Annotated in this window: 54 protein-coding genes; 20 read left to right on the top strand and 34 right to left on the bottom strand. The window is 56.6% G+C overall.

Annotated elements, in window-relative coordinates; genetic code table 11:
- The first annotated feature begins 57 nt into the window (after positions 1–57).
- The gene (locus C5687_RS04615; RefSeq protein ID WP_095441874.1) at positions 58–474 is read left to right on the top strand and encodes a secondary thiamine-phosphate synthase enzyme YjbQ; all 417 of its coding nucleotides are present in this window, start codon (positions 58–60) and stop codon (positions 472–474) included.
- A gap of 2 nt (positions 475–476) precedes the next feature.
- Entirely contained in the window at positions 477–830 is a 354-nt protein-coding gene (locus tag C5687_RS04610; RefSeq protein ID WP_025757844.1) for an MmcQ/YjbR family DNA-binding protein, read from the top strand.
- 3 nt (positions 831–833) lie between these two features.
- Here C5687_RS04610 and uvrA read toward each other — a convergent pair whose 3' ends face one another.
- Positions 834–3656, bottom strand: coding sequence for an excinuclease ABC subunit UvrA (gene uvrA / locus C5687_RS04605; protein ID WP_047957548.1), 2823 nt, complete (start codon positions 3654–3656; stop codon positions 834–836).
- A gap of 251 nt (positions 3657–3907) precedes the next feature.
- Between uvrA and ssb1 the strand changes: the two genes are divergently transcribed.
- Both ssb1 and C5687_RS04590 read left to right on the top strand, forming a co-directional pair.
- Entirely contained in the window at positions 3908–4432 is a 525-nt protein-coding gene (ssb1, locus tag C5687_RS04595) for a single-stranded DNA-binding protein SSB1 (RefSeq protein WP_008503384.1), read from the top strand.
- Positions 4433–4548: 116 nt separating this feature from the next.
- Positions 4549–4794, top strand: coding sequence for a hypothetical protein (locus tag C5687_RS04590; protein ID WP_146086267.1), 246 nt, complete (start codon positions 4549–4551; stop codon positions 4792–4794).
- A gap of 331 nt (positions 4795–5125) precedes the next feature.
- Here the strand turns inward: C5687_RS04590 and C5687_RS04580 are convergent, their stop codons facing one another.
- Positions 5126–5407, bottom strand: a complete 282-nt coding sequence (locus tag C5687_RS04580; protein WP_025757848.1) for a YjcB family protein — start codon at positions 5405–5407, stop codon at positions 5126–5128.
- 488 nt (positions 5408–5895) lie between these two features.
- Here C5687_RS04580 and C5687_RS04575 point away from each other — a divergent pair, with 488 nt between their 5' ends.
- Both C5687_RS04575 and C5687_RS04570 read left to right on the top strand, forming a co-directional pair.
- Positions 5896–7296 (top strand): GGDEF domain-containing protein, encoded by a 1401-nt coding sequence (locus C5687_RS04575; RefSeq protein WP_104556517.1) that lies wholly within the window; start codon positions 5896–5898, stop codon positions 7294–7296.
- A gap of 339 nt (positions 7297–7635) precedes the next feature.
- The gene (locus C5687_RS04570) at positions 7636–9201 is read left to right on the top strand and encodes an EAL domain-containing protein (protein ID WP_104556498.1); all 1566 of its coding nucleotides are present in this window, start codon (positions 7636–7638) and stop codon (positions 9199–9201) included.
- Positions 9202–9207: 6 nt separating this feature from the next.
- On the opposite strand, the gene soxS is transcribed toward C5687_RS04570, so the two are convergent.
- Positions 9208–9534 (bottom strand): superoxide response transcriptional regulator SoxS, encoded by a 327-nt coding sequence (soxS, locus tag C5687_RS04565; RefSeq protein WP_013095071.1) that lies wholly within the window; start codon positions 9532–9534, stop codon positions 9208–9210.
- A 98-nt stretch (positions 9535–9632) separates the two neighbouring features.
- On the opposite strand from soxS, the gene soxR reads away from it, so the two are divergent.
- From soxR to C5687_RS04545, 4 genes are all read left to right on the top strand, one after another.
- A complete protein-coding gene (gene soxR, locus C5687_RS04560) occupies positions 9633–10091 on the top strand; it encodes a redox-sensitive transcriptional activator SoxR (RefSeq protein WP_025757852.1) in 459 nt (152 codons plus the stop codon).
- A 360-nt stretch (positions 10092–10451) separates the two neighbouring features.
- On the top strand, positions 10452–11123 hold the full coding sequence (locus C5687_RS04555; protein ID WP_045285549.1) for a glutathione S-transferase family protein: 672 nt from the start codon (positions 10452–10454) through the stop codon (positions 11121–11123).
- Positions 11124–11417: 294 nt separating this feature from the next.
- Positions 11418–12767, top strand: coding sequence for a guanine/hypoxanthine transporter GhxP (gene ghxP, locus C5687_RS04550; RefSeq protein WP_025757854.1), 1350 nt, complete (start codon positions 11418–11420; stop codon positions 12765–12767).
- Between the two features lie 150 nt (positions 12768–12917).
- A complete protein-coding gene (locus tag C5687_RS04545) occupies positions 12918–14564 on the top strand; it encodes a Na+/H+ antiporter (RefSeq protein WP_025757855.1) in 1647 nt (548 codons plus the stop codon).
- A 58-nt stretch (positions 14565–14622) separates the two neighbouring features.
- Here C5687_RS04545 and C5687_RS04540 read toward each other — a convergent pair whose 3' ends face one another.
- Positions 14623–15510, bottom strand: coding sequence for a LysR family transcriptional regulator (locus C5687_RS04540; RefSeq protein ID WP_025757856.1), 888 nt, complete (start codon positions 15508–15510; stop codon positions 14623–14625).
- A gap of 102 nt (positions 15511–15612) precedes the next feature.
- Between C5687_RS04540 and C5687_RS04535 the strand changes: the two genes are divergently transcribed.
- Positions 15613–16023, top strand: a complete 411-nt coding sequence (locus C5687_RS04535) for a CidA/LrgA family protein (RefSeq protein WP_104556497.1) — start codon at positions 15613–15615, stop codon at positions 16021–16023.
- Positions 16016–16705: an LrgB family protein gene (locus tag C5687_RS04530; RefSeq protein WP_025757859.1), complete on the top strand. Its 690-nt coding sequence runs from the start codon at positions 16016–16018 to the stop codon at positions 16703–16705. Before C5687_RS04535 ends, C5687_RS04530 begins: the two co-directional genes overlap by 8 nt.
- Before the next feature lie 32 nt (positions 16706–16737).
- Here the strand turns inward: C5687_RS04530 and actP are convergent, their stop codons facing one another.
- The 3 genes from actP to acs all read right to left on the bottom strand — a co-directional run bounded on the left by actP (position 16738) and on the right by acs (position 20793).
- Positions 16738–18387 (bottom strand): cation/acetate symporter ActP, encoded by a 1650-nt coding sequence (gene actP / locus C5687_RS04525; protein WP_045285546.1) that lies wholly within the window; start codon positions 18385–18387, stop codon positions 16738–16740.
- A complete protein-coding gene (locus C5687_RS04520) occupies positions 18384–18698 on the bottom strand; it encodes a DUF485 domain-containing protein (RefSeq protein ID WP_025757861.1) in 315 nt (104 codons plus the stop codon). The genes actP and C5687_RS04520 overlap by 4 nt, the downstream gene beginning before the upstream one ends.
- 136 nt (positions 18699–18834) lie before the next feature.
- Complete coding sequence (acs, locus tag C5687_RS04515; protein ID WP_059386358.1) at positions 18835–20793, bottom strand: acetate--CoA ligase; 1959 nt, start codon at positions 20791–20793, stop codon at positions 18835–18837.
- A gap of 423 nt (positions 20794–21216) precedes the next feature.
- Between acs and gltP the strand changes: the two genes are divergently transcribed.
- Positions 21217–22530 (top strand): glutamate/aspartate:proton symporter GltP, encoded by a 1314-nt coding sequence (gltP, locus tag C5687_RS04510; RefSeq protein WP_088244021.1) that lies wholly within the window; start codon positions 21217–21219, stop codon positions 22528–22530.
- 53 nt (positions 22531–22583) lie between these two features.
- On the opposite strand, the gene C5687_RS04505 is transcribed toward gltP, so the two are convergent.
- The 3 genes from C5687_RS04505 to fdhF all read right to left on the bottom strand — a co-directional run bounded on the left by C5687_RS04505 (position 22584) and on the right by fdhF (position 26004).
- The gene (locus tag C5687_RS04505; protein ID WP_104556496.1) at positions 22584–23258 is read right to left on the bottom strand and encodes a tetratricopeptide repeat protein; all 675 of its coding nucleotides are present in this window, start codon (positions 23256–23258) and stop codon (positions 22584–22586) included.
- A gap of 121 nt (positions 23259–23379) precedes the next feature.
- Positions 23380–23532: a Hok/Gef family protein gene (locus C5687_RS04500; protein ID WP_059386360.1), complete on the bottom strand. Its 153-nt coding sequence runs from the start codon at positions 23530–23532 to the stop codon at positions 23380–23382.
- A 324-nt stretch (positions 23533–23856) separates the two neighbouring features.
- The gene (gene fdhF, locus C5687_RS04495) at positions 23857–26004 is read right to left on the bottom strand and encodes a formate dehydrogenase subunit alpha (RefSeq protein ID WP_082137882.1); all 2148 of its coding nucleotides are present in this window, start codon (positions 26002–26004) and stop codon (positions 23857–23859) included.
- 256 nt (positions 26005–26260) lie between these two features.
- On the opposite strand from fdhF, the gene C5687_RS04490 reads away from it, so the two are divergent.
- Positions 26261–26992, top strand: coding sequence for a response regulator (locus C5687_RS04490; RefSeq protein WP_047957556.1), 732 nt, complete (start codon positions 26261–26263; stop codon positions 26990–26992).
- On the opposite strand, the gene C5687_RS04485 is transcribed toward C5687_RS04490, so the two are convergent.
- From C5687_RS04485 to C5687_RS04460, 6 genes are all read right to left on the bottom strand, one after another.
- Positions 26989–27996, bottom strand: a complete 1008-nt coding sequence (locus C5687_RS04485) for a carbohydrate kinase family protein (RefSeq protein WP_095452253.1) — start codon at positions 27994–27996, stop codon at positions 26989–26991. The two genes, C5687_RS04490 and C5687_RS04485, sit on opposite strands and share 4 nt — an antisense overlap.
- The gene (locus C5687_RS04480) at positions 27993–28853 is read right to left on the bottom strand and encodes a ketose 1,6-bisphosphate aldolase (RefSeq protein WP_104556495.1); all 861 of its coding nucleotides are present in this window, start codon (positions 28851–28853) and stop codon (positions 27993–27995) included. Before C5687_RS04480 ends, C5687_RS04485 begins: the two co-directional genes overlap by 4 nt.
- Positions 28854–28863: 10 nt before the next feature.
- Positions 28864–29550, bottom strand: a complete 687-nt coding sequence (locus tag C5687_RS04475; RefSeq protein WP_088244025.1) for a D-lyxose/D-mannose isomerase — start codon at positions 29548–29550, stop codon at positions 28864–28866.
- A gap of 112 nt (positions 29551–29662) precedes the next feature.
- Entirely contained in the window at positions 29663–30604 is a 942-nt protein-coding gene (locus C5687_RS04470; protein ID WP_025757875.1) for an ABC transporter substrate-binding protein, read from the bottom strand.
- A 30-nt stretch (positions 30605–30634) separates the two neighbouring features.
- Positions 30635–31630, bottom strand: a complete 996-nt coding sequence (locus tag C5687_RS04465) for an ABC transporter permease subunit (protein ID WP_059386366.1) — start codon at positions 31628–31630, stop codon at positions 30635–30637.
- Positions 31627–33147 (bottom strand): sugar ABC transporter ATP-binding protein, encoded by a 1521-nt coding sequence (locus C5687_RS04460; protein WP_104556494.1) that lies wholly within the window; start codon positions 33145–33147, stop codon positions 31627–31629. The genes C5687_RS04465 and C5687_RS04460 overlap by 4 nt, the downstream gene beginning before the upstream one ends.
- Positions 33148–33328: 181 nt before the next feature.
- On the opposite strand from C5687_RS04460, the gene C5687_RS04455 reads away from it, so the two are divergent.
- From C5687_RS04455 to yjdP, 3 genes are all read left to right on the top strand, one after another.
- Complete coding sequence (locus C5687_RS04455) at positions 33329–35605, top strand: hybrid sensor histidine kinase/response regulator (RefSeq protein WP_104556493.1); 2277 nt, start codon at positions 33329–33331, stop codon at positions 35603–35605.
- A gap of 120 nt (positions 35606–35725) precedes the next feature.
- Positions 35726–36358 (top strand): GNAT family N-acetyltransferase, encoded by a 633-nt coding sequence (locus C5687_RS04450; protein WP_047959752.1) that lies wholly within the window; start codon positions 35726–35728, stop codon positions 36356–36358.
- Between the two features lie 69 nt (positions 36359–36427).
- Positions 36428–36751, top strand: a complete 324-nt coding sequence (gene yjdP, locus C5687_RS04445) for a DDRRRQL repeat protein YjdP (protein ID WP_021242926.1) — start codon at positions 36428–36430, stop codon at positions 36749–36751.
- 52 nt (positions 36752–36803) lie between these two features.
- On the opposite strand, the gene phnP is transcribed toward yjdP, so the two are convergent.
- The 16 genes from phnP to C5687_RS04365 all read right to left on the bottom strand — a co-directional run bounded on the left by phnP (position 36804) and on the right by C5687_RS04365 (position 48604).
- The gene (gene phnP / locus C5687_RS04440; protein ID WP_104556492.1) at positions 36804–37562 is read right to left on the bottom strand and encodes a phosphonate metabolism protein PhnP; all 759 of its coding nucleotides are present in this window, start codon (positions 37560–37562) and stop codon (positions 36804–36806) included.
- Positions 37563–37571: 9 nt separating this feature from the next.
- Positions 37572–38006, bottom strand: a complete 435-nt coding sequence (phnO, locus tag C5687_RS04435) for an aminoalkylphosphonate N-acetyltransferase (protein WP_047957564.1) — start codon at positions 38004–38006, stop codon at positions 37572–37574.
- Positions 37999–38550 carry a ribose 1,5-bisphosphokinase gene (gene phnN, locus C5687_RS04430; RefSeq protein ID WP_095441883.1) on the bottom strand — a complete coding sequence of 184 codons (552 nt, stop codon included), beginning with the start codon at positions 38548–38550 and terminating at the stop codon, positions 37999–38001. The genes phnO and phnN overlap by 8 nt, the downstream gene beginning before the upstream one ends.
- Positions 38547–39683, bottom strand: a complete 1137-nt coding sequence (gene phnM, locus C5687_RS04425; protein WP_104556491.1) for an alpha-D-ribose 1-methylphosphonate 5-triphosphate diphosphatase — start codon at positions 39681–39683, stop codon at positions 38547–38549. Before phnM ends, phnN begins: the two co-directional genes overlap by 4 nt.
- Entirely contained in the window at positions 39680–40360 is a 681-nt protein-coding gene (phnL, locus tag C5687_RS04420) for a phosphonate C-P lyase system protein PhnL (protein WP_104556490.1), read from the bottom strand. Before phnL ends, phnM begins: the two co-directional genes overlap by 4 nt.
- Before the next feature lie 9 nt (positions 40361–40369).
- Positions 40370–41125 carry a phosphonate C-P lyase system protein PhnK gene (phnK, locus tag C5687_RS04415; RefSeq protein WP_059386374.1) on the bottom strand — a complete coding sequence of 252 codons (756 nt, stop codon included), beginning with the start codon at positions 41123–41125 and terminating at the stop codon, positions 40370–40372.
- Entirely contained in the window at positions 41122–41967 is an 846-nt protein-coding gene (gene phnJ, locus C5687_RS04410) for an alpha-D-ribose 1-methylphosphonate 5-phosphate C-P-lyase PhnJ (protein ID WP_045285529.1), read from the bottom strand. The genes phnK and phnJ overlap by 4 nt, the downstream gene beginning before the upstream one ends.
- A complete protein-coding gene (locus tag C5687_RS04405; RefSeq protein WP_095452249.1) occupies positions 41960–43024 on the bottom strand; it encodes a carbon-phosphorus lyase complex subunit in 1065 nt (354 codons plus the stop codon). Before C5687_RS04405 ends, phnJ begins: the two co-directional genes overlap by 8 nt.
- Positions 43024–43608: a phosphonate C-P lyase system protein PhnH gene (gene phnH / locus C5687_RS04400; RefSeq protein WP_025757892.1), complete on the bottom strand. Its 585-nt coding sequence runs from the start codon at positions 43606–43608 to the stop codon at positions 43024–43026. Before phnH ends, C5687_RS04405 begins: the two co-directional genes overlap by 1 nt.
- Positions 43605–44057 (bottom strand): phosphonate C-P lyase system protein PhnG, encoded by a 453-nt coding sequence (phnG, locus tag C5687_RS04395; RefSeq protein ID WP_095452248.1) that lies wholly within the window; start codon positions 44055–44057, stop codon positions 43605–43607. Before phnG ends, phnH begins: the two co-directional genes overlap by 4 nt.
- The gene (gene phnF, locus C5687_RS04390) at positions 44058–44783 is read right to left on the bottom strand and encodes a phosphonate metabolism transcriptional regulator PhnF (protein WP_104556489.1); all 726 of its coding nucleotides are present in this window, start codon (positions 44781–44783) and stop codon (positions 44058–44060) included.
- A gap of 20 nt (positions 44784–44803) precedes the next feature.
- Positions 44804–45583 (bottom strand): phosphonate ABC transporter, permease protein PhnE, encoded by a 780-nt coding sequence (gene phnE / locus C5687_RS04385; RefSeq protein WP_008500063.1) that lies wholly within the window; start codon positions 45581–45583, stop codon positions 44804–44806.
- Between the two features lie 115 nt (positions 45584–45698).
- Positions 45699–46715 (bottom strand): phosphonate ABC transporter substrate-binding protein, encoded by a 1017-nt coding sequence (gene phnD / locus C5687_RS04380; protein WP_047957571.1) that lies wholly within the window; start codon positions 46713–46715, stop codon positions 45699–45701.
- A gap of 24 nt (positions 46716–46739) precedes the next feature.
- Entirely contained in the window at positions 46740–47528 is a 789-nt protein-coding gene (gene phnC, locus C5687_RS04375; protein ID WP_047957572.1) for a phosphonate ABC transporter ATP-binding protein, read from the bottom strand.
- Between the two features lie 173 nt (positions 47529–47701).
- Positions 47702–48145: a VOC family metalloprotein YjdN gene (gene yjdN, locus C5687_RS04370; protein ID WP_047957573.1), complete on the bottom strand. Its 444-nt coding sequence runs from the start codon at positions 48143–48145 to the stop codon at positions 47702–47704.
- A 123-nt stretch (positions 48146–48268) separates the two neighbouring features.
- Entirely contained in the window at positions 48269–48604 is a 336-nt protein-coding gene (locus C5687_RS04365) for a zinc ribbon domain-containing protein YjdM (RefSeq protein WP_047957574.1), read from the bottom strand.
- Positions 48605–49199: 595 nt separating this feature from the next.
- Between C5687_RS04365 and crfC the strand changes: the two genes are divergently transcribed.
- Both crfC and C5687_RS04355 read left to right on the top strand, forming a co-directional pair.
- Complete coding sequence (crfC, locus tag C5687_RS04360) at positions 49200–51554, top strand: clamp-binding protein CrfC (protein WP_095441887.1); 2355 nt, start codon at positions 49200–49202, stop codon at positions 51552–51554.
- Positions 51551–52426, top strand: coding sequence for a diguanylate cyclase regulator RdcB family protein (locus tag C5687_RS04355; RefSeq protein WP_047957576.1), 876 nt, complete (start codon positions 51551–51553; stop codon positions 52424–52426). The genes crfC and C5687_RS04355 overlap by 4 nt, the downstream gene beginning before the upstream one ends.
- Positions 52427–52490: 64 nt before the next feature.
- On the opposite strand, the gene kdgT is transcribed toward C5687_RS04355, so the two are convergent.
- Complete coding sequence (kdgT, locus tag C5687_RS04350) at positions 52491–53483, bottom strand: 2-keto-3-deoxygluconate transporter (protein WP_104556488.1); 993 nt, start codon at positions 53481–53483, stop codon at positions 52491–52493.
- A gap of 650 nt (positions 53484–54133) precedes the next feature.
- Between kdgT and proP the strand changes: the two genes are divergently transcribed.
- The gene (proP, locus tag C5687_RS04345) at positions 54134–55636 is read left to right on the top strand and encodes a glycine betaine/L-proline transporter ProP (protein WP_045285521.1); all 1503 of its coding nucleotides are present in this window, start codon (positions 54134–54136) and stop codon (positions 55634–55636) included.
- Positions 55637–55669: 33 nt separating this feature from the next.
- Here the strand turns inward: proP and C5687_RS04340 are convergent, their stop codons facing one another.
- Complete coding sequence (locus C5687_RS04340) at positions 55670–56623, bottom strand: nickel/cobalt transporter (RefSeq protein ID WP_104556487.1); 954 nt, start codon at positions 56621–56623, stop codon at positions 55670–55672.
- Positions 56624–56819: the final 196 nt, after the last annotated feature.

Genomic DNA, 56819 nt, shown 5'->3' with positions numbered 1-56819 from the left:
CCTTTCGTCTTCTTGCTGCACACTTAGAAAGATTCATCTTTCATTACGGAGCAGCACATGTGGTATCAACAGACCCTGACGTTAAGCGCTAAACCACGCGGATTTCACCTGGTGACGGATGAAGTCATCGGGCAAATCCGCGACCTGTCGCAGGTCAAAACGGGTTTGCTGCATTTGCTGCTTCAGCACACGTCTGCCTCTCTCACACTTAATGAAAATTGCGATCCCACCGTCCGGTCTGACATGGAGCACCATTTTCTGAAGACCGTTCCGGACAACGCGCCTTATGAGCACGACTATGAGGGCGACGATGACATGCCTTCACATATCAAATCTTCCCTGCTGGGCGTATCGCTGATATTACCGGTACACCATGGGCGGCTAATGCTGGGAACATGGCAGGGGATCTGGCTGGGAGAGCATCGTATTCACGGTGGTTCGCGTAAAATTATCGCCACGCTACAAGGGGAATAAAGATGACAATTTCGGAGCTACTTCAGTACTGCATGAGTAAACCAGGCGCGGAGCAGAGCGTTCATAGCGACTGGAAAGCCACCCAGATTAAAGTGGGGGACGTCCTGTTTGCGATGGTGAAAGAGGTTGAGGGGCGTCCAGCGGCGTCGCTGAAAACCAGCCCGGAACTGGCCGATTTGTTACGCCAGCAGCACCATGACGTGCGGCCAAGCAAGCATCTCAATAAAGCTCACTGGAGTACCGTCTATCTTGACGGGTCGCTGCCAGGCTCACAAATATACTATCTGGTTGACGCGTCTTATCAGCAGGCGGTTGAGCTGCTGCCGGAAGCGACCCGACAGCAACTCTCCGTGTGACAATTACAGCAATGGCTTGAGGAAGCGCGCGGTGTGCGAGGCTTCGCACTCTGCAACGGTCTCTGGGGTGCCGGAGACAAGGATTTCACCGCCGCCGCTGCCGCCTTCCGGGCCGAGATCGACAATCCAGTCCGCGGTTTTAATCACGTCCAGGTTGTGTTCAATGACCACAATGGTGTTGCCCTGATCGCGAAGCTGATGCAGAACGTCGAGCAGCTGCTGGATATCGGCAAAGTGCAGACCGGTGGTCGGCTCATCCAGGATATACAGCGTCTGACCGGTACCGCGTTTGGACAGCTCACGCGCCAGCTTCACGCGCTGCGCTTCGCCCCCTGACAGTGTGGTGGCGGATTGCCCCAGACGAATGTAGGTCAGACCGACGTCCATCAGCGTCTGCAGCTTACGCGCCAGCGCAGGTACGGCATCAAAGAACTCACGCGCCTCTTCGATGGTCATGTCCAGCACTTCGTGGATCGTTTTGCCTTTGTACTTAATCTCCAGTGTTTCGCGGTTATAGCGTTTGCCTTTGCACTGGTCGCACGGCACGTAGATATCCGGCAGGAAATGCATCTCCACCTTGATCACGCCGTCGCCCTGACACGCCTCACAGCGGCCGCCGCGAACGTTAAAGCTGAAACGACCTGGCGTATAGCCGCGCGAACGCGCTTCCGGAACGCCTGCAAACAGCTCACGTACGGGCGTAAAGACGCCGGTATAGGTCGCCGGGTTGGAACGCGGGGTCCGGCCAATCGGGCTCTGATCAATGTCGATAACCTTATCGAAATGCTCCAGCCCCTGGATATCACGGTACGGTGCCGGTTCGGCCAGCGTCGCGCCGTTCAGCGCCGTCTGCGCAATCGGGAACAGCGTATCGTTGATTAGCGTCGATTTACCGGAACCGGATACGCCAGTAATACAGGTAAACAGGCCAACCGGCAGCGTCAGGGTGACGTCTTTCAGGTTGTTGCCGCGCGCGCCGGTGAGCTTAAGCACTTTCTCCGGATTCGCCGCCACGCGCTGCTTCGGCACCTCAATCTTGCGCTTGCCGCTCATGTACTGGCCGGTTAACGATTCTGGCACTGCCATAATGTCTTTCAGGGTGCCTTCCGCGACCACCTGGCCGCCGTGTACGCCCGCGCCCGGGCCGATGTCGATAACATGGTCGGCAGCACGGATCGCATCTTCATCATGCTCAACCACAATCACCGTATTGCCGAGGTTACGCAGATGAATAAGGGTACCGAGCAGACGCTCGTTGTCGCGCTGGTGAAGGCCGATGGACGGCTCATCAAGCACGTACATGACGCCGACCAGGCCTGCGCCAATCTGGCTTGCCAGACGGATACGTTGGGCTTCACCGCCGGAGAGCGTTTCTGCCGAGCGGGAAAGCGTCAGGTAGTTCAGGCCGACGTTGACCAGGAACTTCAGACGATCGCCGATCTCTTTCAGCACTTTTTCGGCGATTTTCGCGCGCTGGCCAGAGAGCTTCAGATTGTTGAAGAAGTCCATTGCGTGACCGATGCTCATGTCTGAGATGGTCGGCAGTGCGGTGTTTTCCACAAACACGTGGCGCGCTTCGCGACGCAGACGGGTGCCGTCACAGGTGGCGCAGGAGCGGTTGCTGATGAACTTCGCCAGCTCTTCGCGTACCGCGCTGGATTCCGTCTCTTTGTAGCGGCGCTCCATATTGTGCAGCACCCCTTCGAAAGGGTGGCGACGTACGGAGGTGTCGCCGCGATCGTTCATATATTTGAACTCGATGTTCTCTTTACCGGAACCGAACAGGATCACTTTGTGCACGTTCGGGCTCAGGCTGGCCCACGGCGCTTCCACGTCGAACTTATAGTGCTCTGCCAGCGATTTAAGCATCTGGAAGTAGTAGAAGTTACGCTTATCCCAGCCGCGGATCGCGCCGCCCGCAAGCGACAGCTCCGGATTCTGGATCACACGATCCGGGTCAAAATACTGCTGCACACCCAGGCCGTCACACGTCGGGCAGGCGCCCGCCGGGTTGTTGAATGAGAACAGGCGCGGTTCCAGCTCGCGCATGCTGTAGCCGCAAATCGGACAGGCAAAGTTGGCGGAGAAGAGCAGCTCTTCCGCCTGCGGGTCGTCCATGTCGGAGACCACGGCGGTACCGCCGGAGAGTTCCAGCGCGGTTTCAAACGATTCCGCCAGACGCGTGGCGAGATCGTCACGCACCTTAAAGCGGTCAATCACCACTTCAATAGTGTGCTTCTTCTGCAGCTCCAGCTTAGGGGGATCGGACAGGTCACACACCTCGCCATCAATACGGGCGCGGATATAGCCCTGGCTTGCCAGGTTTTCCAGCGTTTTGGTGTGCTCGCCCTTACGCTCTTTGATGATCGGCGCCAGCAGCATCAGGCGTTTGCCTTCCGGCTGCGACAGCACGTTATCCACCATCTGGCTCACGGTCTGTGCCGCCAGCGGGACGTCGTGGTCCGGGCAGCGCGGCTCACCCACGCGGGCATACAGCAGACGCAGGTAGTCATGAATTTCGGTAATGGTACCGACCGTTGAGCGCGGGTTATGCGAGGTGGACTTCTGCTCAATAGAGATAGCAGGAGACAAGCCTTCAATGTGGTCGACATCCGGTTTTTCCATCAGCGACAGGAACTGACGCGCGTACGCAGAGAGTGATTCAACGTAACGACGCTGTCCTTCGGCATACAGAGTGTCGAAAGCCAGTGAGGATTTGCCAGACCCCGAAAGCCCGGTCACGACAATGAGTTTGTCGCGAGGGATTATGAGGTTGATATTCTTGAGATTGTGGGTGCGGGCGCCCCGAACTTCGATCTTATCCATTCACCTTTCCCGGTTGGAACACGGATTGCCTGGTTTGTTTGAAGGACAAACGGCTGTCAGAAACGGCTAATTATGACACAATTTGACCTGTTTGAATATACAGTATTGGAATGCATTTTCTGACTGACTGTGTAACAATGTTATGTTCGCACGAGAACTCTGGAATCCATCTCGCAGCTATCAAAATGCAGCATGGAAATGGTACACTCGCGCGTTTACACTATTAAGAAACGTATTCAGGAGACACGAACATGGCCAGCAGAGGCGTAAACAAGGTGATTCTCGTCGGTAATCTGGGCCAGGACCCGGAAGTACGCTACATGCCGAGTGGTGGCGCAGTTGCCAACATTACGCTGGCTACTTCCGAATCCTGGCGTGATAAAGCGACCGGTGAGATGAAAGAGCAGACCGAATGGCACCGCGTTGTGCTGTTTGGCAAACTGGCAGAAGTGGCCGGTGAGTATCTGCGTAAAGGTTCTCAGGTGTATATCGAAGGCCAGCTGCGTACCCGCAAATGGACCGATCAGTCCGGTGCTGAGAAGTACACCACTGAAGTGGTGGTTAACGTCGGTGGCACCATGCAGATGCTGGGTGGCCGTCAGGGCGGTGGCGCACCAGCAGGTGGCGGCCAGCAGCAGGGCGGTTGGGGTCAGCCTCAGCAGCCACAGGGCGGCAACCAGTTCAGCGGCGGCGCACAGTCTCGTCCACAGCAGCAGTCTGCGCCAGCGCCGTCTAACGAACCGCCAATGGATTTCGACGACGACATTCCGTTCTGATTTCCAGCCTCTAAGAAAAGCCCTGCTGTCGCAGGGCTTCTTGTATTACCCGGTGGTTGATAATTACATTCATAACGGTGTAAATGTTGTCTGAATAATATCGTCCGCAAGGTGCTATGCCACAACAACTCTTTGATCCTGCTGACGTCCAGAAAACATTCTCAATGCTGACTGTGGACAGCCATAATACGACGTTGCTGAATGAGATTTCCCTTCGAGCATCAGTCGATGATGAGCTGAGCTTTGGCCCATTCCCTCCAGGCTATCCTTTTGTCAGGGCTGAAAATCGTATTGCGGGTATTCCTGACGAGCATTTTGAACTGGCCTTAGTTAATGAAATCACCAAAGAGATTGTTTACTAAAATCGCGTGATTTATCAAAAATATGCCTTCTTAAACTACATGCCGGTAACGCAAATCCAGATATGGCGGTCGCCCAAACCGTCGCATCGTGGCGTGTTACGCGATCTGCCTGGCAAAGTGTTTTCCCAATACTTACTGGAAAAATACAACGTCATTATCACAGATCGTCACCAGACGCGTGACGGTATGAGCTTCTGGCAATCTCGGCTGTAACACCACCAGAACCGCCTGGCGATTATCAGTAAATTCCCGCTGCCTGTTATGGACTGAAGCCCTGAAAATAAAAAAGCCTCGTAAAAGAGGCTCTTAACATCTTGTTATAAAACGACCATCAGGTAATGACCATCGGCCAGTCCGGTGGTGTATGGCTCATCGCTTCAACCATCACCACTTTAATATTTTCCCAGACGGCGGCCATATCCAGCAGGGTAATGCCAAGCAGACCTGTTGCAAACCAACAGGCCGCGCCCAGTCCTAACAGCGTGCTGATGACAGCAAGGCCCGTGTAGTCAGATTTACGAAATTGAATGTTCAGCGTGCTGGCTAAAAACATCAGTACCGCACTCAACAAAGGCCAGCGCAAGAGAACCATGCTGGTAGTAATGGTTGCCATAAAACCCATCCTCTACAAAACAGACGAACTGAATGAAACAGATTTTTTCGTTACATAAGATGTGTGAACTATATCACGTTTGCTGTTTTATTCGCCAGTCCCGGGCTGATGAAAAAGAGGGATTCCTCGCTGCCTGTAACCGTATTCGCCTGGGAGAAAATATATCTTTGCAGGCTAAGCTCTCATTCCCCGTACTCTTTATAATGAATTCATTGAGATAGCAAAATCGATGCAAAAGAGGGCGCGTTGTATAACGTTTACAGCCATATCCCTATGGCTTATGCTTGAGTGGACAATTAATTTTACTCGCAGCTAACCTTTCAGGTTTTTGAATTTTATTGTTTTTTTATTTATTTGTACGTATTTAATTACACACAACGTTGTTTTAATTCGCTGCGCTGAGATCCAGCTTGTGGCGTTGGTATGACGACATTTCGAATCTGAAGAAAGTTGCGTCCGGTTTATCGCCTGATAATCAGCGAAAAAAAATGAAAGAAAACCGACGTGAGATTATTAATGACAGCATGCAGGCGCTGCATGCGCTGGCAAAGCTGATGCCCCAGCTTCATGCCCAATGTTCACTGGCCGACATGCTGGAGACTATCAGCCGCGCCCTGGGCGCAAGCCTTGCCTGGGTCAGCGTAAATGGTGATGACGGCCTGCAGCGTGTGGTCAGCGCCGGGGAGATGACCTGCCATCCCTTCGAGGTCGCCGATTTCCTCGCGGGCACTCTGCTGGAGCGGCATCATCGTTCGTGGCGGGTGGTCTACTGGAAAGAGAATATTGGCCGCGCGTTATTTCCTCCTCAGCATCCCGGCTATGCGCAGCTGCAAAGCGGGGTGCTGTGCAAACTTTCGACCCATAACTGGCACTGCAGCGGCTATTTCTTTTTAGGGTTTGATGAACGACTCTATTCTCTGCCGGTTCTGAAAAATATTGTCGTGGTGCTGGTCGAAAAATTAAAAGACTATTTCGCGGAAATTATTGCCCGGGAGAAAACCGCCCAGGAAATGCAGCGCGTCGTGACGCAATATAAGACCCTGTTTGAACGGGCTCCGGTGTTAATGAACTCTTTCGACAAATTTAACCGCTGCGTGCTATGGAATGCCGAATGTGAAAAAGTGTTCGGCTGGACGATGGCGGAGATCGCTGAATATGCCGATCCGCTTGCGCTGTTTTATCCCGACCCTGAAGAGCGGCGGCGGGTCAGGGAGTCGGTCAATGTCTCACCGCTTAAAGATATGTATGAATGGCATCCGCTGCGCAAAGACGGCACCCGGCTGACGGTACTGTGGTCCAACATTCTGTTGCCGGACAACTCTATCCTCAATATTGGGCTGGACATTACCGAGCGGAAAAAAGCTGAGCAGGAGCTGGAGGTAAAAGCCACCACCGACGATCTTACCGGCTGCTTTAACCGTTCGGCGATTTTGCAGCAGCTGGAGCTTGCGCTGGCGGCCAGTACCCGGCAGGAGGTTAACAGCCACTTTTGTGTCCTGATGTTTGACCTGGATTTTTTCAAGCAGATCAACGATGAGTGGGGTCACCCGGTGGGCGATGCGGCGCTCCTTCACTTTTGTAACGCGATCCGTGAGTTAGCGCCCTCAGAGTCAGCGTTAGGGCGCGTGGGAGGAGAAGAGTTTTTGCTTTTGCTGGCGCACTCTGACGGCAATGGCGCTGCGCAGTTGTCCGCCAGGCTGCGCACCTTTCTGCAAACTCACCCGCTGGTGGTGGGTGAGAGAAAGCTGTCGCTGTCGTTTAGCGCTGGCGTTGTCGAAGTCTCTGGGGGACAGCGGGATACTTCGGCCTTACTGAGGCGTGCCGATAAAGCATTATATGAGGCCAAGCATTCGGGGCGAGGAAAAACGGTGGTGGCTGATTATTTATAAATCAATGCACAAAATACGCCCAAACAAATAGCATAAAATGTCATGATGGGGTTGTGTTTTTTTCGTGCTGTCACAAGTTTGGCTTAATCAACGATCGTCTGTTGTGTTATCTTCCCACCGCGCTTAAGGGCTGGATAATTATTTTCCTTAATTGAAACGGAACGAATACTTACAGTTTCACTTACGGGAAAATATTATCGTCATAACGAAATTTAAGATTTTTAATACTAAAAGTCAGTTGCTAACTTCGCATGATTCATGCAACGTAATCACCTGTTAAACAAAGCATCCGGCCTTCATTACTACAGGCGTACAACATGCAGGGATATAGGGCGGGAAATGAATCGTAGCGCACGGCGCAAGATGCTCAGGGTGGTAGGGATCATCATGGTAGTTATGCTGCCGGTGATGCTTGCGCTATGGTTTGCCCAGCTAAGAGCCGTATCAGAAACAAGCGCCCAGCTACGCACCTTTGCTGAACTGGCTTTAGACAAGACCGAGCTGGTTATTCATCAGGTTGATCTGGCCCGGATTGAGGCTACAAAATATCAGGGTGAGCGTTGTACGCCGGAACACCGTCAATATATGTTGAACGTGGTTCGTGGCCGCCTGTTTGTTGCTGATTTAATTTATGCCGAAGGTCAGAATTTTCTTTGTTCGACCGTTTTTACACCGGATCATCCCTACGCCATTCCCGTTGCTAATTACACCCGGAAACCTGACGTCGCTATCTATTATTATCGCGATACCCCATTTTATACTGGCTATAAAATGACATATATGCAGCGCGGAAATTATGTGGTGGTGGTTAATCCACTTTCATACAGCGAAGTCATGTCCGAAGATCATTCCCTTTCATGGGGAGTATACGACACGGTTACCAATGCGTTCTTTTCCGTTAGCCAGAAAGCCAACGTGTCGTTATTAAATTCGATGATTCGGGATAAGGAATCGGTATTTCAAAAAGATAACCGTTTTTATACGGTCGTAAAATCGCCCAAAAGACCGATTGCGGCAATTGTGTCGACATCGAATAAACGCTTTTATGAAACGCTTTATCATCAGGCGACGCTGACGCTGCCGCTGGGCATGATCTGCAGCATGATTATTTTGCTGGTATGGTCCCGTACCCATCGTGAGCTTAATTCGCCAGGGCGCTTGTTGCACCGGGCGCTGAACAAGCGTCAGCTTTGCGTACACTATCAGCCGATTATTGATATTAAGAATAATCAGTGTGTGGGCGCGGAAGCGTTGTTACGCTGGCCGGGTTTTAACGGGCAGGTGATGAGCCCGGCGGAATTTATCCCGCTGGCGGAAAAAGAGGGCATGAGCGAGCGGATCACGGACTATGTCGTTGAGGAGGTGTTCAGCGATCTGGGCCATTTCCTGGCCGGGCATCCGCATCTCTATATTTCAATTAACCTGTCGGCCACGGATTTTCACTCCTCGCGGCTGATTGCCATGATTTCTGACAAGGCCCGCCACTACGCCGTCCGTGCGCAGCAAATCAAAATAGAAGTGACGGAACGCGGTTTTATCGATGTCCCCAAAACCACGCCGGTGATTCAGGCTTTCCGTCAGGCGGGCTATGAAGTCGCGATCGATGATTTCGGTACCGGTTACTCGAACCTGCATAACCTTTATTCGCTGAACGTGGATATTCTGAAAATCGATAAATCGTTTATCGATACCTTAACCACCAACAGCACCAGCCACCTGATCGCCGAACACATCATCGAGATGGCTCAGAGTCTGCGGCTTAAAACCATTGCGGAAGGGGTTGAGACGGCAGAGCAGGTAAGCTGGCTGCTGAAGCGCGGCGTCCAGTACTGTCAGGGATGGCACTTCGCGAAAGCGATGCCGCCCCAGGAATTTATGACCTGGCAGCAGCAACCTTTGCATTGATCGTACTTAGTTCAACTGGTGGCGATAATCGCTCGGCGTGCGGTCAAACTCACGGCGAAATACGCGGGAAAAGGTCTGTTGCGACACGTAGCCAAGATCCATCGCGATATCAAATATCGGCCGCTGCGTTGAGCGTAACGCCTGCGCCGCCAGCAGCAGTCTGCGCTGACGGATGTACTCACCCAGCGTCTGATGCATAACCGTGCGGAACATTCGCTGTAAATACCATTTCGAATAGCCCGACTTTTTCGCGACCACATCAATGTTCAACGGTTGGTCGATATGTTCATCAATCCATTCAATAAGCGTCTGAATAATCTGCTGATGCGACATAAGGTTGCCCCTCTGTAGATACAACTATCTCGGTTAATTCGTCGTTTTCTCTGCGGGGGAGTATAATTCCTCAAGTTAACTTGAGGTAAAGAGGTTTTATGGAAAAGAGATTGCCGCGAATAAAAGCGCTTTTAACCCCCGGTGAAGTGGCTAAGCGAAGCGGTGTTGCCGTGTCGGCGCTCCACTTCTATGAAAGCAAAGGGTTAATCAAAAGCATTCGTAACGCCGGAAACCAGCGGCGCTACACCCGCGACGTGCTCCGCTACGTGGCGATTATCAAAATTGCGCAACGAATCGGCATTCCCCTGGCCACGATTGGCGAAGCCTTTGGCGTACTGCCGGAAGGGCATACGCTGAGCCCGAAAGAGTGGAAAGAGCTGTCATCCCAGTGGCGTGAAGAGCTGGACAGGCGTATCCATACGCTGGTCGCCCTGCGTGATGAACTGGATGGCTGCATTGGCTGCGGGTGTTTGTCGCGTAGCGATTGTCCGCTGCGTAACCCGGGAGACAGGCTGGGCGAGCAGGGGACGGGGGCGCGGTTACTGGAAGAGGATTGAGATCGGTTTGCCGGGTGGCGGCTGCGCCTTACCCGGCCTACAAAACCGAGATCCCAGGCCGGGTAAGCGAAGCGCCACCCGGTAAAAAGCATAATAAAGAACTAAAGCGCCACATAAGGGCGCTTTAGTTTTTCCCGGTCTTTGTCTTTCACTCTATCCCGCTGGTTCACGGGAGGGTTTCCCCCGACATCAGCACCCCTCGTGTCGAGCTGGTTGGGGAGGTTCCGGATTGTGCTGACACTTTAATTCTATGCAAGACCCGTTTTTTCGCCAGCCGCCCCCACGCTTTTTTAGCCGAATTTTTTTCGCGGTGTTGTTCGATTTTCTATAGTTAAAAAGTATGAATAACAGGAGAAAACCATGCTCACGGTACACCACCTCAACCAGTCGCGCTCGCACCGCGTGATCTGGGCGCTGGAAGAACTCGCGCTGCCGTATGAGATCGTTCACTACCAGCGGGAAAAGAACATGCTGGCACCGGCCTCCCTGAAAAAGGTGCATCCGCTGGGCAAATCACCGGTTATTGAAGATAACGGACTGATCCTTGCCGAATCCGGCGCCATTCTGGAATACCTGCAGGAAACGTACGATCCCGAGTCCCGGCTTAAGCCTTTAGATCCGGCCCATAAGGTGCAGTACCGCTTCTGGCTGCATTACGCGGAAGGATCGCTGATGCCGCTGCTGTTAATGAAGCTGGTCTTTAATAGTCTCGGCAAGCCACCCGTGCCGTTTGGTATCAGAACCCTGGGGAAAGCGCTGGGGCAAGGGGTGCAGAAAGCGTATCTCAACCGTCAGCTGGAAACCCATGCGCGCTTTATTGAGTCACATCTTGCTGAAAACAGCTGGTTTGCCGGGAAAGCGCTCAGTATGGCTGACATTCAGATGAGCTTTCCGATCTTTGCCCTGCTGGCACGCGGCGGTATCAGCAACCTGCCGCATATTCAGGCATGGAAGACAAAGGTGGAGAACAGCCCGGGCTGGCAAAAAACCCTGGAGCAGGGTGGCCCGCTATCTATCCCGGGTGAGGATTGAAATGTAAACACATTGCGCATAAACGATAACGTTTGCGCATCCTCTGTTTATTTCTTCAGCGTCATAAGTGAATTTTAGCGAAAAACGATAAAGTTCAGTTGAAAAGGGCGGGTATTAGGCTGGATAATCGTTTGCCTTAATTTGACCACCCGTTTGTAAGTGCGGAGCTAAACGTTTGCTTTTTTTGTGACGCCCTTTCGTCGCAAACGCAACACAAGGATTTGACGTTTAGCTGGCAGCGGCGTCTCCACCTTGCTTACAGACTTCCTAAAAAACTCTCAGGGGATGTTTTCTATGTCTACGCCATCTGCGCGTACTGGCGGTTCACTTGACGCCATGTTTAAAATTTCGGCTCGCGGCAGCTCCGTGCGCCAGGAAATCGTTGCCGGTTTGACAACGTTTCTGGCGATGGTTTACTCCGTCATCGTGGTGCCGGGCATGCTGGGCAAAGCGGGCTTCCCGCCAGCGGCGGTCTTTGTGGCGACCTGTCTGGTGGCCGGTGTCGGCTCTATCGTGATGGGTCTGTGGGCCAACCTGCCGCTGGCGATTGGTTGCGCCATCTCTCTGACCGCGTTTACCGCGTTCAGCCTGGTGCTGGGCCAGCAGATCAGCGTCCCGGTTGCGCTGGGTGCCGTGTTCCTGATGGGCGTGCTGTTTACCGTTATTTCAGCGACCGGTATCCGTAGCTGGATCTTGCGCAACCTGCCGCAGGGCGTGGCGCACGGCACTGGCATCGGTATCGGCCTGTTCCTGCTGCTGATCGCCGCCAACGGCGTCGGTCTGGTCATCAAGAACCCGCTGGACGGTCTGCCGGTGGCGCTGGGTCATTTCGCCAGCTTCCCGGTGATTATGTCGCTGATCGGCCTGGCGGTGATTATCGGTCTGGAAAAACTGAAAGTCCCGGGCGGCATTCTGCTGACGATTATCGGCGTCTCCATTGTCGGCCTGATTTTCGATCCGAATGTTCACTTCTCCGGCATTTTCGCCATGCCGTCGCTGAGCGATGATAAAGGCAATTCCCTGATTGGCAGCCTGGATATCGTTGGCGCGCTGAACCCGGTGATCCTGCCAAGCGTGCTGGCGCTGGTGATGACCGCCGTGTTTGATGCGACCGGGACCATCCGTGCGGTTGCGGGTCAGGCAAACCTGCTGGATAAAGACGGCCAGATTATTGATGGCGGCAAAGCGCTGACCACCGACTCCCTGAGCAGCGTCTTCTCTGGCCTGGTAGGCGCGGCGCCTGCGGCAGTGTATATCGAGTCCGCAGCGGGCACGGCGGCAGGCGGTAAAACCGGCCTGACAGCGATCACCGTTGGCGTGCTGTTCATGCTGATCCTGTTCCTCTCGCCACTCTCCTATCTGGTTCCGGCCTACGCGACCGCGCCAGCGCTGATGTACGTTGGCCTGCTGATGCTGAGCAACGTGGCGAAAATCGACTTCGCGGATTTCGTCGACGCCATGTCAGGTCTGATTACCGCGGTGTTTATCGTGCTGACCTGTAACATCGTGACCGGCATTATGATCGGCTTCGCGTCGCTGGTGATTGGCCGGGTGGTCTCCGGTGAGTGGCGCAAGCTGAACGTAGGTACCGTGGTCATTGCCGTTGCGCTGGTGGCGTTCTACGCGGGCGGCTGGGCAATCTGAGTTGTCCTTTGATGCGAAAACGGGTGGCTCAGGCCGCCCGTTTTTATTTTCAGGACTCATCCTGTTGCCTTTTACGTTACTCTGGGGAAGATAGAATAAAAGGCACGACGCCTTCCGTAGTAAATAAGCAACACAGCAAACAGGGAACGCATGGAAATCTTCTTCACAATACTCATCATGACCCTTGTGGTCTCGCTATCCGGGGTGGTTACACGCGTACTGCCCTTTCAGGTCCCCCTGCCATTAATGCAAATTGCCATCGGCGCGCTGCTGGCGTGGCCGACGTTTGGCCTGCACGTGGAATTTGACCCCGAACTGTTCCTCGTGCTGTTTATCCCGCCACTGCTGTTTGCCGATGGCTGGAAAACGCCGACGCGTGAGTTCCTTGAGCACGGACGAGAGATCCTGGGCCTGGCGCTGGCGCTGGTGGTGGTCACCGTGGTCGGGATTGGTTTTCTCATCTACTGGGCCGTACCAGGCATCCCATTAATTCCGGCTTTTGCGCTGGCCGCCGTGTTGTCGCCAACCGATGCCGTGGCGCTGTCCGGCATTGTGGGTGAAGGCCGTATTCCGAAGAAAATCATGGGGATTTTACAGGGTGAGGCGCTGATGAATGACGCCTCCGGTCTGGTCGCCCTGAAATTTGCCGTGGCCGTGGCGATGGGGACGATGGTCTTTACCGTCGGCGGCGCGACCCTGGAGTTCTTTAAGGTGGCCATTGGCGGGATCCTGGCAGGCTTCGTGGTGAGCTGGTTGTACGGCCGCTCATTGCGATTCCTCAGCCGCTGGGGCGGCGATGAGCCGGCGACGCAGATTGTGCTGTTGTTCCTGCTGCCGTTTGCCTCTTATCTGATTGCTGAACATATTGGCGTGTCGGGCATTCTGGCGGCGGTTGCGGCAGGGATGACCATCACCCGCTCCGGCGTGATGCGCCGCGCGCCGCTGGCCATGCGCCTGCGTGCCAACAGCACCTGGGCCATGCTGGAATTTGTCTTTAACGGCATGGTGTTCCTGCTGTTGGGCCTGCAGCTGCCGGGCATTATGGAATCCTCGCTGGTGGCGGCCGAAGCCGACCCGAACGTTGAGGTCTGGATGCTGTTTACCGACATCGTGCTGATTTACCTGGCGCTGATGCTGGTGCGTTTCGGCTGGCTGTGGACGATGAAAAAGTTCAGCGTGCGCTTCCTGAAGAAAAAACCGATGGAGTTCGGCTCGTGGACCACGCGTGAGCTGCTGATTGCCTCTTTTGCCGGCGTACGCGGGGCGATCACCCTCGCCGGTGTGCTCTCCATTCCGCTGTTGCTGCCCACGGGTGATGTCTTCCCGGCGCGTTACGAACTGGTGTTCCTGGCGGCGGGCGTGATCCTGTTCTCCCTGTTTGTCGGCGTGATTATGCTGCCGATTTTGCTGCAGCATATTGACGCGGGGGACTCGACTCAGCAGCACAAAGAGGAGCGTATCGCGCGTGCGGCCACCGCTGAAGTGGCGATTGTCGCGATTCAAAAAATGGAAGAGCGTCTGGCTGCGGATGCGGAAGAGAACATCGATAATCAGCTGCTGACGGAAGTCAGTTCTCGGGTGATTGGTAATCTGCGCCGCCGCGCCGATGGGCGTAACGACGTGGAAAGCTCGCTGCAGGAGGAGAACCTGGAGCGCCGGTTCCGCCTGGCGGCGCTGCGCTCAGAGCGTGCCGAGCTGTACCATCTGCGCGCCACGCGCCAGATCAGCAACGAGACGCTGCAAAAGCTGTTACACGATCTGGACCTGCTGGAAGCGTTGTTGATAGAGAATCAGTAGTCCGTGCGGTCTGATGCCCTCACCCCAACCCTCTCCCACAGGGAGAGGGAGAAGGGCACTATTCAGACCGCACCCAAAACCCCTCACAACACTGCAACCACGCCTGCGCACTCTGGGACAAATAGACCCCTTCACGCCAGATCATCCCCAGTTGCCAGTGCAGGTCGCTCTCCAGAGGGATCCAGCGCAGCGTGTTTTTATCCAGACGTTCGCATATCGGCTGCGGCAGGATGGCAATGCCTACGCCTGCCTGCACCATCGCCGCCAGGAAATCCCACTGACCGCTGCGCACTGCAATGCGCGGCTTAACGTTATGGTGTTGAAACAGCGTCATCAGCTGGCGGCTTAAGGCGAAGTCTTCGTTGTAGATCAACAGAGGGTGCTCACCGAGCAATTCAGGCTTCACCGAGTCTCTCTTCAGCCAGTCGCCGGAGCGGGGAACCAGCACGCACAGCGGGTGGCTAAAGAGCGGAAGCGTCGCCAGACCGCTCTCTTCCTCAACGGGGAGGGCGGTCATTGCCACATCGAGCTCACCGTTGGTGACGGCCTGCTGTACGGTTAACCCACCAAACTCCGAAATCTTCAGCTCAACGCCGGGGTAACGCTGGCGAAACAGGCTAATCGGCCCGGCCATCATCATTCCCACCATCGGTGGAATGCCGAGGCGCAGCACCCCTTTCGTCAGGTGGTTTATATCATCCAGCTCCGCTTCCAGCTGGCGGAACTCCGCCAGAATCGCCAGCCCGCGTTCGAACACCACGCGTCCGGTGTCGGTCAGCAACAGCTTGCGCCCGTCGCGGATCAGCAGGGTACAGTTCAGTTCATCTTCGAGGTTTTTCAGCATCTTGCTGATGGTGGGCTGGGTAACAAACAACTTCTCCGCTGCGCGGGTAAAACTTTGCTGGCGAACCACTTCGACAAAATAGCGCAGCGTTCTTATGTCCATGATTATTCCTCGAAACTATACCTGTGATGATTTTAATTCATTTCAGTCCACACCGTGCGCTCACTATACTGGCGCCTCGTCTCATTTTTGAGGAAAACCCCCATGGCCGTGGCGTTAAGCCGTGTTACGCCTGCCGTTGTACAACGACTCCAGGTACCGGTTCAGGTACTGCTCTACGCGGGACTGTTTGTTTTCGCCGAATATCTTGTCGGCTGGCTCCATCTGCCGCTGCCTGCCAACCTGGTGGGGATGCTGCTGATGCTGACGCTTATCCTCTGTCGCGTGATCCCCCTTAACTGGGTACGCGCCGGCGCGCGCTGGCTGTTAGCAGAGATGCTGCTGTTTTTTGTCCCTGCCGTGGTGGCGGTGGTGAACTATGCCCAACTGCTGATGGTGGACGGCTGGCGCATCTTCGCGGTCATCGCACTGAGTACGTTGATGGTGCTGGGGGCGACCGCCTGGGTGGTGGATAAAGTCTATCGCTTTGAAATCCGCAGGCGCAAACATGACTAACTTTCAGATAAGCGTCCTGTGCCTGATTGCCACGCTGGGGATCTACTTCGCCAACAAGCGGCTGTATCGCCGTTTTCATGCTCTGCCGCTGATGCCGCTGGTCTTCACACCGATCCTGCTGGTGCTGATGCTGGTTTTTGGTCATATCTCCTGGCAGGACTACATTGGTGAATCCCACTGGCTGCTGTGGCTGCTTGGCCCGGCGACCATCGCCTTTGCCGTTCCCGTTTACGACAACCTGGCGATCATCAAACGCCACTGGATGTCGCTCAGCGCCGGCGTGCTCACCGCCACGGTGGTGGCGGTCTGTAGTTCCGTCTGGCTGGCGCGGCTGTTTACGCTGCCCGATGAAATTCAGCGCAGCCTGGCCGTGCGCTCGGTGACCACGCCGTTTGCGCTGGCGGCCGCGAAACCGCTCGGCGGGCAGCCGGATCTGGTGGCGCTGTTCGTGGTGGTAACGGGCGTTTTTGGGATGGCGGTCGGCGATATGCTCTTTCTGCGGCTTTCTATTCGGGAAGGGATGGCCAAAGGCGCAGGGTTTGGCGCGGCGTCGCACGGCGCGGGCACGGCACGCTCGTATGAACTGGGTCAGCAGGAGGGCGTAGTGGCAAGCCTGGTGATGATGCTTTCAGGCGTGGTGATGGTGCTGATTGCGCCGCTGGTGGCGTGGGTGATGTTTTAAGCTCCCCGGCCAGAACGACCGGGGAGAAAGGCTTAGTGCGCGCGGCCCTGCTCAACGCCGAGACCAGTTTGTGAACGGATAAACTGGGCGCGGAATTTCTCTCGCTCCAGGTTACCCTCCGGCGAGTTGTCGGTGGCCGAGAAGAACCAGATACCGATGAACGCCACGGCGATCGAGAACAGCGCCGGGTATTCGTACGGGAAGATGGCGCTGGCGTGACCGAGGATTTGCACCCAGATGGTCGGACCCAGAATCATCAGGATCACTGCCGTCAACAGCCCCAGCCAGCCGCCAATCATCGCCCCACGGGTGGTCAGTTTTGACCAGTACATGGAGAGCAGAATGATTGGGAAATTACAGCTTGCGGCAATGGAGAAGGCCAGTCCCACCATAAAGGCGATGTTCTGCTTCTCGAACAGAATGCCCAGCAGAATGGCGACTACGCCCAGCACCAGCACGGTGATTTTAGAGACTTTCAGCTCATCACGTTCGCTTGCCCCTTTACGGAAGACGTTGGCGTAGAGGTCGTGCGACACCGCAGACGCGCCTGCGAGGGTTAAACCTGCCACCACCGCAAGAATGGTGGCGAAAGCCACGGCCGAGATAAAGCCGAGGAACAGGTTGCCACCCACCGCATCAGCCAGGTGCACCGCTGCCATGTTGTTCCCGCCAATCAGCGCACCCGCCGCGTCTTTAAACGCCGGATTCGCCCCCACCAGCATGATGGCGCCAAAGCCGATGATAAAGGTCAGGATATAGAAGTAACCCATGAAACCGGTGGCGTAGAAGACGCTCTTACGCGCTTCTCGCGCATCGCTCACGGTGAAGAAGCGCATCAGGATGTGAGGAAGGCCAGCGGTACCGAACATCAGGCCCAGACCGAGGGACAGGGCAGAAATCGGGTCTTTCACCAGCCCGCCCGGACTCATGATGGCTTCCCCTTTCGGGTGGACCGCCATCGCTTCGGTAAACAGGTTATTGAAGCTGAACCCGACGTGCTTCATCACCATAAAGGCCATAAAGCTGGCGCCGAACAGCAGCAGAACCGCTTTGATAATCTGCACCCAGGTGGTCGCCAGCATGCCGCCGAACAGGACGTACATCACCATCAGGACGCCAACCAGCACAACCGCGACGTGGTAGTTCAGGCCGAACAGCAGTTCAATCAGTTTACCCGCGCCGACCATCTGCGCAATCAGGTACAGCGCCACCACCACCAGCGAACCGCAGGCGGAGAGGGAGCGAATCGGCCCCTGCTTCAGACGGTATGAGGCCACGTCTGCGAAGGTATAGCGGCCCAGGTTGCGCAAGCGTTCGGCGATCAGGAACAGAATGATCGGCCAGCCGACGAGGAAGCCGAGGGAGTAGATCAGGCCGTCATAGCCGGAGGTGTACACCAGCGCAGAAATCCCGAGGAACGAGGCCGCGGACATAAAGTCTCCCGCAATCGCCAGTCCGTTCTGGAAACCGGTAATGTTGCCGCCTGCGGTGTAGTAATCGTTACGGGAGCGCACGCGTTTCGACGCCCAGTATGTGATATACAGCGTCAGCACGACGAAAATCAGGAACATCACAATCGCCTGCCAGTTGGTTGGCTGGCGCTGTACCTCGCCGGTAATGGCATCTGCCGCGTGGGCGGCAAAGGGAAGTGTGGCGGCTAGCGCCGTCAGGACGCGCTTCATGATGCTTTTACCTCTTGCAGTACCGCTTTATTAAGACGATCGAATTCACCGTTCGCGCGCCAGACGTAGACGCCGGTCAGCACAAATGAAACCACAATCACGCCAATCCCGATGGGAATACCGCGCGTCACGCTGGTGCCCTCGTGCAGCGGGGTACCCAGCCAGTGCGGCGCAAAGGCGATCAGCAGAATAAAGCCGACGTAGATAATCAGCATGATGATGGAAAGAATGAAGGCAAACCGTTGCCGCTTATCGACGAGCTCCCTGTAGTGCGCACTATTCTCTATCTGCTGACAAATATCGTTATTCATCACAGAGTTCTCCAGAGGTAAGGTGGGTTTGTTTTTAGTTCCCTCTCCCCTGTGGGGAGAGGGTTAGGGTGAGGGGGGGAAGGTGCGGTCTGATGCCCTCACCCCGGCCCTCTCCCGCAGGGAGAGGGAGAAAACATTATGATGGCATTGCGATGGCCTGCTTCTCTTCGAGCAGTTTTTCCACCACGCCAGGATCCGCGAGCGTTGAGGTATCACCGAGATTGCTGGTATCTCCCGCCGCGATTTTGCGCAAAATACGACGCATGATTTTTCCGGAGCGGGTTTTCGGCAGCGAATCGGTCCAGTGCAGCACGTCCGGCGTGGCAAGCGGGCCAATCTCTTTACGGACCCAGTTGCGCACCTCGGTATACAGCTCTGGCGACGGTTCTTCCCCGTGGTTCAGGGTGACGTATGCGTAAATTGCCTGGCCTTTGATGTTGTGCGGAATACCCACCACGGCCGCCTCGGCAATTTTCGGATGTGAGACCAGGGCAGATTCAATCTCCGCGGTGCCAAGACGGTGGCCGGAGACGTTCAGTACGTCGTCCACGCGTCCGGTGATCCAGTAATAGCCATCTTCGTCACGACGCGCGCCGTCGCCACTGAAGTACATATTTTTAAAGGTTGAGAAGTAGGTCTGCTCGAAGCGATCGTGGTCGCCGAAAAGGGTACGCGCCTGGCCCGGCCAGGAGTCGACGATCACCAGGTTGCCTTCGGTGGCCCCTTCCAGCGGATGACCTTCGTTATCCACCAGCGCAGGCTGCACGCCGAAGAACGGACGGGTGGCGGATCCGGCTTTCAGCTGTGTGGCGCCCGGCATCGGGGTGATCATAAAGCCGCCGGTTTCGGTCTGCCACCAGGTGTCCATCACCGGGCATTTCTCGTTACCGATTTTTTTCCAGTACCACTCCCAGGCTTCCGGATTGATAGGCTCGCCGACGGACCCGAGAATGCGCAATGAAGAACGGTCTGTGCCTTCAATGGCTTTATCCCCTTCCGCCATTAAGGCGCGGATCGCCGTTGGGGCGGTGTAGAGGATGTTGACCTGATGTTTGTCGACGACCTGACACATCCGCGCCGGGGTCGGCCAGTTTGGCACGCCTTCAAACATCAGCGTGGTTGCGCCACAGGCCAAAGGGCCATACAGCAGGTAACTGTGTCCCGTCACCCAGCCCACGTCGGCGGTACACCAGTAGATGTCGCCAGGATGGTAGTCGAAGACGTATTTGAAAGTGGTGGCTGCATAGACCAGATAGCCGCCAGTGGTGTGCAACACCCCTTTCGGTTTGCCGGTTGAGCCTGAGGTGTACAGAATGAAGAGCGGATCTTCCGCATTCATCTCTTCCGGCTGATGCTGGTCACTGGCGTTCTCAATCAGATCGCTCCACCACAGGTCACGCCCCTCGTTCCAGTCGATTTTGCCGCCGGTGCGCTTCAGGACAATAACGTTACTCACCGTTTTAACGTTCGGGTTTTTCAGCGCTTCGTCGACGTTTTTCTTCAGCGGGATACCGCGCCCTGCACGCACGCCTTCATCGGCGGTGATCACCAGTTTTGAACTGGAATCGACAATACGGCCGGCAACCGCTTCTGGCGAGAAGCCACCGAAAATAACGGAATGAATCGCGCCGATACGGGCGCAGGCCAGCATGGCCACCGCCGCTTCCGGCACCATTGGCATATAGATCGCGACCACATCGCCTTTTTTAATGCCTCTTTCCAGCAGGACGTTGGCGAAGCGGCACACGTCGCGGTGCAGTTCTTTATAGGTAATGTGTTTGCTCTGCGAGGCATCATCGCCTTCCCAGATAATGGCCGTCTCATTCCCGCGCTCGGCAAGGTGGCGGTCAAGGCAGTTCGCCGCCAGGTTCAGCGTGCCATCTTCATACCATTTAATGGAGACATTGCCGGGTGCAAAGGAGGTGTTCTTCACCTTCTGATAGGGTTTGATCCAGTCCAGGATATGGCCCTGCTCACCCCAGAAAGCGTCCGGGGCAGTGATAGATTGCTGATATTTCTCGTGGTACTGCTCCGGGTTGATCAGGCAACGGTCCGCAATGTTTGCGGGAATGTCATGTTTGTGTATTTGGCTCATGGCTTTTTTTCTCCTTGTAAGATGTTAATAATATGTCGCAAAAACGTTAATTGTAGGGGCTTTACAAGCTTTGTTTATTATTTGGGCTGCAGATCACGCATTGTTTGAACAGGTTGAAAAATGAGCGAATGAAAGTTTGAAGGAAAATAATTTATGCTGACGATTATTCACATTTATGTTTAAAAAATCGTTTTTATAACAAACGGTTATTTATCAGAATTAGAACAAACCCCCGTCATCGTCGCTTTTATGAGTGAAATGCGTCGTTCTTTAAGGCTTGCGCAACAGGCCGCGCAAATGATACTCATACGCCGCGTTAAAAAATCCCATAAACCAACGCAACACAATGCATACCCTTTCAGTATGTCTCCGTATTCATTCACATTGCGTGACTGAGGAGCTTCATTGAGGAAGTCAGTTTCTATGAAAAACGTTAAAGTCAGCCTGGCCTGGCAGATCTTGCTAGCCCTTGTGCTGGGCATCTTACTGGGCAGTTACCTCCACTATCACAGCGACAGCCGCGAATGGCTGATTGCCAACCTGCTCTCTCCGGCAGGGGATATCTTTATTCATCTGATCAAGATGATTGTGGTACCGATTGTGATCTCGACGCTGGTGGTCGGTATTGCGGGCGTTGGCGATGCAAAACAGTTAGGCCGCATCGGGGCGAAAACCATTATCTATTTCGAAGTGATCACTACGGTCGCGATCGTTCTCGGTATCACCATGGCGAACGTGTTCCAGCCAGGTTCCGGGATCGATATGTCGCAACTGGCAACGGTGGATATTTCGAAATACCAAAGCACAACCGCTGACGTGCAAAGCCATGCGCACGGCCTGATGGGGACGATCCTGTCGCTGGTGCCGACCAATATTGTGGCGTCGATGGCGAAGGGCGAGATGTTGCCTATCATCTTCTTCTCCGTGCTGTTTGGTCTGGGACTCTCCTCGCTGCCGGCGACGCACCGTGAACCGCTGGTAACGGTGTTCCGCTCTATCTCCGAAACCATGTTTAAAGTGACCCACATGGTGATGCGTTACGCGCCGGTCGGGGTGTTTGCGCTTATTGCCGTCACCGTGGCGAACTTCGGTTTTGCCTCCCTGTGGCCGCTGGCGAAGCTGGTGATCCTGGTGCATTTCGCCATCCTGTTCTTTGCGCTGGTGGTGCTGGGGATTGTGGCGCGTCTGTGCGGGCTGAGCATCTGGATCCTGATCCGTATCCTCAAAGATGAGCTGATTCTGGCCTACTCCACGGCAAGCTCAGAGAGCGTGCTGCCGCGCATTATTGAGAAGATGGAGGCCTATGGTGCGCCGGCCTCGATTACCAGCTTCGTGGTGCCTACCGGTTACTCGTTTAATCTGGACGGTTCGACGCTGTACCAGAGTATCGCCGCTATCTTTATTGCGCAGCTGTACGGCATTGACCTGTCGCTGTGGCAGGAGATCGTGCTGGTGCTGACGCTGATGGTCACCTCAAAAGGTATCGCGGGCGTGCCGGGCGTCTCCTTCGTGGTGCTGCTGGCGACGCTGGGCAGCGTCGGCATTCCGCTGGAAGGTCTGGCGTTTATCGCCGGTGTGGACCGTATCCTCGACATGGCGCGTACGGCGCTGAACGTGGTGGGTAATGCGCTGGCGGTGCTGGTGATCGCCAAGTGGGAACACAAATTCGATCGTAAAAAAGCGCTGGCGTATGAACGCGAGGTGCTGGGTCGTTTTGATAAGACGGCTGACCAGTGATGTAACGTATTCTTCCCTCTCCCCTTTGGGGAGAGGGTTAGGGTGAGGGGATTTTACTCCCCGCTCAACGCATCAAACTCTTCGCACCCCGTATCAAACCCTTCAGTACAGCTCAGGTTCAACCAGTACAGTGCTTTCTGTTTATTGGGTGTGATAAAGCCTTTCTCCCCCTGTCTGAACAACATCCCTGCCCAGTACTCGGCGTAGCCCGTACGCGAAAGGGCTGAACTCCGCTTGAACCACGAGGCGGCCTTCACGTCATCCTGTGCCACCTCTACGCCGTTGGCATAAATTAGCCCCAGCAGCAGTTGCGCATCGACCGCCGAGTCGTTGTCGATATCTTCGGTGGCCGTCTGCAGCAGTTTGATGGCCTGGGGATAGTCCGTTTTACCTGCCTGAGTATTCACCAGAATGCGCGCCAGCATGATCGCGCCGCGTTTGCTGCCAGCAATGTTCGCCTGTTGGGCCAGGGCTTTGGCCTGCGCGTAATTACCCTGCGTAAAGAGGATTTGCGAGAGCAACCCCATGGCGTCGACATCGCCGCCTTTCGCGGCTTTCTCGGCCCACAGCGCAGCCTGCTTGCTGTCGCCGGAGCTGAAGTACGTATCGGCAAGATAATACTGGGCGCGGGCATCGCCGGCTTCTGCCTGTTTCTGGTACTGGCTGCCTATCTCATCCGCGCGGGCGAAGGACGTTAAAAACACTAACAACAGAAAAATGGGTTTCATGGATGCTTATCATCTGGGTACACGCCGCGCAGTATAATCGCGGGCGCAAAAGAAAAGAATGGGTGCATTAAGACCTCAGCATCCTACAAGCCGGGCGGAACCGTTGTTCCGCCCGTAGAGGTTAGCCTGCGTTGCAGGCTAATTTTGCCGCCACCTCCTGATGCTCACTCTTTATTGAAAACTCGCAGAGCTTACCGCGAGTAATAAAGGTAAAGATCACTATCGTCAGGCAAACAATAAAGACGATGCCTAACGCAGTTTTTAATGGCGTCATGCCTTTTACTCCTTGTCAAAAAAAGAATAAGAGGCTACTCTCAACTTGTTGGTAGTTGAGGGAGAGTAGCCTCGGGTAAATGAAAATTTCCCGGGGCTTTCTACTTTCCGTCCCTCACTAATGCTCAAGACAGAAAATCTTAAGCACCCGTCGTACATCTTATCTCCCTGAATTAAAATGCAAAGATGTAATTCTATTCGGCGTAAATTACATTATTTCTGCGAGCTACTTTCCAGAATAATAATCGATATTTTTAATGAGTTAAGCGGAAATAAAAAGGGAGCGAATATTTCACTCCCTTTATTCAACGTTCAATTAACGGCTTCAACCCATTGCGCTTTCGCGTAGTCGGGCTTTCAGCTTGTTATATTCGTCAATCACATACTGTTCAGCCGCGTGTTGATCCGCAATCGGCTCCACGCGAACGGCGCAGTATTTATACTCCGGCGTTTTGGTTATCGGGCTGAGGTTTTCCGTCACCAGCTCGTTACAGGCACCAATCCACCACTGGTAGGTCATGTAAACCGCCCCTTTGTTGGGTCGGTCGCTAACCTGTGCCCGGGTGATGATTCGCCCTTTGCGCGAGTTCACCCACACCAGCGCGTCGTCCTCGATACCAAGGCGTTCCGCGTCGGCGGTGTTGATTTGCGCATAACCCGGCTCATCCGCCAGCGCCGCCAGCGCGGCGCAGTTGCCGGTCATCGAACGGCAGGAGTAGTGGCCCACTTCACGCACGGTGGAGAGCACCATCGGATACTCATCGGTGAGTTTATCGATCGGTGCGACCCAGTCGCAGGTGAAGAACTGCGCCAGCCCGTTCGGGGTGTCGAATTTCTCTTTAAAGAGATACGACGTCCCCTGGTCGGAGGCTGACTCATCGCGGCATGGCCACTGGATGTACCCCAGCTCACCCATTTTTTCATAGGTCGCGCCGGTGAAATCCGGGCAGAGATGACGCAACTCGTCCCAGATCTCCTGGGTGTTGTTGTAGTGCATCGGGTAACCCATGCGGGTGGCGATTTCGCTGATAATCTGCCAGTCCGTTTTCAGATCCCACTTCGGTTCGACCGCTTTAAAGAAGCGCTGGAATCCGCGGTCTGCCGCCGTGTAGACACCTTCATGCTCGCCCCAGGAGGTTGACGGTAAAATCACATCCGCCGCCGCCGCGGTTTTGGTCATAAAGATATCCTGGACAATCACCAACTCCAGATCCTCAAACCCTTTGCGTACCGCAGAGAGCTCGGCATCGGTCTGGAGAGGATCTTCACCCATGATATAGGCCGCACGCACTTCGCCATGCGCCGCCCGGTGCGGCAGCTCGCTGATGCGGTATCCGGTGTGCTCAGGCAAACTTTCCACGCCCCAGGCCTTCGCGAATTTGGCGCGGTTTTCCGGGAATTTCACGTACTGATAGCCCGGATAGGTATCCGGCAGCGCCCCCATATCGCAGGCGCCCTGGACGTTATTCTGTCCACGTACCGGGTTCACGCCAACATGCGCTTTGCCAAGATTGCCAGTGAGCATGGCGAGGCTGGTCAGGGAACGCACGGTTTCCACACCCTGGTAGAACTGGGTCACGCCCATACCCCACAGAATGGCGGCGGTTTTCGCCCCGGCATACATTCTTGCCGCCTGGCGGATTTCTTGCGCGCTGACGCCGGTTATCGCTTCGACCGATTCTGGCGTATAGCCTTCGACAATTTTCCGATACTCTTCAAAGCCTTCTGTACGGGTCGCAACAAACGCCTGGTCGTACAGATTCTCCTCAATAATGACGTGCCCCATGGCGTTCAACAGCGCGATGTTCGAGCCGTTTTTCAACGCAATGTGCATATCCGCAATGCGCGCGGTTTCAATTTTGCGCGGATCGCAGACGATGATTTTCGCCCCATTCTGTTTCGCGCGGATAACGTGGTTCGCGACGATAGGGTGAGAATCCGCCGGGTTATAGCCGAAAATAAACACCAGATCGGTGTTATCTATCTCATTGATCGCGTTACTCATTGCGCCGTTACCGACCGACTGGTGCAGACCTGCAACCGATGGGCCGTGTCAGACGCGAGCGCAGCAGTCGACGTTATTGGTACCAATAACGGCGCGCGCGAATTTTTGCATCACATAGTTAGTTTCATTCCCCGTTCCGCGTGAGGATCCGGTGGTCTGAATCGCATCCGGACCATACTTGGCCTTGATGGCGCTCAGGCGGGTGGCAACGTAGTCCAGCGCCTCATTCCACGAGACGGCTTCCAGCTTGCCACCGCGCTCGCGGCGGATCATGGGGGTTTTCAGGCGCGGGGTGAGGATTTGGGTATCGTTAATAAAATCCCAGCCGTAGTAACCTTTCAGGCAGAGCGTGCCCTGGTTGGTTTTCCCCTGTGCGGCCTCCGCCCGGACGATTTTGCCGTTATCGACCACCAGGTGGATCTTGCAACCTGAGGCACAATAAGGGCAAACCGTGACGACTTTTTTCATCAGTCTGCTCCAGTTAATCGAATCATTCGCACCCACTATGCAGCTTCTATGCCATGTTTTTATTGTGGGTATACCCAGACTTTACGGCCTGCTGGCGACGAAAACGCTGACCAGAAACAGCGAATCGTCAAAATTGACGTGTCGACAGAGCAGCGGATGTGACATGGGTTGAATTTCCGTCACTGAAAAAACCATTTGACTGGAGCCGACGGCAGAATAGTTCAGACTTAACATAATCCCCTGACGGAAGCATACGATGAAACCGGCGATTCTGGTGGTTGATGACGATACGGCAGTCTGTGAACTGCTTCAGGATGTGCTCAGCGAACACGTCTTTAGCGTGCTGGTCTGCCATAACGGCCAGGATGCACTGCGCCAGGTGCAGCAGGAGCCGAATATCGCGCTTGTCCTGCTGGACATGATGTTGCCGGATATCAACGGCCTCCAGGTTCTGCTGCAGCTGCAAAAGCAGCGTCCGGCGCTGCCGGTTGTGATGTTAACCGGGCTGGGCAGTGAGTCAGATGTGGTGGTGGGGCTGGAGATGGGGGCCGATGATTATATTGGCAAACCGTTTAACCCGCGTGTGGTGGTCGCCCGGGTGAAAGCGGTGCTGCGCCGTACGGGCGTGCTGGCGGCAGAACCCCCCGCGGCGCCCGTCGCGGGGATTACCTTTAATGGCTGGACCCTCGACACCACCCGCTGTGAGCTCAGCGATCCGCAGCGTAATACCGTGCCCTTAACCCAGGGCGAGTACGGCCTGCTGCTGGCCCTTACGCAAAATGCCCGTCGGGTGCTGAGCCGCGATCGACTGCTTGAGCTGACCCACAGCGAAAGTGCTGACGTGTTCGACCGCACGATAGACGTGTTGATCATGCGCCTGCGCCGGAAGATCGAGGTTAACCCGCACCAGCCCGCCCTGATCAAAACCATTCGTGGGTTGGGTTACGTGTTTGCCAGCGATGTGTCCCATAGCGAGAAAGCAGCCTAACGATGCTCTTTGATAAACAGCTGCAGCTCGGCCAGCGTTTTCGCACCGTCAATGGCGTTCGCGGCCAGCAGGCTGGCCCGCGCGCAGGCATGCGCCAGATAAATACTCTCCGTCAGCGGCAGCGATTCATGGCAGCCATATAAAAAGCCCGCGCAAAAGGCATCGCCCGCGCCGACGCTGCCGATGATTTCTTCCTGTTCCAGCATCCAGGAGGGGATCCAGCGTCCTTTTTCACCCGGCGTTTCTCCCCATGCGCCTTCCGGGCAGTGGATGACCACCCGCTGGCGAACGCCCGCTGCCAGCAGCTGCGCGGCGGCTTCGGCGATATGGGCAATATGCGGGGCGTCGTTTTCGTCACGCATTGTCAGGCCGCTAAACTCGCCGGCTTCCAGTTCGTTAATCACCAGATAATCCAGATGGCGCAGGGCAGGGAGCACCAGCGGCTGATAGCGCGGGTCGCCCTTGCGGGAGACCAGGTCAAGCGAGGTTTCATACCCCTGGTCGCGCATTTGCGCCAGCAGCCGCGCGCTGCGGGTGCCAAATTCGTCATCCGGCATATCCAGGCTGTCGAGAAGCAAAAGATAGCCGAGATGGAAAATTTTCATCGTTCCGTCAAGACGGTCGAAGGCAGGCAGATCCAGCAGGCGGTTGGCTCCCGGGGAGTGGAAAAAGGTGCGTTGTCCGCTGGGATCGGTCATCACCTGCGACATGGAGGTCGGGGCAAAGGTGGTGCGCTGCACGCGCTGGCGGTTGACGTGATACTGGTCGAGCATCGCCAGAATGTAGTCTCCGTCGCTGTCTTCGCCAATCAGGCCCACCGCCTGCAGCGGCAGGCCAACGTGCATTTTTGCCAGCGTCAGCAGGACGTTCAGCGGCGCACCGCCGGTGGAACGTTCGCTGTGGGTGATTTCCGCCAGCCAGCCGCGCTCCGGCCACTGCACGATCTGGTGGACGTGGTCCACCAGCATATTGCCTGCGGCGATGATGCCCTTACGTTCCATTATGCCTGCCCCGCGCTGCCGAAGATGCGCATCTGTTCGGCGACCGTATCGGTAATCGCCTCTTCTATACTCAGCAGCAGCTCGGCAAACTCATCGTACAGCGGCTGACGGTTGGCCATGCGCTGAGCCACGGCGGCGAGCGCGGCCTGCGACATGCCGGTGTAAAAATTGATTTTATGAATACCCAACTCGATGGCGCGACGAAAATCGGCATCGCTAATGCCGGAGCCGCCGTGCAGCACCAGCGGCAGCCCCGTCTGCTGGCGAATGGCGTCCAGGCGCGGGAAATCGAGTTTCGGCTCGCCCCTGTATTTGCCGTGCGCGTTGCCAATAGCGACCGCCAGTGCGTCAATGCCGGTTGAATCGACAAATTCCCGCGCCCGCAGTGGGTCGGTAAAACAGGCTTCATCCGCATGCCCGTAAAGCGCGCCGCCTTCATCGCCACCGACTGCGCCAAGCTCAGCCTCCACCGAGACGCCCACCGCATGGCACATTTTCACCACTTCCCGCGTCTGGCGGATGTTTTCCTCGTAGCTCAGCGTTGAGCCATCGAACATCACGGAGCTGAACCCTAAGCGCAGGGCGCGCACGACGGCGTCAAAATGCAGGCCGTGGTCGAGGTTGAGCACCACGGGAATATCATGGCGAGCGGCCTCGAACTTAACCGCTTCGACAAGCGAATCCAGCGAGACGTACTTAAAGTGCACTTCGGCGATGTTGATGATAAAAGGCGAGCGTTCCTGCTTTGCGGCGGCGAACAGCGCGCGCAGAAAATGGGAGTCGAGCACGTTAAACGCGCCCAGCGCATAGTGGTGCTGTCTGGCGTGGGCAAGACCGTCGGCAAGCGAAATCAGTGGCATCATTTACCCCTTATATCCGAAACAGGTTGTACTCGTTGCACAGCACCAGCACCGCCGGTTCGTCTTCTTCAATATTGTTATAGCGGGCAACGGGCTGTAAAAAGTGGTTGTCGTGTTCATCGTCATTGACCGATGACACTTCCCCGACCAGCACGTCGCCAAAGCCGCGCTCGCCCCAGAAACTGTGGTAAAGACCGGGTGTCAGGCAGATGCTCTCCCCTGGGGTGAGGCGCAACTGGCTGCCGGGCGCGTGGGTCTGGCGGCAACCGTCGACGGTGACCGTCACGTCGGTGTTTTCCGTCTCTTCATGCGCGCCGGCGTTCCACAATTCCACGATCAGATTGCCGCCGCCCCGGTTGATGATGTCTTCGCGTTTACGCCAGTGAAAGTGCATCGGCGTGACCTGGCCGTCGCGCACGTGCATGATTTTTTCCGCATAGCTTTTTTCATAGGGCATGCCGTTCGGTGAGCCGTTGCGCAGGGTAAACAGCGTGAGCCCCTGTGCGGCAAAGTTGTTGCCACCGAACGCCGTCACGTCCCAGCCGAGCTTAAGGTCGAACACTTCCCGCCAGGCGGCCCGATCGAGTTGTTGCCATTTCGTGGGCGGAAAGCTGGCAAACGGCGGGAGGTGGACGTCGTGCATGGAGAAGAACTGCCGCGTGTGGCCGAGGATTTCATTGATGTCGGAGCGTTTCATGGGGACTCCTTGAGTGATGTGCAAAACTTTTCCCCTCACCCTAACCCTCTCCCCAGAGGGGAGAGAGAACGTAATACCCTCCCCCCTTTGGGGAGAGGGCAGGGTGAGGGGGTTATTTAACCGTCCATCCCTTATACGAGCCGACGTTCTTTTTATCGATCATCGTCACCGGGATCAGCACAGGCGCTTTCGGCGCAGGTTTGCCCTGTAGTATGTCATAGCCGATCTCCACCGCTTTTGCCGCCATCACCTGCGGATCTTGCGCCGGGGTCGCGACAAACAGGGAGTTTTCCCGCTTCAGGGCTTCTTCACCGTCCGGTGATCCATCCACGCCGACGATAAAGAACTCATTACGCTGCGCCTGTTTTGCCGCCAGATCGGCACCGATCGCGGTGGGATCGTTAATAGCGAAGACGCCGTCGATCTTCGGATTCGCCGCCAGCAGGGAGGTCATGACTTCCAGGCCGCCTTCGCGACTGCCTTTGGCGTTCTGGTTATCCGAGAGCACCTTGATATCCGGATGCTTTTTGAACTCTGTCTGGCAACCTTCCACGCGGTTTTGCACCGCAGAGACCGGTGGCCCGTTGATGATCACTACGTTGCCTTTGCCGTTCAGGCGGTCAGTAATGTACTTACAGGCCATTTCGCCCGCCTGGGTGTTATCGGAGGTGATCGTCGCATCGGCCCCTTCCGCTGCGACGTCAACCGCAACGACCACGATCCCGGCGTCTTTCGCGCGTTTCACCGCCGGGCCGATCCCTTTGGAATCCGCGGCGTTAAGGATGATCATGTCCACTTTGGCGGCAATAAAGTTGTCGATCTGCGCCACCTGCTGGCCCAGATCGTACCCGCTGGAGACCAGCGTGACTTTGACGTTATCGCCCGCCAGCTTGCGCGCTTCCAGCTCGGCACCTTTGGTGATCTGCACGAAGAACGGGTTAGCCAGGTCGCCCACCGTCACGCCGATGGATTTCAGATCTTTCGCCTGCGCAAACGGCGTTGCGGCAAGCAGCGCGCCAGCACAGAGCGCGGTCACTAACGGTTTCAAACGCATCTTGTCTTCCTCACACGTAGGGTATTGTTGTTATGCACTTTGATGGTGTCGGGTACGGTATTTGTCGATCAGCACCGCAATGATGATCACCGCCCCTTTGATCACCAGTTGCCAGAAGTAGGAGACGCCCATCAGCGTCATGCCGTTGTTGAGCGTGGCGATGATCAATGCACCAACCAGCGTGCCGGTGATCGTGCCGATCCCGCCGACGAAGCTGGTCCCGCCGAGGATCACGGCGGCAATGGCATCCAGCTCGTAGCCCATGCCCAGGTTGCCGTTGGCGCTATAGAGGCGCGACGCACTCATCACGCCGCCTAATCCGGAGAGCAGGCCGCTCATGCCATACACGAACAGCAGCACCAGCCAGACCTTAATGCCCGTTAAGCGCGCCGCCTGCATGTTGCCGCCCACGGCATAGATGTGCACGCCGAGCGTGGTGCGGCGCAGGATAAACCAGCACACCACAATCACCGCCAGGGCGATCACCACCAGCCACGGCACGGGGCCGAGGTAGTTATTACCTATCCACTCAAAGTTGATGTTTGAGTTAATGACGGTCGTGCCGTCGGCCAGCAGATACGCCGCCCCGCGCAGTGCCGTATAGGTGCCAAGCGTGACGATAAACGGCGGTAGCCCGGCAAAGGCCACCAGCGCGCCGTTGAACAGGCCCAGCACCATGCCAAGCATCAGCGCGGCGGGAATAGACAGCCCGGCGAATTCCGGGATCAGCGACACCACCATCGCGGCCACCGCCGTGGTGCCCAGAATCGAGCCCACGGAGAGGTCAATCCCGCCGGTTAAAATAATGAAGGTCATGCCTGCCGCCAGCACGATATTGATCGACGCCTGACGGGTAATGTTGAGCAGGTTGCTTTCCGTGAAGAAGTTAGGCGCGATAACGCCAAACACTGCGACGATCAGGATGAGAATCGGTAAGATGCCGACCGTTTGCATCAGATCGCTCATCAGCAATTTTTTGGCGGAGGCCGATTTCGCCACCTGCTGCGGATGGGTAGGAGTTGTCATAGTGATACCGCCTGATGATGAGTGTCGTTCACGCCGGTTGCCAGCGTCATGATGTTTTCCTGAGAGATGTCGTGCCCGTGGAGCTCGCCCGCAATGCTGCCTTCGCGCATCACGTACACCCGGTCGCTCATCCCCACCACTTCCGGCAGCTCGCTGGAGATCATCAAAATGGCCACGCCCTGGCGCGCCATCTGGTTCATGATGCGGTAGATCTCACTTTTTGCACCGACGTCCACGCCGCGAGTCGGTTCGTCCAGAATCAAAATACGCGGGCCGATGGCCACCCAGCGGGAGATGAGCAGCTTCTGCTGATTACCGCCCGACAGCCCACCGGCGCGCACCTGAGAATGGGGCACGCGGATGTTCAGCAGGGAAATGGCATCATCGGAGATGGACTGCGCTTTTTTGCGGTTAAGCATGCCGAAGGTGGCATCGCGCTCCAGCGTCGCCATGGTGATGTTCTCCTGCGCCGCCAGCTCCAGAAACAGCCCCTGCTCCTTGCGGTTCTCGGTAAGAAAACCGATGCCGTTTTCGATGGCTGCGCGTGGGGAGTGGATCACCACCGGCTCGCCGTCGACCTCAATCATGCCCCCCGTGGCTTTACGCACGCCGAAGATCAGCTGCGCCAGCTCGGAGCGTCCGGCACCGACAAGCCCCGCCAGGCCGACAATTTCCCCGGAACGCACCTGCAGGCTACAGGGCTGGACTTTTTTACCGTCAGTGAGGTGGTGCACGTTGAGACGCGGGCTGCCGAGCGGGATATCCCGCTCTTTGTTGAACAGATCGCTTAACGGGCGGCCTACCATCATCTTCACCAGCTCGGAGGCGTTCAGCTTGTCGCGCGTCAGGCTGCCGACGTACTGCCCGTCGCGCAGCACGCTGACGCGGTCAGAGAGCTCATACACTTCCGCCATGCGATGACTGATATAGATGATCGCCATTCCTTCATCGCGCAGACGCAAAATCAGTTCAAACAGGCGATGGGTTTCGCGTGAGGAGAGGGCCGCGGTGGGTTCATCCATCACCAGAATGCGGCTGTTGCGGTGCAGCGCGCGGGCGATTTCCACTTGCTGCTGCTCGGCGATGGTCAGCTTCATCACCCGATCGGTGGCGCTGAACTGGGCGCCCAGACGATCGATGACCGCCTGGGCCTGGGCGGCCATCTCTTTGCGCTGGACCATCCCGCCGCGCGACAGCTCGCTGCCAAGGAAGATATTCTCGGCGACGGTCAGATTCGGCGCGAGCTGCATCTCCTGATAAATCAGGGTAATACCGGCGGCCAGCGCATCTTTCGGCCCTTTAATGTGAAACGGCTGACCGTCGATCAGGATCTCACCGCCGGTGGCGGTATACGCCCCGGCGAGGATTTTCATCAGCGTGCTTTTTCCCGCGCCGTTTTCACCCATCAGCGCATGGATCTCACCGGGAAAGACCGTCAAATCCACACCCTTGAGCGCGTGAAAATTGCCAAACGTTTTGGCAATGCGGCGCATCTCCAGTACCGGGGTTCTGCTCATGGCGGATCTCCTGTGAATGTTGATATCTGCACTTCATCACAGGTGCGTAAATGCAAAATGTCAGAAGCTGTTCATATTTGTCATAGTTATGAATAGCTAATCGCCATCACATTTCTCTTTTCCCTCTCCCCGTGGGAGAGGGCCAGGGTGAGAGCACCAAACCGCAGAGGAGTCCAAACCCATGCCATCGCGCCCCCCGTTTTTTGCCAGCGCCCGCGGTCGTCTGCTGATTTTCAATCTGCTGGTGGTCGCCGTGACGCTGATGGTGAGTGGCGTGGCGGTGCTCGGTTTCCGGCATGCCAGCCAGATTCAGGAGCAGGTGCAGCAGCAAACGCTGGATGACATGACCGGCAGCATGAACCTCGCCCGTGATACCGCCAGCGTGGCGACGGCGGCGGTACGGCTTTCGCAGGTGGTGGGGGCGCTGGAATATAAAGGCGAAGCCGAGCGGCTGAAGCAGACGCAAATGGCGCTGCGCCGCTCGCTGGAGCAGCTGGCGGAGGCCCCTTTAGCGCAGCAAGAGCCGGGGCTGGTGGCGCGTATTATTCAACGAAGCAATGAATTACAGCAGAGCGTGACGGGCATGCTCGAGCGCGGACAGCGACGCCATCTGCAGCGCAACGCGCTCCTCAGTTCGCTTTATCAAAGTCAGAGCTATTTACGCCACCTGCAGGACATTAACCGGCGGTTTGGCAGCAACGTACCGGACGCGCAGCAGCTTGCGGAAATGGACAGGCTGATTATCGCCGCCATCGACACCCCCTCGCCGCGCGCCACGATACAGCAGTTGGACGCCGTCACCGCGACCCTGCCGCGACGCGCAACGCAGCCTGTCGTGAACGTTGTGCTGCCCGATTTCAACGACGAGCTGCGCAGGCTCGCCCCGCTGTCGACGCAGCTGGAAGAGAGCGATCTGGCGATCAACTGGTATATGTTTCACATCAAGGCGCTGGTGGCGATCCTCAACAGCGACATCAATCAGTACGTAGAACAGGTCGCGCAGGCCTCCCGGCTTCGCACGGCCCAGAGCCATCATGAACTGCAATCCATCAGCGTGTTTATTAGCATTTTCGCCGTGCTGGCGTTGATCCTCACCGGGTGCGCCTGCTGGTATATCTACCGCAATCTGGCCTCCAACCTGACGGCGATTTCCCGGGCGATGTCGCGACTGGCTCACGGCGAACAGGATGTCTCCGTCCCCGCCCTGCAGCGGCGCGATGAGCTGGGAGAGCTGGCGCGTGCGTTCAACGTTTTTGCCCGCAACACCGCCTCGCTTGAGCACACCACGCGTCTGCTGAAAGAGAAAACTACCCAGATGGAGATCGACCGCATTGAGCGTCAGGGGCTGGAGGAGGCGCTGCTGCACAGCCAGAAAATGAAAGCCGTCGGACAGCTGACGGGCGGGCTGGCGCATGATTTTAACAACCTGCTGGCGGTGATCATCGGCAGCCTTGAACTCACCGATCCTGATGCAAAAGACGCGCCCAGAATTACTCGGGCGCTGAAGGCGGCCGAGCGTGGCGCCCTGCTGACGCAGCGCCTGCTGGCGTTCTCCCGTAAGCAATCCCTGACGCCACATGCGGTTGAGATGCGCCCGCTGCTGGAGAACCTCAAAGAGCTGATGCGCCACTCTTTGCCGGCCACCCTGACGCTGGAGATTGAAGCGCAATCCCCGGCGTGGCCCGCGTGGATAGACGTCAGCCAGCTGGAAAACGCCATCATCAACCTGGTGATGAACGCCCGCGATGCGATGGAAGGGCAAAGTGGGGTCATTAAAATCCGCACCTGGAATCAACGCGTCACCCGCAGCGACGGACGCAGGCAGGATATGGTGGCGCTGGAGGTCATTGACCGCGGCTGCGGCATGTCGCAGGAGGTGAAATCCCGGGTGTTTGAACCGTTCTTCACCACCAAACAGACCGGGAGCGGAAGCGGGCTAGGCCTGTCGATGGTCTACGGTTTTGTGCGTCAGTCCGGCGGTCGCGTGGAGATCGAGAGCGCACCGGGGCAGGGGACGACCGTGCGGCTTCACCTTCCGCGCTCGACGCTGCCCGTTGTACCTGAAGATGAAACCCTCTCAGCCACCGCCTCCGTCGATAACGAGCGGCTGGTGCTGGTGCTGGAAGATGAGGCCGATGTGCGCCAGACCCTGTGCGAACAGCTGCATCAGCTGGGCTATCTGACGCTGGAAGCAGACAACGGCGAGCAGGCGCTGAGCATGCTGGCGGCGTCAGAAGATATTGGCATGTTTATCAGCGATCTGATGTTGCCCGGAAGCCTGAGCGGGGCCGAGGTGATTAACCATGTGCGCAGCCACTATCCGCAGCTTCCGGTGCTGCTGATCAGCGGGCAGGATTTACGGCCTACGCATAATCCTCAGCTGCCGGATGTTCAGCTACTGCGTAAGCCGTTTACACAGGCGCAGCTGGCGCAGGCGCTGCGGAAAATATGTTTTTAAACGCCCTGTTTAGGATTTCATCAAGAGCATCGTTAAAGCCGGTGATGTTAATCTGCGCAAAATTGAGCAGATTGGGATATAAAAGGAATTATGCCGGTACTCACAAGGGGGGACTCACAAATGATCGTGATGCCTACAACATACAGCCCGAGCACAGTTGCCAGATCGTTTAAACTCGTTGATGAGTTCGAGCTTTCCGGGCGAGTGCTACACGTCATTTTTGATAGCCAGACGCCTCGTGCAGCTATTATTGAAGCGGATATCGAAACCTTCGATGGTGTGCCCCGGCATCGGGTTGTTGCTGCCCTGGATTTACAACGTAAAACGCATTTGGGTGAAGATATCATTGCGGTCGAGCGCTGTTGGGAAGATGCCAACGTTATTCAGGTAGAAGGTATCTGCGTTGATCCCGCCGAGCGTGACAAGGGACTGGCAACTCGCCTGTATGAAGCCCTGGTATTACAATGTGGCGTGACGCTTGTCAGCGACTTTGAACAATATGAGGGTGGGAAGATGCTCTGGCAGAAAATTGCCCGCGAGTCTGACCAAATCGCTGTATTTGTTCTCGATACCGAGCAGGGCGCATTTTGGCCGTATGATGGTAGCAAGGTTATCTATGACGGAGGGTGTATCCCCGAAGATCGTATCTGGAGCCATTCGCCGGATCAAAAATGTTATGGCATTGTACTTGTAGCAGAAAATAAACAGCGTGCGAATCAACTGATGGAAGCTCCCGCTCACAACAGAATTTGAGATTCCTCCGCTACCCCCACACCCTGCTGTTCATTACCTTAAGGCCAGTTCACCTGCGAGTCTGGCCTTATGAAACGTTACTCTACCGCTCTGTTATTTGGTCTGCTGTCACTCACCAGCCAACTGGCGCACGCCGATATCGTTGATGATGCTATTGGCAACATTCAACAGGCAATCAACGACGCCTATAACCCCAGCAGCAGCCGCAGCAACGATGATGACGATCGTTATGACGATAACCGTCGCATGGATAGCCGTCAGTATGACGACCGCCGTCGGCAGCTTGAAGACAGACGCCGTCGTTTAGACGAGCGTCAGCGCCAGCTGGATGACGACAGACGCCGTCTGGAAGAGGATGAGCGCAGGTTAGAAGACGATTACGATCGCGGCTAAGTGCGGCCTGTTGCCCTCACCCCAACCCTCTCCCACGGGAGAGGGAGAAAATCTAATCCAGCACCAACACCATCCCGTCATACCCCGCTTCAATGCCCTGCGGCAGCGGGTTATTCATCATCCACACGTCAAACTGATGGCTGATGTGCGTCAGGATCACCTGCGGGCAGCCAATCACTTCGTTTAACGCAATCACCGTATTTAAGTCGCAATGGTTTCGCGGCGTCTCGTCGCGCGGTTCGTGGCTGCAGTCGATAATCATGATCTGCGGCTGATTGTTAAGCAGGAACTTCACCGTTTTTTCCGGCAGCCCGGCGGTGTCGGACAGCCAGGCCACGCGGCTGTGGGCCGATTCCAGCAGATAGCCAAAGGTTAGTTTCGAATGGTTGAGCGGCAGCGGCGTGACCCGCAGGCCCTGAAGTTCAAACATCACAAACGGCTCAACCGTGTGGCTGAAGTCCAGAATCCCCGGGTGTTTTAACAGATCGTCACACCCGGCTTCATCTGGCGGACCGTAAACCGGGATCGTCGCGCCAACGCCCCAGCGCAGCGGAAATAACCCCTGAACATGATCCATATGGTAATGGGTCAGCAAAAACTGCTGAAAGCTGCCTGCCGGCCAGTCGTCCATGAGGTGCGGAATACCGGCATCCAGCAGGGTGACGGCATCGTTGAATTTGACCACCGCGCTGCACGGGCGACGGCGATAGTTGTCCTGCAGGCGTGCCCGGCGGCATGCCGCGCAGTCGCAGCCAAAGACCGGCACGAGTTGCGCGCTTCCGGTTCCTGTTAACGTGATAGTCAGACTCATAACGCACCTCTATAGCACTTTGGTGAATCGAAAATGGCTCTGCGTATACCCTTCACGAACATAAAAACGGTGCGCGTCGGTGCGCTTCACGCTGGTGGAGAGTTCGGTCAACTCTGCGCCAGCCTGCCGTGCCACCTCTTCAGCCCAGGCGAGCAGCTGACTGCCCACCTTCAGCCCGCGCGCCTGCGGCATGACGACCAGCTCCTGGATCTCGCCGATCCAGCGGGCGTGATGGAGGTGAAACTGCATGTGCAGACCGATCATGCCGATGACCTGACCGTCCATCTCGGCAAGCTGGTAGCGCATGTTGTGATCCTGCAGATTGGCAAGATAGCCCGCGTGAAACGCCTGGTGATCAAACTCGGCCTGTTTCAGTTCGCAGATTAACGCGTAGACGATTTGCGCATCGTCGGCGGTGGCGGGGCGAAGCGTACAGTCAGGCATGCTGTCTCTCCTTCTGACGGATAAGCGATAAAAAGGTATCGACTGACTGTAGCAAACTTCCGTCGTTGTTGAGGATATGACAGTCCGATGGGGTATAGCGCGCCGCACGCGCCAGACGCTGCGCGATCTCTTTTTCGCTTTCGCGTCCACGGCTTTGCAGCCGGCTGCGCAGCACCTCCGGTGAAACCTGCAGACAGACCGGCAGCAGGGCCGAGGCGTAGCGTGCGCGGGCCTGAGCCAGGTGGGCACGGGAGCCGTTGACCAGCACGTCGAACCCCGCATGCAGCCACAGGTCGATCTCAATGCCAATCCCGTAGTAGTAGCCGTTGGCGTGCCAGCTCAGCGCCAGCAGATTTTGCCCGGCGCGGGTGAAAAACTCCTGTTCGCTCAGCGCGATATGATTTTCACTTCCGGCGTTGGCCGCGCGGGTAATGTAGCGGTGCGCCACCAGCAGCTGCGGGTGCTCCCGTTGCCGCAGGGCGGACAGCAGGCTGTCCTTACCGGAGCCGGACGGCCCCATTAACCAGATGAGTCTTCCCATCAGAACACCCTCTTTCCCTGACGCCAGACGTGGTCGATATGGATGTGCTCGCCCTTGCGGTGGGCCAGCACCAGATCCGCGCGTTTACCCTCGGCGATCTCGCCGCGATCCTGAAGACCGAGCGCGCTGGCCGGGTTTTTCGTCACCAGGCGAATTGCCTGCGGTAGCGTAAAGCCGTTGCCCTCGTCGTCTGCCACCCGGAATGCCGCATCCAGCAGGCTGGCGGGATAATAGTCGGACGAGAGGATATCCAGCAGGCCAAGTGCGGCGAGCTTGCTTGCCGCGACGTTGCCGGAATGCGAGCCGCCGCGCACGATATTTGGCGCGCCCATCAGGACGTTCATGCCGTGCTTGCGGGAGGCTTCAGCCGCTTCAAACGTGGTGGGAAATTCGGCGATCACGCTACCCAGTTGGTGGGATTCAAGAACGTGATCGTGCGTGGCGTCGTCATGGCTGGCCAGCGCGATGTTGCGCTCCCGGCACATTGCCGCAATGGAGAGACGGTTCGGCTGTGACCAGCGCGCCGCAAGCGCCAGTTGCTCTTCTTCGTAGCGGGCCATCTCCACGTCGTTGAGCGAATATTTGCCCTGATAGTATTCGCGATACTTCTCAATATTGGCGAACTGGCGCTGACCCGGCGAGTGGTCCATCAGGGAAACCAGCGACACCGGTTCGCGGCCGACCAGCTTTTCAAACAGCGGCAGGGTCGTGTGGTGCGGCAGTTCGCAGCGCAGATGCAGGCGATGCTCGGCGCGGTTGAGGCCGCGTTTTTGCGTCTCTTCCACGGCATTGATCATCTTCTCCAGGTTTTCCAGGCGATCGCCGCCGTCGCGGACGTCGCCAATCGCCACCGCGTCCAGCACGGTGGTGATACCGCTGGCGACCATCAGCGCGTCGTGGCTGCTCATGGCCGAATGCGCGGGCCAGTCCACCTTCGGACGTGGGGTGAAAAATTTGTCCAGATTATCGGTATGCAGCTCAATCAGCCCCGGCAGCAGCCAGCCGCCTTCACCGTCCATCGCCTCGGGTGAGCGGCTCTGGGTTTCGGCAAACGCGCGGATGACGCCATCCTGCACCTCAATCGATCCACCAACGACTTCATTTTCCAGCACCAGCCTGACGTTATTGATAATCATGCGTTTGTCCCCATCGGGTGCAGTCTGTCGGCAACGCGGGTGCGAACGCTTTCGTCGTGGAAGATCCCGACGATCGCCGCCCCGCGGGATTTAGCCTGCTCGATCAGCTCGATGACGGCCGCGCAGTTTTTAGCGTCGAGCGAGGCGGTGGGTTCATCCAGAAGCAATATCGGGTAGTCGACGATAAAGCCGCGGGCAATGTTGACGCGCTGCTGCTCACCGCCGGAAAAGGTCGACGGGGCGAGGTGCCACAGGCGCTCGGGCACATTGAGGCGCGTCAGCAGGCTGGTCGCTTTGGCAGCACAGGTTTCACGCGGTACGCCGAGATCCAGCAGCGGCTGCATGACCACGTCCAGGGCGGAGATCCGCGGGATCACCCGAAGGAACTGGCTCACCCAGCCGATCGTCGAGCGGCGCACCTCCAGTACCTGCCGCGCGGGGGCCTGCACCAGGTCGATCCATTCATCATTGTGGCGAACATGGATATGGCCTTCGTCGGGCAGATAGTTGGCATACAGGGAGCGCAGCAGGGTGGATTTTCCGCTGCCGGAATGGCCGTGCAGCACCACGCATTCGCCGCTGCTGACCTCTAACGAGGCGTTTTGCAGCACCGGCAGGCGCACGCCGTTTTGCTGGTGGAGCACAAAGGTCTTACTTACGTTTTGTACGCGGATCATGTTGGCCTCTTAGTTCTGCAATACGGACGACACCAGCAGCTGGGTGTACGGATGGTGGGGATCGTCGAGTACGCGGTCGGTTAACCCACTTTCCACCACCTGGCCCTGCTTCATCACCAGCAGACGGTCCGCCAGCAGGCGCGCCACGCCTAAATCATGGGTAACAATGACCACCGCCAGGTTCAGCTCTACCACCAGACCACGCAGCAGATCGAGCAGGCGCGCCTGCACGGAGACGTCCAGCCCGCCGGTGGGCTCGTCCATAAACACCAGCTTTGGGTGGGTGACCAGGTTGCGGGCGATCTGCAGACGCTGCTGCATGCCGCCGGAGAAGGTGCCGGGCAGGTCATCAATGCGCGAGGCGGGGATTTCAACGTCCTCCAGCCAGCGCTGCGCCGTGGTCCGAATGTTGCCGTAGTGGCGGGCGCCGGTGGCCATCAGCCGTTCGCCGATGTTGCCCCCTGCCGAGACCTGACGGCGCAGGCCGTCCATCGGATGCTGATGCACCACCCCCCACTCGGTGCGCAGCAGGCGGCGGCGTTCGGCTTCGCTCATGCCGTACAGCGACGTGCCTTCATACAAAATGTCGCCGTGTTGCGGCGCCAGGCGCGCGGAGATGGATTTCAGCAGCGTCGTTTTGCCGGAGCCTGATTCGCCGACAATCCCCAGCACTTCGCCCGGCCAGAGGTCGAACGACACGTCGCTGAAGCCTTTACCCGGCGCATACAGGTGGGTCAGGTTGTTAACCGAAAGCAGCGGTTTCATTGGCTTTTCGCCTCGCTCTGTTGGCGGCAGTAATCGGTGTCGGAGCAGACAAACATCCGTTTGCCTGTGTCATCGAGCACCACTTCATCCAGATAGCTGTGTTTCGAGCCGCAGATGGCACACGGCTCGTCCCACTCCTGCACCGTGAACGGGTGGTCGTCGAAATCGAGGCTCTCCACCCGGGTGTAGGGCGGGACGGCGTAGATGCGTTTTTCACGCCCGGCGCCGAACAGCTGCAGGGCAGGCATCATGTCCATCTTCGGGTTGTCGAACTTCGGGATCGGCGACGGGTCCATGACGTAGCGCCCGTTGACCTTCACCGGATAGGCGTAGGTGGTAGCGATATGGCCGAAGCGGGCGATATCTTCGTACAGCTTCACCTGCATCACGCCGTACTCTTCCAGGGCGTGCATGGTGCGGGTTTCCGTTTCGCGCGGCTCGATAAAGCGCAGCGGCTCCGGGATGGGCACCTGGAAAATCAAAATCTGATCTTCCGTGAGCGGGGTTTCCGGAATGCGGTGACGGGTCTGGATCAGCGTCGCGTCTTCGGTTTTTTCGGTGGTGGCGACGCCCGTTACCCGCTGAAAGAAGTTGCGGATCGACACCGCGTTGGTGGTGTCGTCCGCGCCCTGGTCGATCACTTTCAGCACGTCTGCTTCGCCGATCACGCTGGCGGTAAGCTGGATGCCGCCGGTACCCCAGCCGTAAGGCATCGGCATTTCACGGCCGCCGAACGGCACCTGATAGCCCGGAATGGCGACCGCTTTGAGGATGGCGCGGCGGATCATGCGTTTGGTTTGCTCATCCAGATAGGCAAAGTTGTAGCCGCTTAAGTTAGCCATGTTTGCGCTCCCGTTGCAGGCGTTTCAGCAGTTCCAGTTCTGCCTGGAAATCGACGTAGTGCGGCAGTTTGAGGTGCGAGACGAAGCCAGCGGCCTCAACGTTATCGGCATGGGCCAGCACAAACTCTTCGTCCTGCGCCGGGCCTGCAATCTGCTCGCCGTAGTCCGGCGCCTGCAGGGCGCGGTCAACCAGCGCCATTGCCATGGCTTTGCGCTCGCCGAGGCCAAACACCAGCCCGTAGCCGCGGGTAAAGTGCGGGTCTTCATTTTCAGGCGCGACAAAACCGTTCACCATTTCACACTCGGTCATCAGCAGTTCGCCGACGTTCACCGCAAAACCCAGCTCTTCCGGCACGATTTCAACGTCGATATAACCGCTGCGAATCTCAGCCGCAAACGGGTGGTTGCGCCCGTAACCGCGCTGGGTGGAGTAGGCCAGCGCCAGCAGATAGCCTTCGTCGCCGCGCATCAGCTGCTGCAGGCGGGACGATCTGGAGCACGGGTAAACCGGCGGCGTGCGGGTGATGTCATCTGGCTGAGCGCCTGTGTCTTCCTCCGCCTTCGCCAGGCCTTGTTTCGCCAGCAGGCTGAAGACGTGCGGAGACGGTTCTTGTTCGGCGTCAGAGGTGCTGAGCGGTGGCACGTCGCCGTTCGCCAGCAGGGTAAAATCCAGCAGGCGATGGGTGTAGTCATAGGTAGGACCCAGCCGCTGGCCGCCGGGGATGTCTTTGTACACCGCTGAAATGCGGCGCTCCAGGCGCATCTCCGCCGTGTTGATGGGTTCACTTACCGCCAGCTTCGCGAGCGTAGTGCGGTAAGCGCGTAGCAGGAAGATGGCCTCGACGTTATCGCCGCTGGCCTGCTTTAGCGCCAGCGCCGCCAGTTCGCGGTCGGCGATGCCGCCTTCGGTCATCACCCGGTCAACGGCGAGGTTAAGCTGCTGCTCAATCTGGGCGACGCTTAGCTCGGGAAGCTGTTCATCGCCCCGTCGTCTGTGCGCCTGTAGCGCATGGGCGGCGGCGATAGCCTTTTCGCCCCCTTTGACTGCCACGTACATCAGCACACCTCCACATGGGTGGTCCGCGGGATCGCCAGCAGGCGCTCGCCGCAGGTCAGTATCAGATCAATACCCAGCGGGAACGGGTGCGGGCGCTCGGTCAGCTCATGAATAATGCACTCCGGCAGCTGCGGCGCGACCATGCGTTCTTCCGCGATGCCTGCGCCGGTCAGGCGCAGCATGCGCCCGCCGCTCAGGCTGGAGACCTGCAAGATCAGGGTGGCGCTGGTCTCCGGGGCCACCGCGCTGCCTTCACTCAGGTCATTGAGCTGTTCGTGGCTGATTTGCTCGTCGGCCACGGCAAAGACCGCCTGGCGCGGCTGTTCAACCAGCGGGGCGCTGGTGTGAAAACGCAGGTTCTGGCTGGCGATGTCGTTGGACAGGACGCCTGAGAGCCACACCGGGGTGTCGTTGTCGGCAAGCGTCAGCAGCACGCTGGTGGTCGCCAGGTTTAACGGCAGCCAGCCCTGAGAGAGCTGATGCAGCGAGACGATCACACCCGGCTCGCTCATGGCTTTCAGCAGGCGACGAAAACTGTGTTGGGCATCCTGGACGGCCAGGGTAAAAGCAGGTTGAAGCGTCATGCGTTGTCTCCGCGAACGAGCGTAAAGAAGTCGACCCGGCTGGTATTGACTTCGGCCTGACGCGCGGCAATGCGTGCGGCGCGATCAGCCTCCAGCGGGGCAATAAGGGTTTCCATCAGGGTCTGGAAATGCGGTTGTTCCTGTAAAAGCGCATCGATCACCGCGCAGCGCTCGGCGTGGGCTTTATCGCGCCCCAGCACGTAGCTGTACCCCAGCGTGCCGTTGTTCAGGCGGATTGCGGCGCGGGTGAGGGTGGCATCCCCGGCGAAGAAGCGCTCGCCGGTACCGCCCATCCGCGCCTGGATCTGAACGAGGCCGATCTCCGGGGCGCGGAGGATGTCGTATTCAGGCGCCAGGCTAAGGGCGTGCATGCGGGCAGCCAGCGCGGCGGGCTGACTGTGGGCAAGTACGCGCATCCAGCGCTGTCGGGTGGCAGTGTCGAAGTGCATTCAGTGCTCCATGGTGAATTCGATCATGTCGGCGCGGGTCAGGCTGACGGAGTATTCCGTTGCGTTGATCTCACCGTCGCGATGGTTGAGGGTGCGCACGCAGAGCAGCGGGGCCATATTGGGGATCTCCAGCACCTTGCTCTCTTTCGCCTGCGCCCGACGGGCGCTGATGCGCGTCTGAGTGCGTTTCAGCGTGATGCCTGTCGCTTCCTGCAGAAAGTCATGCAGCGAGCCACTGGTGAAATGTTGCAGCACTGGCCAGAGGGCGAGGTCCGCGAAGTAGTGATCTATCTGGCAGACCGCGACGCCGTTAACCCGGCGCAAGGTGCGCAGGTGGATAACGTTATCGCCCTCCTGAATCCCCAGCGCGTCCGCCACGTGGCTGGAGGCCGGACGCAATACCGAGAGCAGTTTTTCACTGGTCGGGTGGCTGCCCTGGTCCAGCAGGTTCTGGCTAAAGCGCGCCTGGGCGTTTAGCGGGTAGTCGAACGGGCGCATCAGCACCAGCACGCCGATGCCCTGACGGCGCTGGACCCAGCCGCGCTCAACCAGTTGATCAATGGCGCGGCGCAGAGTGTGGCGGTTCACTTCATAGCGGTCGGCAAGCTGCTGTTCCGCAGGCAGGTAGTCTCCGCAGTGGTAGTGCGTGCGCAGCTCTACTTCGAGCTTTGCCGCAATCTCTTGCCAGCGGGTGGGGTAACTGGTCGGATGTCTGGATAAGTGCATAAAAAACAACGCCTCGCTTCTCAGATAAAGTGCTTACGCAAACGTTGAGAGAGGAAATCCAGCAGGCTGACGGTGACGATGATGAGCACCATCAGGGCGCAGGTTTGCTGGAACTGGAAACCGCGAATCGCTTCCCACAGGGTGACGCCAATCCCGCCTGCGCCGACCATACCGACGACGGTGGCGGAGCGGACGTTGGACTCAAACCGGTACAGGGAGTAGGAGATCAACAGCGGCATCACCTGCGGCAGGACGCCGTAGAGGATCTCTTCGATTTTGTTGGCACCTGTGGCGCGGATACCTTCCACCGGACCGGGCTCGATGGCTTCGACCGCCTCAGATAGCAGCTTGGAGAGCACGCCGGTGGTGTGGATGAACAGCGCCATCACGCCCGCGAATGGCCCCAGACCGACGGCGACCACGAACAGCATCGCGAAGACCATCTCGTTGATGGCGCGACAGGCGTCCATCAGGCGACGCATGGGCTGGTAGACCCACCACGGCACGATGTTCTCGGCGCTCATCAGGCCAAAGGGAATGGAAAGAATGACGGCCAGGGCGGTGCCCCAGACGGCAATTTGCAGGGTGACCGCCATTTCACTGAGGTAGTCCTGCCACTGACTGAAGTCCGGCGGGAAGAAATCGGCGGCGAAGGTCGCCATATTGCCCGCGTCTTTGAAGAGCAGCAGCGGGTCCATTTCCGCGCCCTTCCAGGAGATAACCAGCACCGCCAGCAGGATGGCCCAGCTTATCAGCGAGAACCAGCTGCGCTTCGGCGGCGGGAGGGTGATGGTTTGCATGTTGGCTCCTTAATCTGTTCTCCCTCTCCCTCTGGGAGAGGGCCGGGGTGAGGGCATCAGCGTGCGCATTTCCCCCTCACCCTAACCCTCTCCCTCAAGGGAGAGGGAACTTGCGTTACTGCACCGCTTTATTCACGCTGGTCATCGCGCCGAGCGCGGCGGTCAGGCGGTCCAGGTCTTCCAGCTGGGCCTGAATCGCAGCCACTTTGCTGGTCTTCTCCTCGTCCTTCAGCCCCTTGTTATCCTTCACGCCCTGCATCTCTTTAAACAGCGCCAGCTGGCGAATCGGGACCAGCTGCAGGTCGCTGGACGGGCGGAACGGAGCCCAGCCCAGACGCGTCAGAACCGCTTTCTCTTCCGGCGTTTTGCCGTAGGTCATAAAGAAGTCGTACACCTTGTCCTTGGTGCTTTCAGACAGGTTTTTACGCCAGACAATCGGGTCACCGGGGATGAGCGGTGATTTCCAGATAACCTTGATCTCTTTCAGCTTGTCCGGTGCTGAGGTCTTCAGTTTGTCGAGGTTCTCGGTGTTGTTGGTCGCGACATCCACCTGCTTGTTGGCCACGGCCAGGGCGTTGGTTTCATGGCTGGCGTTTACCGTGCGTTTGAAGTCGCTGGCGGAGGCGTTGTTTTTGGCGAAGACGTAGTAGCCAGGGACAAGGTAGCCTGAGGTGGAGTTGGGATCGCCATTGCCAAAGGTCAGCTCTTTGCGTTTGGCAAGCATGTCGTTAAGGTTGTTGATTGGGCTGTCTTTGTTCACGATCAGCACGCTCCAGTAGCCCGGGGAGCCATCTGCCGCGACGGTCTGGGCAAAGACCTGACCGTTGGCGCGATCCACCGCTTCCATGGCGGAGAGGTTGCCGTACCAGGCGATGTCCACTTTGTTAAAGCGCATCCCCTGGATGATGCCCGCGTAGTCCGGGGCGAAGAAGGCGTTCACTTTGATCCCCAGTTTGGTTTCCATATCTTTCAGGAACGGTTCCCACTGAGGTTTCAGGTTCTGCTGTGATTCCGTCGAAATAATGCCGAAGTTCAGCTCTTTTTCCTGCTCCTGTGCATACGCTGGGCTTAACAGGGTGCTGATGCTGAACATGCTGGTAAAGGCCAGCGCGGCAACGGCTTTGTAGCTCATGTACTTTCCTCGGATCGGGTTTAATTAAGCAGCCTGCGCGTTCTCTTCGACGCGGTTCATGCTGCGGTAGAGATGGTCAAAACGGTCGTTATCAAACTGATGGCTCGCGCCATCAAAGAACACGTGTCCCTGACGCAGGGCGACGATGCGTTGGCAGTAGCGCAGGGCGTAATCCACCTGATGCAGCGTGACCACCACGGTGATGCCGTCGTTCTGGTTAATGTCGTACAGGGTCTCCATCACGATGCGGGCGGACTCCGGGTCCAGCGAGGCGATGGGTTCGTCAGCGAGAATGATGTGCGCTTTCTGCATCAGGGCGCGGGCGATGGCGACGCGCTGCTGTTGTCCACCGGACAGGGTGGAGACGCGCTGGTGGGCGAAATGCGCCATGCCGACGCGGGTCAGCGCCTGTAAGGCTTCCTGCTTCTGGGACGGAGAGAACCAGCGCAGACAGGTGCGCCAGAACGGGGTGCTGCCGAGTGCACCAATCAGCACGTTCTCCAGCACCGTCAGGCGGTTTACCAGGTTGAACTGCTGGAAGATGTAGCCGGTCCGGGCGCGGCTCTTGCGGATATCGCTCGCCAGACGACCGGCGCGCTGTACGGTATTACCCAGCAGCTCGACGTGGCTTTCCGGCGTGTTATCGCCGGTAATAAGCCCGCTTAAATGGCGCAGAAGGGTGGATTTACCTGAACCGGATGGCCCCAGCAGCGCCACCATCTCGCCCTGCCGGACGGTGAGATCAACGGCGTGCAGAGCCTTGTTGTGATTGAAGGTCTTGCTCAGTTTCTCGACGCGGATGACGGTTTGCATGTGCTGGGCCTCACGATAAATGTGGCCTCATGCTGGCGCATCAATGTGACATTTGGGTTAAGTGCAGGTTGCGGGAGTTTGAAGAGTTGAAGTGAAAGCGATGACAGTCACTGTAGGCCCGGTCAGCGCAGCGCCACCGGACGCTGTTGCCGGCTGCGCTGCGCTTATCCGGCCTACGACGTTTGGTGTTGCTTCACGACATTAATCATCCACGGCACGCCGTATTTGTCGGTGACTTTACCGAAACCGTGAGCCCAGAAGGTTTCCTGCCAGGGCATATCGACATTGCCGCCTGCGGCAAGGTTGTCGAACCAGCGTTTGCCTTCATTGACGTCCTGGGTGTCGAGAACCAGCGTAAAACCGGCATACTGCGCGTTGCTGCCGGGCGGCATCCCGTCGCTCATCATGATATCGCTGCCCGCAATGCGGACGTTGGAGTGGGCGATAGCCGAATCCGGAAATTGCATACCGGACGGGCAACCTTCTTCGCTGTTATCGCTTTTTGGCATTTCGCCGAAAGTAATCTTGTAGAGGAGCTCCGCGCCGACGGCTTGCTGATAAAAGGCAGTGGCCTCTGCACAGTTGCCGGCGAAAGAGATGTAGGGACTTAACGGCATAATCTTTACCTCACGTAAGAAAAGCCCATTAAGTTTAGTTCTTTTTTAGTAGGCCGGATAAGCGTAGCGCATCCAGCAAAAGCGCCCGGTGGCGCTGCGCTTACCGGGCCTGGAGGTGAAAAATCAGTTCTTTTTCACAAACTCCGATTTCAGTTTCATCGGGCCAAAACCGTCAATTTTACAGTCGATATTATGATCGCCTTCAACCAGACGGATATTCTTCACTTTGGTGCCGATCTTCAGCATGGAGGAGCTGCCTTTAACCTTCAGATCTTTAATGACGGTAACACTGTCGCCGTCCGCCAGCAGATTGCCGTTCGCATCTTTTACAACAAGCGCATCGGCGTCCTGTGCTGGCTCGGCATCATTCCATTCGTGCGCGCATTCCGGGCAGATGTACATGCCATTATCTTCATAGGTGTATTCAGAATTGCATTTCGGGCAGTGTGGGAGTTGCATATCGGTATCCTCAGAAAGTGTAAACGCGCTGGAAAGTGCCAGCAAAATGACGGCAGCGTGCCGAAAAAGGCGGCAAGTATAACGCAAATCCACACGGTTGTCGGTGATATTGTGAATTAAAAAAATGCCACAAGCGTGTCGGGAGTGACACTTTATGTCAGTCAGTTAAGCGATGCTGACGTCATTAACACGTTGGGAAGAAATGGCGCGAAATATATCGAATATTTTATTGCAGCAAATTGCTACGCACCTCCATTTCGGATAAGGTGAAGCAACACATTGTTATTTATCTCCGGACTTTGCTGCCATACATATCTTATGGCTGTAGAACATTACCTCTCTTTTTAGGTGGGTAAATAATGGTGATATATCCTGAAGTTTCTTAAAAATGGGCTACGCTTTTTTCTTTTGGCTATCAGGCCTGGAGAAGAGTTCTACACGCCATGCAAGGATAGTGAATTATTCCTGATTATCTTCAATCAGTTATATTTCGGCGAACATGTTTTCCACACGTAATCATATAAGCCTGAACAACATAATTAAAACCAGTGGCTTAATAAAAGTAATAAATTTGCGTTAAGGAAAGGCTTTTATCATGCACACACAGACCATTTTTGAATTAAGCCAGGAAGCTGAGCGTTTGTTACAGCTTGCTCTGCAAAATCTTGATACGTTGAAATCAATGCCGACTGCGATGCTGGAAAGCACAACGGCTGCCATCACGGGTGAAAAGAACAACGTTTTACCTTTGCATTTTAGTGCGCGCGGTGTCGATGCGCAGCAGGCGATGCTGAATAATGAATTACGAAAAATAACCCGGCTGGAAATGGTCCTGGCGATTGTCGGCACCATGAAAGCGGGCAAATCGACCACCATTAATGCGATTGTGGGTACCGAAGTATTGCCTAACCGCAATCGTCCCATGACGGCGCTTCCGACGTTGATTCGCCATACGCCGGGTCAGAAGGAGCCGGTGCTGCATTTCTCACACGCCTCGCCTATCGATGAACTGATCCAACTGCTGCAGAAAAAGCTTTGCGATTACGATCGCGCGAAGCTGGCCCAGCGTCTGGAAATTGATAAAGACATGAATACGCTGCTGGAGCGTATTGAAAAAGGGGAAGCCTTTGAGAAGCATCACCTGGGGGCACAGCCGATCTTCCATTGTCTGAAAAGCCTTAACGATCTGGTGAGGCTCTCCCAGGCGTTAGGGGTCGAATTTCCGTTCTCTGAATATGCGGCTATCGAACATATCCCGGTGATTGAAGTGGAGTTCGTGCATCTCGCGGGGCTGGATGCACATCTCGGGCAACTGACGCTGCTCGATACGCCCGGGCCTAATGAGGCCGGACAACCGCATCTGCAAAAAATGCTCAGCGAACAGTTGTCCCGCGCGTCGGCGGTGCTGGCGGTGATGGATTATACCCAGCTTAAATCCATATCAGATGAAGAGGTCCGTCAGGCGATTTCCGCGGCGGGTAAATCCGTGCCGCTGTATGCGCTGGTCAATAAATTCGATCAGAAAGATCGTAACAGCGACGATGAAGAACAGGTCCGGGCGATGATCTCCGGTACCTTAATGAAAGGCAATATTTCGCCCGGCCAAATCTACCCCGTTTCGTCCATGTGGGCGTATCTGGCGAACCGCGCTCGCTACGAGATGAATACGCACGGGCAACTGCCGGATCATCAGGAGCAACCGTGGGTGCAGGATTTTGCCGAAGCGGCGCTGGGACGTCGCTGGCGCACGGCGGACCTGGACGATATTGATCATGTTCGTCATTCTGCCGATTTGCTCTGGGAAGATTCGCTCTTTGAACAACCGATCCGCAAGCTGATTTACGCCGCCTATGCTAATGCCTCGCTATTCGCTCTGCGTTCGGCCTCGCATAAGTTGCTCAACTACGCCCAAAATGCCCGGGAGTATCTCGACTTCCGCTATCAGGGGCTGACGGTAGCCTTTGAGGCGCTGGAACTCAATATCGCACGCCTGGAAGAGGACATGGCGCTTCTGCAGACCCGTCAGCGCGTGGTGAGCGATGAGGTGAAACATGAGGTTGAGCAGGCGCTAAACGCTACCGCGGACTTTATGGTGTCGCAAAAAACGGCGCTGCATCAGGCGATGGGTGATGTATTCAGCGCGCACCATATTCTTGAGTTAGCCGGTATCGACGGGTTGAATCACCGTATTGACGAGCCGCACGAGCTGAAGCAGCTGGTGCTGGACGACGAGGGGCAGGCGCAGATCGCGCTGAGTAAAATCCGCTCTTCCTGCGAGCTTATCATGCTGGATGCGCAGAGGAAGATCGGCCGGGAACTGGCGTTACGCTTCGATCAGCTGGAGTCGACGCTGGCGAGGTCCCTGAATGAAGCGATGCGTCCCATTGAAACGCGTATCAAAGAGCACCTGAGCCATGCGGGTTTTCGGGCGCGGATCAGTTTCCCGGCGTTTCAGGCGAGCCAGCTCAACTTTAATACGCAGGCACTGTTTAACGATGCCATTGCCCAGGATGACAGCCAGGCAGGTCAGCCATCCGGCGGGGGCGGTATGCGTGAAACGGTCTCTCGCTGGCTCAATAATCCGGGCTGGGGCTGGGATGATTATGTGGAAACGCGCACGCGCTATGTTATCGACATTGCACAGCTTCATGAAAAAGTTAAGCAACATATTGAGCAGTTTTGTGAACAAATACGTAAAGCTTTGTCCGCGCAGGTCGATGTCTCTGTTACGGCAGGAATGGCAACGTTCTTTGCAGAATTTTCGTTGTGCCTGACCGGGTTACAGGAAAGCTTGCGTGATAGCCTCGCAGTGCGCCAACAAAATGAGCATTCAACCCGAGCGCTCTGCCAGTTGTTGAAGCAAAGTATCACTACTGCGACGTGGATTCAGGAAGATACCCGACTGTTACGCGATGATATTCAAACTCTATTCGCGGCAGAGCAACCATGACAACACCACTACTGGATGGCCCCGGCCGAACGCTGGAGTGTATTCATCCAAAATTTATGGTCGATCTGGTGCAGGGGGTAGACGCAGCGCGTCATCCCCACCCTGGACCACAACAGCTGCAGTTTCGTGAGCGGTTGACGCAGGAAATTATGACCCGTACCCGGCTACGCCCGTGGGCGATGGCGGGGATGCTCAATGAAAATGCGGCGCTGCGTCTCGGCCTGGCGGAAAAACTGGCCGGCATGCTGGACCCGGGCCATCTCGCCCTGACGCTGATGGCGGAGAAGCTGATGGCGCTGCGCCAGCAGGCTCATCCGCGTGCCCAGCAGGCACCGGGGCTGATGCAGCAGTACGCCGAACTTTCTACTCATTTTACCCAACGGGCAGCTTATAAAGAAAAGGCCCTGACCCAGCGCGGGCTAACGGTGCAGGCGGGTGAGCACAGCGAGCAGATTTTTACCCGCTGGCGGGCCGGGCACTATGATGGCTGGTCGCTGGCTGGTCGCTGTTTTATCGTCCTGAAAGAGCTTTGCTGGGGGCCATTTGGCGACGCCTGCCGCCTCGCTAACGAAGATGTGGCGGCCATGCTCAAGGATAACCTGCGCAGTATGGCGGCAAACTATCTGGCACAGGGGATTAATGCCTCTCCCACGACCCGCCATTTCTATCACCAGTGGCTGACAACACCGGCGTCTCCGGGCTTAATCGATCATAAAGACATGCTGGGCTGGCTGGGGGACTGGTGTCAGGCGGATAAACATCCGGTGAGCTGGTCAGTGACGCAGAACTGGCAGACCGTCGCGCTGGGGATGCCGAGGCTCTGTTCAGCAAAACGGCTGGTGGACGGGATGGTGGACGAGATTTTTGGGTGAATTCTTTACCCCCTCACCCTGACCCTCTCCCCGGAGGGGAGAGGGGATGGCCTGGTGCGGTGTGTTAATGGCGGAGTTCTACCGCTTTTCGTTCGATGTCCTGTTCCGGGACACTTGCGTAGCGTTTCGCATACAGCGCGGTGATGATGGGCACCAGAATCGCAGTGACAATCACGCTGGCGGCAACCAGTGCTGTCGCGGAAGCGGCCACCGGTTCGAAAGCCGGGTTAATCTGGGCAATAATCACCGGATTGGCGACGGCTGCGCCTGCGGCTGAAGAGGCGGCGACGCCCGCCGTACCGTTTCCTCCCCCGATAACGCGGTCAGCAATCACCAGCGGAATACCGGTGATGACGATCACGGCAACACCCAGCACAATACCCAGCAGTCCGGTATCGAGAATGACCTTCAGGTTGATGGTATTTCCCAGCGCGAAGCCGAAGAACGGGATCAGCACCGGCGTGGCTTTGCTGAAGAAATCACGCAGATCGTGGTCCAGATTGCCCAGCGCGAAACCGACCAGGAAAGGCAGGATCGCGCCGACAAAATGGTGGGGTTCAAATGAGGCCAGGCCTGCAGAGCCCAGTATAAGCATCGTCACCAGCGGGCCGGACTCCAGAGACATCAGGACAAAGGCACCGGATTCTTCTTTCGTCCCGTACTGGTTCATCAGGCTGGCGTACAACCCGCCGTTGGTCATATCCATCGCGGAGACAATCGCCAGCACCGATAAACCGGCAAAGAATCCGGTCTGAATTCCATTCTCCGGAATGAACATCGCGCATATCATTGCCACAGTCCAGGCAACCGCTATTTTGGTTATCACCAGCGTACCGGATTTCCGTAATACCGTACCTGTCGCCCGCAAATTTATGGATGCGCCAATACAAAAAAACCAGACGGCAAGAATGGGAACCGTGCCCGTAATCATTCCTTTTGTAAAACCACCGAAATAAGCTCCGGTATCAGGCGCCAGGGTATTCAGGATGGCACCCAGTACCAGCGGAACCAGCATCATACCGCCAGGTATGCGTTCTATCGTGGCTTTAATCTTCATAGACAAACCTCACATCTGATCCCGCAGGGCGGGTGATAGGCGTTAAAAATTAGTCATTAAATTCAATCTGTTGCCATTTATGCTCGCGATCGTGTTTTCATTGACCCGGCAACAAAATGAACTGAGTACGCTCGCGTAACCTCAGCCGAAAAGAGATAAAACGTTATGTTCGGATTTATCATGCGATCATTGGAATATCGATTCAATGAAAATAAAACATCGTTTTAGTTATCTTTGTCACATATTTAAAGTAAAGCTAAGGGCAGATTCCTGACGATGAAAAATTATGTGAGTTGGGTATGAATTAATGTGGTTCGTTTTTTTTGATAAGAAAGGATTAATAACGTGTGCGAGGCTGCTTTTCAGGCGGGCTGAGAAAGTGCCTATTTGCGCTCCTTGACAAAAATTAGCGTGGGTTGACCGAGCACTGAAATATGTGTGAAGTTGATCACAAATATAAACGCTGGTAGGGTAAAAAGGTCATTAACTGCCCAGACAGGCGTCAACAGGTTCGGTTGTATCGACGTAAAACGTCAATGTAAGTAAACCTGCTACGCTTGAATAAGGCGATTCGCATGGAGCGGATCCCATGGTTCACAGAACGCAAACTGGACTGTGAAACAGACAGGGCCGAGTCAACGAGGATAGCTATGCTGAGAAGGAAAAAGATTAAACCCATTACGCTTCGCGACGTCACCATTATTGATGACGCAAAACTGCGTAAAGCCATTACCGCAGCCTCGCTCGGTAATGCGATGGAATGGTTCGATTTTGGTGTCTACGGCTTTGTGGCCTACGCGTTAGGTAAAGTATTTTTCCCCGGTGCCGACCCCAGCCTGCAGATGATTGCCGCCCTGGGTACGTTCTCCGTTCCCTTCCTGATCCGTCCGCTGGGCGGTCTGTTTTTCGGTATGCTCGGCGATAAATATGGTCGCCAGAAGATCCTTGCCATCACCATCGTCATTATGTCGATCAGTACCTTCTGTATCGGCCTTATCCCGTCTTATGCCTCCATCGGCATCTGGGCACCGATTCTGCTGCTGATTTGTAAGATGGCGCAGGGCTTCTCGGTAGGGGGGGAATATACCGGGGCATCGATCTTTGTTGCTGAATACTCCCCGGACCGTAAGCGCGGGTTTATGGGAAGCTGGCTGGACTTCGGCTCGATTGCCGGGTTTGTTCTGGGCGCGGGCGTGGTGGTACTGATTTCAACCGTGGTGGGGGAAGAGAACTTCCTCGACTGGGGCTGGCGTATTCCATTCTTCCTGGCGCTGCCGCTGGGGATCATTGGCCTCTATCTCCGTCATGCGCTTGAAGAGACGCCTGCGTTCCAGCAGCACGTTGATAAGCTTGAGCAGGGCGATCGCGAAGGGCTGCAGGACGGTCCGAAGGTGTCGTTCAAAGAGATCGCCACTAAGCACTGGCGGAGCCTGCTGGTCTGTATCGGTCTGGTGATCTCCACTAACGTGACCTATTACATGCTGCTGACCTACATGCCGAGCTATCTGTCGCATAACCTGCACTACTCGGAAGATCACGGTGTGCTGATCATTATCGCCATCATGGTAGGTATGCTGTTTGTGCAGCCGATTATGGGCCTCTTGAGTGACCGCTTTGGTCGTCGACCGTTCATTATTCTGGGAAGCGTTGCGCTGTTTGCTCTCGCCATCCCGGCATTTATTCTGATCAACAGTAATGTCCTGGGGCTGATTTTTGCCGGTTTGCTGATGCTGGCGGTGATCCTTAACTGCTTTATCGGGGTGATGGCCTCAACATTGCCTGCGATGTTCCCGACGCACATTCGCTACAGTGCGCTGGCTGCGGCCTTTAATATCTCGGTACTGATTGCCGGTCTGACCCCGACGCTTGCCGCTTCACTGGTGGAGAGCACCCAGAACCTGATGATGCCAGCTTATTACCTGATGGTGATTGCGGTGATTGGTTTGATTACGGGTCTTACCATGAAGGAGACCGCGAATCGACCTCTGAAAGGCGCAACGCCTGCGGCATCGGATATTCAGGAAGCGAAAGAGATCCTCCGTGAGCACTACGATAGCGTAGAGCAGAAGATCGAGGATATTGACGCAGAGATTGAAGAACTGCAGAAGAAACGCTCCCGACTGGTGGACCAGCATCCACGCATTAACGAGTAATAAAAAACCCGCCGCTGGCGGGTTTTTCTTTTATTAGCATCCTGCGGCGATGTAGTCGCCATTGGTGCTGATGGGGATCACCGTCAGGAACAGCACCGTCGCGAACAGGATCAGGGCTATCCCTCCGGCTATTTTGACTGCCGGCACCAGCCATCTTAATGACGTGCTTTCTCCGAACCAGGTCACCGTGCGTTCACGGGCGTAACGTACAGCCAGTGAAAGCCCCATAATCGACAGCGCTGTGCCCAGCGACATGGTCATGACCGCGGCCATTCCCCAGGTGACTATGCCCAGCGCGTTCGAGAACATCAGGATCATGATTGCCCCGCTACACGGACGCGCGCCGATCGCCAGGATCACCCCCAGACGGGTTTTCCAGTCGCCCTGCGTCAGGTCTGCGCCCACACCGTGATGGCCGCAGCCACAGTGTTCATCATGCTGATGAAGAGGCTTAATGGCGGACACCGTCATCCTGCGCGGGCGCAGACTCTTCAGCGCCTGGTAAATGACGAAGGCGCCAAATGCGCCAATAAGCACAGCGCTTATCTTCTCAACATACCAGCGGCTGGTACTGATATCCCCGGACGCAAGGTTAAACCCGACAGCCAGAATAAAGACAAACAGTATGGCGCTGACGCCTTGCATCAGGCTACCCAGGAAGGGGATGACCCGAGAGGCCAGCTCGCTTTCTTTATTTGTCGTCAGGTAGGTCGTCACGATGAACTTTCCGTGTCCGGGACCAATGGCGTGCAGAACGCCATAAAGGAAAGCCCCCGTTAGTAACCATAATCCGCCGCTGTACTGGTGGTTATTAAGCTGCAGCAGATACATCACCAGATAACGGTGCAGCGTAATTTGCGTGGCAAGACACCACTGGATAAAGGCGTTCCAGTGGCTATGCAGGGTAAATCCGGCAAAGAGGATCGCCAGCAGCATCAACCCCGCTGTAGGGAGACGCCAGTCACGGGCGAGGCGTTGTGTGGTCATGAGGATGAGCCTGCACAGAGGAGAGTATTTGCCGCTAGTATAGTTGATCTTCCTGTTTAATTCGTGGGATCGCATCGGGATCCGCTTATGATTGTGGATAACTTTGTGCATAAAAGGGTATAAGGCGGGGTTTTGCTGGGGAATGCAGCAGTCAGTCATTTTTTTGCAACTTTTCGGTTGCGGTCGCTCGGTAACT

It is taken from the genome of Enterobacter sichuanensis (genome assembly GCF_002939185.1).
Lineage (GTDB): Bacteria > Pseudomonadota > Gammaproteobacteria > Enterobacterales > Enterobacteriaceae > Enterobacter > Enterobacter sichuanensis.
This window is presented reverse-complemented; position numbering and strand designations above follow the sequence as displayed.

What these genes read in the sequence shown, in the direction of transcription:
- C5687_RS04570 (WP_104556498.1), top strand. Translation starts at nt 7,636, where the DNA reads ATGAATCGTAGCGCACGGCGCAAGATGCTCAGGGTGGTAGGGATCATC.
- C5687_RS04405 (WP_095452249.1), bottom strand. Translation starts at nt 43,024, where the DNA reads ATGTACGTGGCAGTCAAAGGGGGCGAAAAGGCTATCGCCGCCGCCCAT.
- C5687_RS04475 (WP_088244025.1), bottom strand. Translation starts at nt 29,550, where the DNA reads ATGAAACGCTCCGACATCAATGAAATCCTCGGCCACACGCGGCAGTTC.
- C5687_RS04340 (WP_104556487.1), bottom strand. Translation starts at nt 56,623, where the DNA reads ATGACCACACAACGCCTCGCCCGTGACTGGCGTCTCCCTACAGCGGGG.
- C5687_RS04610 (WP_025757844.1), top strand. Translation starts at nt 477, where the DNA reads ATGACAATTTCGGAGCTACTTCAGTACTGCATGAGTAAACCAGGCGCG.
- yjdN (WP_047957573.1), bottom strand. Translation starts at nt 48,145, where the DNA reads ATGCCGTTAAGTCCCTACATCTCTTTCGCCGGCAACTGTGCAGAGGCC.
- actP (WP_045285546.1), bottom strand. Translation starts at nt 18,387, where the DNA reads ATGAAGCGCGTCCTGACGGCGCTAGCCGCCACACTTCCCTTTGCCGCC.
- C5687_RS04520 (WP_025757861.1), bottom strand. Translation starts at nt 18,698, where the DNA reads ATGAATAACGATATTTGTCAGCAGATAGAGAATAGTGCGCACTACAGG.
- phnM (WP_104556491.1), bottom strand. Translation starts at nt 39,683, where the DNA reads ATGATTATCAATAACGTCAGGCTGGTGCTGGAAAATGAAGTCGTTGGT.
- C5687_RS04530 (WP_025757859.1), top strand. Translation starts at nt 16,016, where the DNA reads ATGACTAACTTTCAGATAAGCGTCCTGTGCCTGATTGCCACGCTGGGG.
- C5687_RS04575 (WP_104556517.1), top strand. Translation starts at nt 5,896, where the DNA reads ATGAAAGAAAACCGACGTGAGATTATTAATGACAGCATGCAGGCGCTG.
- soxR (WP_025757852.1), top strand. Translation starts at nt 9,633, where the DNA reads ATGGAAAAGAGATTGCCGCGAATAAAAGCGCTTTTAACCCCCGGTGAA.
- phnH (WP_025757892.1), bottom strand. Translation starts at nt 43,608, where the DNA reads ATGACGCTTCAACCTGCTTTTACCCTGGCCGTCCAGGATGCCCAACAC.
- C5687_RS04555 (WP_045285549.1), top strand. Translation starts at nt 10,452, where the DNA reads ATGCTCACGGTACACCACCTCAACCAGTCGCGCTCGCACCGCGTGATC.
- phnD (WP_047957571.1), bottom strand. Translation starts at nt 46,715, where the DNA reads ATGAGCTACAAAGCCGTTGCCGCGCTGGCCTTTACCAGCATGTTCAGC.
- phnO (WP_047957564.1), bottom strand. Translation starts at nt 38,006, where the DNA reads ATGCCTGACTGTACGCTTCGCCCCGCCACCGCCGACGATGCGCAAATC.
- phnG (WP_095452248.1), bottom strand. Translation starts at nt 44,057, where the DNA reads ATGCACTTCGACACTGCCACCCGACAGCGCTGGATGCGCGTACTTGCC.
- C5687_RS04455 (WP_104556493.1), top strand. Translation starts at nt 33,329, where the DNA reads ATGCCATCGCGCCCCCCGTTTTTTGCCAGCGCCCGCGGTCGTCTGCTG.
- C5687_RS04535 (WP_104556497.1), top strand. Translation starts at nt 15,613, where the DNA reads ATGGCCGTGGCGTTAAGCCGTGTTACGCCTGCCGTTGTACAACGACTC.
- kdgT (WP_104556488.1), bottom strand. Translation starts at nt 53,483, where the DNA reads ATGAAGATTAAAGCCACGATAGAACGCATACCTGGCGGTATGATGCTG.
- C5687_RS04615 (WP_095441874.1), top strand. Translation starts at nt 58, where the DNA reads ATGTGGTATCAACAGACCCTGACGTTAAGCGCTAAACCACGCGGATTT.
- C5687_RS04450 (WP_047959752.1), top strand. Translation starts at nt 35,726, where the DNA reads ATGATCGTGATGCCTACAACATACAGCCCGAGCACAGTTGCCAGATCG.
- C5687_RS04465 (WP_059386366.1), bottom strand. Translation starts at nt 31,630, where the DNA reads ATGACAACTCCTACCCATCCGCAGCAGGTGGCGAAATCGGCCTCCGCC.
- C5687_RS04590 (WP_146086267.1), top strand. Translation starts at nt 4,549, where the DNA reads ATGCCACAACAACTCTTTGATCCTGCTGACGTCCAGAAAACATTCTCA.
- soxS (WP_013095071.1), bottom strand. Translation starts at nt 9,534, where the DNA reads ATGTCGCATCAGCAGATTATTCAGACGCTTATTGAATGGATTGATGAA.
- phnP (WP_104556492.1), bottom strand. Translation starts at nt 37,562, where the DNA reads ATGAGTCTGACTATCACGTTAACAGGAACCGGAAGCGCGCAACTCGTG.
- acs (WP_059386358.1), bottom strand. Translation starts at nt 20,793, where the DNA reads ATGAGCCAAATACACAAACATGACATTCCCGCAAACATTGCGGACCGT.
- phnE (WP_008500063.1), bottom strand. Translation starts at nt 45,583, where the DNA reads ATGCAAACCATCACCCTCCCGCCGCCGAAGCGCAGCTGGTTCTCGCTG.
- C5687_RS04355 (WP_047957576.1), top strand. Translation starts at nt 51,551, where the DNA reads ATGACAACACCACTACTGGATGGCCCCGGCCGAACGCTGGAGTGTATT.
- proP (WP_045285521.1), top strand. Translation starts at nt 54,134, where the DNA reads ATGCTGAGAAGGAAAAAGATTAAACCCATTACGCTTCGCGACGTCACC.
- uvrA (WP_047957548.1), bottom strand. Translation starts at nt 3,656, where the DNA reads ATGGATAAGATCGAAGTTCGGGGCGCCCGCACCCACAATCTCAAGAAT.
- yjdP (WP_021242926.1), top strand. Translation starts at nt 36,428, where the DNA reads ATGAAACGTTACTCTACCGCTCTGTTATTTGGTCTGCTGTCACTCACC.
- C5687_RS04480 (WP_104556495.1), bottom strand. Translation starts at nt 28,853, where the DNA reads ATGCCACTGATTTCGCTTGCCGACGGTCTTGCCCACGCCAGACAGCAC.
- phnJ (WP_045285529.1), bottom strand. Translation starts at nt 41,967, where the DNA reads ATGGCTAACTTAAGCGGCTACAACTTTGCCTATCTGGATGAGCAAACC.
- C5687_RS04470 (WP_025757875.1), bottom strand. Translation starts at nt 30,604, where the DNA reads ATGCGTTTGAAACCGTTAGTGACCGCGCTCTGTGCTGGCGCGCTGCTT.
- phnC (WP_047957572.1), bottom strand. Translation starts at nt 47,528, where the DNA reads ATGCAAACCGTCATCCGCGTCGAGAAACTGAGCAAGACCTTCAATCAC.
- C5687_RS04580 (WP_025757848.1), bottom strand. Translation starts at nt 5,407, where the DNA reads ATGGCAACCATTACTACCAGCATGGTTCTCTTGCGCTGGCCTTTGTTG.
- phnF (WP_104556489.1), bottom strand. Translation starts at nt 44,783, where the DNA reads ATGCACTTATCCAGACATCCGACCAGTTACCCCACCCGCTGGCAAGAG.
- C5687_RS04460 (WP_104556494.1), bottom strand. Translation starts at nt 33,147, where the DNA reads ATGAGCAGAACCCCGGTACTGGAGATGCGCCGCATTGCCAAAACGTTT.
- C5687_RS04505 (WP_104556496.1), bottom strand. Translation starts at nt 23,258, where the DNA reads ATGAAACCCATTTTTCTGTTGTTAGTGTTTTTAACGTCCTTCGCCCGC.
- C5687_RS04500 (WP_059386360.1), bottom strand. Translation starts at nt 23,532, where the DNA reads ATGACGCCATTAAAAACTGCGTTAGGCATCGTCTTTATTGTTTGCCTG.
- crfC (WP_095441887.1), top strand. Translation starts at nt 49,200, where the DNA reads ATGCACACACAGACCATTTTTGAATTAAGCCAGGAAGCTGAGCGTTTG.
- C5687_RS04545 (WP_025757855.1), top strand. Translation starts at nt 12,918, where the DNA reads ATGGAAATCTTCTTCACAATACTCATCATGACCCTTGTGGTCTCGCTA.
- C5687_RS04490 (WP_047957556.1), top strand. Translation starts at nt 26,261, where the DNA reads ATGAAACCGGCGATTCTGGTGGTTGATGACGATACGGCAGTCTGTGAA.
- gltP (WP_088244021.1), top strand. Translation starts at nt 21,217, where the DNA reads ATGAAAAACGTTAAAGTCAGCCTGGCCTGGCAGATCTTGCTAGCCCTT.
- ghxP (WP_025757854.1), top strand. Translation starts at nt 11,418, where the DNA reads ATGTCTACGCCATCTGCGCGTACTGGCGGTTCACTTGACGCCATGTTT.
- C5687_RS04540 (WP_025757856.1), bottom strand. Translation starts at nt 15,510, where the DNA reads ATGGACATAAGAACGCTGCGCTATTTTGTCGAAGTGGTTCGCCAGCAA.
- C5687_RS04365 (WP_047957574.1), bottom strand. Translation starts at nt 48,604, where the DNA reads ATGCAACTCCCACACTGCCCGAAATGCAATTCTGAATACACCTATGAA.
- phnK (WP_059386374.1), bottom strand. Translation starts at nt 41,125, where the DNA reads ATGAAACCGCTGCTTTCGGTTAACAACCTGACCCACCTGTATGCGCCG.
- phnL (WP_104556490.1), bottom strand. Translation starts at nt 40,360, where the DNA reads ATGATCCGCGTACAAAACGTAAGTAAGACCTTTGTGCTCCACCAGCAA.
- ssb1 (WP_008503384.1), top strand. Translation starts at nt 3,908, where the DNA reads ATGGCCAGCAGAGGCGTAAACAAGGTGATTCTCGTCGGTAATCTGGGC.